The sequence below is a fragment of the Streptomyces sp. NPDC044033 genome (genome assembly GCF_056434425.1).
The window spans coordinates 190337-239421 of the sequence record NZ_JBWKFF010000005.1 but is presented as its reverse complement, the minus strand read 5'-3'; the positions used below and the strand labels follow the sequence as shown (position 1 = coordinate 239421).

At 70.2% G+C, this 49085-nt stretch carries 86 protein-coding genes (2 of these 86 running past the window's edge); 14 read left to right on the top strand and 72 right to left on the bottom strand.

Features of this window, described 5'->3' with window-relative positions:
• From AC07AB_RS12475 to AC07AB_RS12450, 6 genes are all read right to left on the bottom strand, one after another.
• Positions 1-792, bottom strand: the 5' portion of a protein-coding gene (locus AC07AB_RS12475; protein WP_478564319.1) for an HK97 family phage prohead protease. It extends 93 nt beyond the left edge of the window; 792 of the gene's 885 nt are visible here — the first part of the coding sequence; its start codon is at positions 790-792; the stop codon falls past the left edge of the window.
• Between the two features lie 2 nt (positions 793-794).
• Positions 795-2717, bottom strand: coding sequence for a phage portal protein (locus AC07AB_RS12470; protein ID WP_478564316.1), 1923 nt, complete (start codon positions 2715-2717; stop codon positions 795-797).
• Positions 2717-2890, bottom strand: a complete 174-nt coding sequence (locus AC07AB_RS12465) for a hypothetical protein (RefSeq protein WP_478564313.1) — start codon at positions 2888-2890, stop codon at positions 2717-2719. The genes AC07AB_RS12470 and AC07AB_RS12465 overlap by 1 nt, the downstream gene beginning before the upstream one ends.
• A gap of 54 nt (positions 2891-2944) precedes the next feature.
• A complete protein-coding gene (locus tag AC07AB_RS12460; RefSeq protein WP_478564310.1) occupies positions 2945-4666 on the bottom strand; it encodes a terminase large subunit in 1722 nt (573 codons plus the stop codon).
• The gene (locus AC07AB_RS12455) at positions 4629-5099 is read right to left on the bottom strand and encodes a phage terminase small subunit P27 family (protein ID WP_478564308.1); all 471 of its coding nucleotides are present in this window, start codon (positions 5097-5099) and stop codon (positions 4629-4631) included. Before AC07AB_RS12455 ends, AC07AB_RS12460 begins: the two co-directional genes overlap by 38 nt.
• A gap of 123 nt (positions 5100-5222) precedes the next feature.
• Positions 5223-5603, bottom strand: a complete 381-nt coding sequence (locus tag AC07AB_RS12450; protein WP_478564305.1) for an HNH endonuclease — start codon at positions 5601-5603, stop codon at positions 5223-5225.
• A gap of 159 nt (positions 5604-5762) precedes the next feature.
• Here AC07AB_RS12450 and AC07AB_RS12445 point away from each other — a divergent pair, with 159 nt between their 5' ends.
• A complete protein-coding gene (locus AC07AB_RS12445) occupies positions 5763-5918 on the top strand; it encodes a hypothetical protein (protein WP_478564302.1) in 156 nt (51 codons plus the stop codon).
• Here the strand turns inward: AC07AB_RS12445 and AC07AB_RS12440 are convergent.
• Genes AC07AB_RS12440 through AC07AB_RS12415 form a run of 6 tightly spaced genes read right to left on the bottom strand, consistent with a single transcriptional unit; the run spans position 5915 to position 8333 of the window.
• Positions 5915-6238, bottom strand: a complete 324-nt coding sequence (locus AC07AB_RS12440; protein ID WP_478564300.1) for a hypothetical protein — start codon at positions 6236-6238, stop codon at positions 5915-5917. The two genes, AC07AB_RS12445 and AC07AB_RS12440, sit on opposite strands and share 4 nt — an antisense overlap.
• An 8-nt stretch (positions 6239-6246) precedes the next feature.
• Positions 6247-6573: a hypothetical protein gene (locus AC07AB_RS12435; protein WP_478564297.1), complete on the bottom strand. Its 327-nt coding sequence runs from the start codon at positions 6571-6573 to the stop codon at positions 6247-6249.
• 9 nt (positions 6574-6582) lie between these two features.
• On the bottom strand, positions 6583-6876 hold the full coding sequence (locus AC07AB_RS12430; protein ID WP_478564294.1) for a hypothetical protein: 294 nt from the start codon (positions 6874-6876) through the stop codon (positions 6583-6585).
• Positions 6867-7700 carry a hypothetical protein gene (locus AC07AB_RS12425; RefSeq protein ID WP_478564291.1) on the bottom strand — a complete coding sequence of 278 codons (834 nt, stop codon included), beginning with the start codon at positions 7698-7700 and terminating at the stop codon, positions 6867-6869. Before AC07AB_RS12425 ends, AC07AB_RS12430 begins: the two co-directional genes overlap by 10 nt.
• 12 nt (positions 7701-7712) lie before the next feature.
• Positions 7713-8096 (bottom strand): phage tail fiber protein, encoded by a 384-nt coding sequence (locus AC07AB_RS12420; protein ID WP_478564288.1) that lies wholly within the window; start codon positions 8094-8096, stop codon positions 7713-7715.
• A gap of 15 nt (positions 8097-8111) precedes the next feature.
• Positions 8112-8333 carry a helix-turn-helix domain-containing protein gene (locus AC07AB_RS12415; protein WP_478564285.1) on the bottom strand — a complete coding sequence of 74 codons (222 nt, stop codon included), beginning with the start codon at positions 8331-8333 and terminating at the stop codon, positions 8112-8114.
• Between the two features lie 161 nt (positions 8334-8494).
• Here AC07AB_RS12415 and AC07AB_RS12410 point away from each other — a divergent pair, with 161 nt between their 5' ends.
• Positions 8495-8695: a hypothetical protein gene (locus AC07AB_RS12410; protein WP_478564282.1), complete on the top strand. Its 201-nt coding sequence runs from the start codon at positions 8495-8497 to the stop codon at positions 8693-8695.
• 3 nt (positions 8696-8698) lie between these two features.
• Here the strand turns inward: AC07AB_RS12410 and AC07AB_RS12405 are convergent, their stop codons facing one another.
• The 21 genes from AC07AB_RS12405 to AC07AB_RS12305 form a co-directional block, all read right to left on the bottom strand.
• On the bottom strand, positions 8699-9391 hold the full coding sequence (locus AC07AB_RS12405; protein ID WP_478564279.1) for a hypothetical protein: 693 nt from the start codon (positions 9389-9391) through the stop codon (positions 8699-8701).
• A 116-nt stretch (positions 9392-9507) separates the two neighbouring features.
• Positions 9508-9870, bottom strand: coding sequence for a hypothetical protein (locus AC07AB_RS12400; protein ID WP_478564276.1), 363 nt, complete (start codon positions 9868-9870; stop codon positions 9508-9510).
• Positions 9871-9881: 11 nt separating this feature from the next.
• Positions 9882-10070, bottom strand: coding sequence for a hypothetical protein (locus AC07AB_RS12395; RefSeq protein ID WP_478564273.1), 189 nt, complete (start codon positions 10068-10070; stop codon positions 9882-9884).
• A 9-nt stretch (positions 10071-10079) separates the two neighbouring features.
• On the bottom strand, positions 10080-10295 hold the full coding sequence (locus tag AC07AB_RS12390) for a hypothetical protein (protein WP_478564270.1): 216 nt from the start codon (positions 10293-10295) through the stop codon (positions 10080-10082).
• Positions 10292-10777 (bottom strand): hypothetical protein, encoded by a 486-nt coding sequence (locus AC07AB_RS12385; protein ID WP_478564267.1) that lies wholly within the window; start codon positions 10775-10777, stop codon positions 10292-10294. The genes AC07AB_RS12390 and AC07AB_RS12385 overlap by 4 nt, the downstream gene beginning before the upstream one ends.
• Positions 10774-11376, bottom strand: coding sequence for a hypothetical protein (locus tag AC07AB_RS12380; protein ID WP_478564264.1), 603 nt, complete (start codon positions 11374-11376; stop codon positions 10774-10776). Before AC07AB_RS12380 ends, AC07AB_RS12385 begins: the two co-directional genes overlap by 4 nt.
• Before the next feature lie 23 nt (positions 11377-11399).
• The gene (locus tag AC07AB_RS12375) at positions 11400-11633 is read right to left on the bottom strand and encodes a hypothetical protein (protein WP_478564261.1); all 234 of its coding nucleotides are present in this window, start codon (positions 11631-11633) and stop codon (positions 11400-11402) included.
• Between the two features lie 11 nt (positions 11634-11644).
• Complete coding sequence (locus AC07AB_RS12370) at positions 11645-12118, bottom strand: hypothetical protein (protein WP_478564258.1); 474 nt, start codon at positions 12116-12118, stop codon at positions 11645-11647.
• Positions 12119-12143: 25 nt separating this feature from the next.
• Entirely contained in the window at positions 12144-12311 is a 168-nt protein-coding gene (locus AC07AB_RS12365) for a pRL2-8 (RefSeq protein ID WP_478564255.1), read from the bottom strand.
• A 6-nt stretch (positions 12312-12317) separates the two neighbouring features.
• Positions 12318-12527: a hypothetical protein gene (locus AC07AB_RS12360; RefSeq protein ID WP_478564252.1), complete on the bottom strand. Its 210-nt coding sequence runs from the start codon at positions 12525-12527 to the stop codon at positions 12318-12320.
• Between the two features lie 86 nt (positions 12528-12613).
• A complete protein-coding gene (locus AC07AB_RS12355; RefSeq protein ID WP_478564249.1) occupies positions 12614-13204 on the bottom strand; it encodes a restriction endonuclease in 591 nt (196 codons plus the stop codon).
• 54 nt (positions 13205-13258) lie between these two features.
• On the bottom strand, positions 13259-13516 hold the full coding sequence (locus AC07AB_RS12350; RefSeq protein WP_478564246.1) for a hypothetical protein: 258 nt from the start codon (positions 13514-13516) through the stop codon (positions 13259-13261).
• Positions 13517-13697: 181 nt separating this feature from the next.
• Entirely contained in the window at positions 13698-15701 is a 2004-nt protein-coding gene (locus AC07AB_RS12345; protein WP_478564243.1) for a plasmid transfer protein TraB, read from the bottom strand.
• A 37-nt stretch (positions 15702-15738) separates the two neighbouring features.
• Positions 15739-15885 carry a hypothetical protein gene (locus tag AC07AB_RS12340; protein ID WP_478564240.1) on the bottom strand — a complete coding sequence of 49 codons (147 nt, stop codon included), beginning with the start codon at positions 15883-15885 and terminating at the stop codon, positions 15739-15741.
• Positions 15882-16574 (bottom strand): plasmid transfer protein TraA, encoded by a 693-nt coding sequence (gene traA, locus AC07AB_RS12335; RefSeq protein WP_478564237.1) that lies wholly within the window; start codon positions 16572-16574, stop codon positions 15882-15884. Before traA ends, AC07AB_RS12340 begins: the two co-directional genes overlap by 4 nt.
• Positions 16575-16726: 152 nt before the next feature.
• Positions 16727-17779 carry a hypothetical protein gene (locus tag AC07AB_RS12330; protein WP_478564234.1) on the bottom strand — a complete coding sequence of 351 codons (1053 nt, stop codon included), beginning with the start codon at positions 17777-17779 and terminating at the stop codon, positions 16727-16729.
• Positions 17776-17985: a hypothetical protein gene (locus AC07AB_RS12325; RefSeq protein ID WP_478564231.1), complete on the bottom strand. Its 210-nt coding sequence runs from the start codon at positions 17983-17985 to the stop codon at positions 17776-17778. The genes AC07AB_RS12330 and AC07AB_RS12325 overlap by 4 nt, the downstream gene beginning before the upstream one ends.
• Positions 17985-18467: a hypothetical protein gene (locus AC07AB_RS12320; protein ID WP_478564228.1), complete on the bottom strand. Its 483-nt coding sequence runs from the start codon at positions 18465-18467 to the stop codon at positions 17985-17987. The genes AC07AB_RS12325 and AC07AB_RS12320 overlap by 1 nt, the downstream gene beginning before the upstream one ends.
• Positions 18467-18643, bottom strand: a complete 177-nt coding sequence (locus AC07AB_RS12315; RefSeq protein WP_478564225.1) for a hypothetical protein — start codon at positions 18641-18643, stop codon at positions 18467-18469. Before AC07AB_RS12315 ends, AC07AB_RS12320 begins: the two co-directional genes overlap by 1 nt.
• 358 nt (positions 18644-19001) lie before the next feature.
• A complete protein-coding gene (locus tag AC07AB_RS12310; RefSeq protein WP_478564222.1) occupies positions 19002-19241 on the bottom strand; it encodes a helix-turn-helix domain-containing protein in 240 nt (79 codons plus the stop codon).
• A 164-nt stretch (positions 19242-19405) separates the two neighbouring features.
• Positions 19406-20161, bottom strand: a complete 756-nt coding sequence (locus tag AC07AB_RS12305; protein WP_478564219.1) for a GntR family transcriptional regulator — start codon at positions 20159-20161, stop codon at positions 19406-19408.
• A gap of 172 nt (positions 20162-20333) precedes the next feature.
• Here AC07AB_RS12305 and AC07AB_RS12300 point away from each other — a divergent pair, with 172 nt between their 5' ends.
• The 6 genes from AC07AB_RS12300 (at position 20334) to AC07AB_RS12275 (ending at position 23650) form a co-directional block, all read left to right on the top strand.
• A complete protein-coding gene (locus tag AC07AB_RS12300; protein ID WP_478564216.1) occupies positions 20334-20669 on the top strand; it encodes a GIY-YIG nuclease family protein in 336 nt (111 codons plus the stop codon).
• A 221-nt stretch (positions 20670-20890) separates the two neighbouring features.
• Positions 20891-21802 carry a phosphotransferase gene (locus AC07AB_RS12295; RefSeq protein WP_478564213.1) on the top strand — a complete coding sequence of 304 codons (912 nt, stop codon included), beginning with the start codon at positions 20891-20893 and terminating at the stop codon, positions 21800-21802.
• Between the two features lie 331 nt (positions 21803-22133).
• Positions 22134-22430: a hypothetical protein gene (locus AC07AB_RS12290; protein WP_478564210.1), complete on the top strand. Its 297-nt coding sequence runs from the start codon at positions 22134-22136 to the stop codon at positions 22428-22430.
• Positions 22431-22670: 240 nt separating this feature from the next.
• Positions 22671-23030 carry a hypothetical protein gene (locus AC07AB_RS12285; protein ID WP_478564208.1) on the top strand — a complete coding sequence of 120 codons (360 nt, stop codon included), beginning with the start codon at positions 22671-22673 and terminating at the stop codon, positions 23028-23030.
• A complete protein-coding gene (locus tag AC07AB_RS12280; RefSeq protein ID WP_478564205.1) occupies positions 23027-23305 on the top strand; it encodes a hypothetical protein in 279 nt (92 codons plus the stop codon). Before AC07AB_RS12285 ends, AC07AB_RS12280 begins: the two co-directional genes overlap by 4 nt.
• 144 nt (positions 23306-23449) lie before the next feature.
• Complete coding sequence (locus AC07AB_RS12275) at positions 23450-23650, top strand: hypothetical protein (protein ID WP_478564202.1); 201 nt, start codon at positions 23450-23452, stop codon at positions 23648-23650.
• A gap of 31 nt (positions 23651-23681) precedes the next feature.
• On the opposite strand, the gene AC07AB_RS12270 is transcribed toward AC07AB_RS12275, so the two are convergent.
• From AC07AB_RS12270 to AC07AB_RS12100, 35 genes are all read right to left on the bottom strand, one after another.
• Positions 23682-24197 carry a hypothetical protein gene (locus tag AC07AB_RS12270; RefSeq protein ID WP_478564199.1) on the bottom strand — a complete coding sequence of 172 codons (516 nt, stop codon included), beginning with the start codon at positions 24195-24197 and terminating at the stop codon, positions 23682-23684.
• 158 nt (positions 24198-24355) lie between these two features.
• Positions 24356-24703 carry a hypothetical protein gene (locus AC07AB_RS12265; RefSeq protein ID WP_478564197.1) on the bottom strand — a complete coding sequence of 116 codons (348 nt, stop codon included), beginning with the start codon at positions 24701-24703 and terminating at the stop codon, positions 24356-24358.
• 37 nt (positions 24704-24740) lie between these two features.
• Positions 24741-25373, bottom strand: a complete 633-nt coding sequence (locus tag AC07AB_RS12260) for a hypothetical protein (protein ID WP_478564194.1) — start codon at positions 25371-25373, stop codon at positions 24741-24743.
• A complete protein-coding gene (locus tag AC07AB_RS12255; protein ID WP_478564191.1) occupies positions 25370-25852 on the bottom strand; it encodes a hypothetical protein in 483 nt (160 codons plus the stop codon). The genes AC07AB_RS12260 and AC07AB_RS12255 overlap by 4 nt, the downstream gene beginning before the upstream one ends.
• Positions 25849-26754: a response regulator transcription factor gene (locus AC07AB_RS12250; protein WP_478564189.1), complete on the bottom strand. Its 906-nt coding sequence runs from the start codon at positions 26752-26754 to the stop codon at positions 25849-25851. The genes AC07AB_RS12255 and AC07AB_RS12250 overlap by 4 nt, the downstream gene beginning before the upstream one ends.
• The gene (locus AC07AB_RS12245; protein WP_478564186.1) at positions 26744-27190 is read right to left on the bottom strand and encodes a DUF4326 domain-containing protein; all 447 of its coding nucleotides are present in this window, start codon (positions 27188-27190) and stop codon (positions 26744-26746) included. Before AC07AB_RS12245 ends, AC07AB_RS12250 begins: the two co-directional genes overlap by 11 nt.
• Complete coding sequence (locus AC07AB_RS12240) at positions 27190-27636, bottom strand: hypothetical protein (protein ID WP_478564183.1); 447 nt, start codon at positions 27634-27636, stop codon at positions 27190-27192. The genes AC07AB_RS12245 and AC07AB_RS12240 overlap by 1 nt, the downstream gene beginning before the upstream one ends.
• On the bottom strand, positions 27633-27914 hold the full coding sequence (locus AC07AB_RS12235) for a hypothetical protein (protein ID WP_478564180.1): 282 nt from the start codon (positions 27912-27914) through the stop codon (positions 27633-27635). Before AC07AB_RS12235 ends, AC07AB_RS12240 begins: the two co-directional genes overlap by 4 nt.
• A complete protein-coding gene (locus AC07AB_RS12230; protein ID WP_478564177.1) occupies positions 27911-29221 on the bottom strand; it encodes a DnaB-like helicase N-terminal domain-containing protein in 1311 nt (436 codons plus the stop codon). Before AC07AB_RS12230 ends, AC07AB_RS12235 begins: the two co-directional genes overlap by 4 nt.
• Positions 29221-30306 (bottom strand): HNH endonuclease, encoded by a 1086-nt coding sequence (locus AC07AB_RS12225; RefSeq protein WP_478564174.1) that lies wholly within the window; start codon positions 30304-30306, stop codon positions 29221-29223. The genes AC07AB_RS12230 and AC07AB_RS12225 overlap by 1 nt, the downstream gene beginning before the upstream one ends.
• A gap of 114 nt (positions 30307-30420) precedes the next feature.
• Positions 30421-30543 (bottom strand): hypothetical protein, encoded by a 123-nt coding sequence (locus tag AC07AB_RS12220; RefSeq protein WP_478564171.1) that lies wholly within the window; start codon positions 30541-30543, stop codon positions 30421-30423.
• Entirely contained in the window at positions 30540-31103 is a 564-nt protein-coding gene (locus AC07AB_RS12215) for a helix-turn-helix domain-containing protein (RefSeq protein ID WP_478564168.1), read from the bottom strand. Before AC07AB_RS12215 ends, AC07AB_RS12220 begins: the two co-directional genes overlap by 4 nt.
• Positions 31100-31357: a WhiB family transcriptional regulator gene (locus AC07AB_RS12210; RefSeq protein ID WP_478564165.1), complete on the bottom strand. Its 258-nt coding sequence runs from the start codon at positions 31355-31357 to the stop codon at positions 31100-31102. The genes AC07AB_RS12215 and AC07AB_RS12210 overlap by 4 nt, the downstream gene beginning before the upstream one ends.
• Positions 31357-32220: a hypothetical protein gene (locus AC07AB_RS12205; protein ID WP_478564162.1), complete on the bottom strand. Its 864-nt coding sequence runs from the start codon at positions 32218-32220 to the stop codon at positions 31357-31359. The genes AC07AB_RS12210 and AC07AB_RS12205 overlap by 1 nt, the downstream gene beginning before the upstream one ends.
• A complete protein-coding gene (locus AC07AB_RS12200; RefSeq protein ID WP_478564159.1) occupies positions 32217-32465 on the bottom strand; it encodes a hypothetical protein in 249 nt (82 codons plus the stop codon). Before AC07AB_RS12200 ends, AC07AB_RS12205 begins: the two co-directional genes overlap by 4 nt.
• Positions 32465-32815, bottom strand: a complete 351-nt coding sequence (locus AC07AB_RS12195) for a hypothetical protein (protein WP_478564156.1) — start codon at positions 32813-32815, stop codon at positions 32465-32467. Before AC07AB_RS12195 ends, AC07AB_RS12200 begins: the two co-directional genes overlap by 1 nt.
• Positions 32812-33348 carry a hypothetical protein gene (locus AC07AB_RS12190; protein ID WP_478564153.1) on the bottom strand — a complete coding sequence of 179 codons (537 nt, stop codon included), beginning with the start codon at positions 33346-33348 and terminating at the stop codon, positions 32812-32814. The genes AC07AB_RS12195 and AC07AB_RS12190 overlap by 4 nt, the downstream gene beginning before the upstream one ends.
• Positions 33348-34424 carry a hypothetical protein gene (locus tag AC07AB_RS12185; protein WP_478564150.1) on the bottom strand — a complete coding sequence of 359 codons (1077 nt, stop codon included), beginning with the start codon at positions 34422-34424 and terminating at the stop codon, positions 33348-33350. Before AC07AB_RS12185 ends, AC07AB_RS12190 begins: the two co-directional genes overlap by 1 nt.
• Positions 34421-34747 (bottom strand): hypothetical protein, encoded by a 327-nt coding sequence (locus AC07AB_RS12180; protein ID WP_478564147.1) that lies wholly within the window; start codon positions 34745-34747, stop codon positions 34421-34423. The genes AC07AB_RS12185 and AC07AB_RS12180 overlap by 4 nt, the downstream gene beginning before the upstream one ends.
• 43 nt (positions 34748-34790) lie before the next feature.
• Positions 34791-35378, bottom strand: a complete 588-nt coding sequence (locus tag AC07AB_RS12175; RefSeq protein ID WP_478564144.1) for a hypothetical protein — start codon at positions 35376-35378, stop codon at positions 34791-34793.
• A gap of 270 nt (positions 35379-35648) precedes the next feature.
• Positions 35649-36002 (bottom strand): HU family DNA-binding protein, encoded by a 354-nt coding sequence (locus AC07AB_RS12170; RefSeq protein ID WP_478564141.1) that lies wholly within the window; start codon positions 36000-36002, stop codon positions 35649-35651.
• A gap of 73 nt (positions 36003-36075) precedes the next feature.
• A complete protein-coding gene (locus AC07AB_RS12165) occupies positions 36076-36372 on the bottom strand; it encodes a hypothetical protein (RefSeq protein WP_478564138.1) in 297 nt (98 codons plus the stop codon).
• Positions 36369-37508 carry a DUF5131 family protein gene (locus tag AC07AB_RS12160; protein ID WP_478564135.1) on the bottom strand — a complete coding sequence of 380 codons (1140 nt, stop codon included), beginning with the start codon at positions 37506-37508 and terminating at the stop codon, positions 36369-36371. The genes AC07AB_RS12165 and AC07AB_RS12160 overlap by 4 nt, the downstream gene beginning before the upstream one ends.
• Complete coding sequence (locus tag AC07AB_RS12155) at positions 37508-37909, bottom strand: hypothetical protein (RefSeq protein WP_478564132.1); 402 nt, start codon at positions 37907-37909, stop codon at positions 37508-37510. Before AC07AB_RS12155 ends, AC07AB_RS12160 begins: the two co-directional genes overlap by 1 nt.
• Positions 37906-38316 carry a hypothetical protein gene (locus AC07AB_RS12150; protein WP_478564709.1) on the bottom strand — a complete coding sequence of 137 codons (411 nt, stop codon included), beginning with the start codon at positions 38314-38316 and terminating at the stop codon, positions 37906-37908. Before AC07AB_RS12150 ends, AC07AB_RS12155 begins: the two co-directional genes overlap by 4 nt.
• A gap of 215 nt (positions 38317-38531) precedes the next feature.
• Positions 38532-38768, bottom strand: a complete 237-nt coding sequence (locus AC07AB_RS12145; RefSeq protein WP_478564129.1) for a hypothetical protein — start codon at positions 38766-38768, stop codon at positions 38532-38534.
• Complete coding sequence (locus AC07AB_RS12140) at positions 38765-39058, bottom strand: hypothetical protein (RefSeq protein WP_478564126.1); 294 nt, start codon at positions 39056-39058, stop codon at positions 38765-38767. Before AC07AB_RS12140 ends, AC07AB_RS12145 begins: the two co-directional genes overlap by 4 nt.
• Positions 39055-39429 (bottom strand): hypothetical protein, encoded by a 375-nt coding sequence (locus tag AC07AB_RS12135; protein ID WP_478564123.1) that lies wholly within the window; start codon positions 39427-39429, stop codon positions 39055-39057. Before AC07AB_RS12135 ends, AC07AB_RS12140 begins: the two co-directional genes overlap by 4 nt.
• Positions 39426-39803: a hypothetical protein gene (locus tag AC07AB_RS12130; RefSeq protein ID WP_478564120.1), complete on the bottom strand. Its 378-nt coding sequence runs from the start codon at positions 39801-39803 to the stop codon at positions 39426-39428. Before AC07AB_RS12130 ends, AC07AB_RS12135 begins: the two co-directional genes overlap by 4 nt.
• Entirely contained in the window at positions 39800-40138 is a 339-nt protein-coding gene (locus AC07AB_RS12125; protein WP_478564117.1) for a hypothetical protein, read from the bottom strand. Before AC07AB_RS12125 ends, AC07AB_RS12130 begins: the two co-directional genes overlap by 4 nt.
• Positions 40135-40305, bottom strand: a complete 171-nt coding sequence (locus AC07AB_RS12120; protein WP_478564114.1) for a hypothetical protein — start codon at positions 40303-40305, stop codon at positions 40135-40137. Before AC07AB_RS12120 ends, AC07AB_RS12125 begins: the two co-directional genes overlap by 4 nt.
• A complete protein-coding gene (locus tag AC07AB_RS12115) occupies positions 40305-40820 on the bottom strand; it encodes a hypothetical protein (RefSeq protein ID WP_478564111.1) in 516 nt (171 codons plus the stop codon). The genes AC07AB_RS12120 and AC07AB_RS12115 overlap by 1 nt, the downstream gene beginning before the upstream one ends.
• Positions 40813-41079, bottom strand: coding sequence for a hypothetical protein (locus AC07AB_RS12110; RefSeq protein WP_478564706.1), 267 nt, complete (start codon positions 41077-41079; stop codon positions 40813-40815). Before AC07AB_RS12110 ends, AC07AB_RS12115 begins: the two co-directional genes overlap by 8 nt.
• A 111-nt stretch (positions 41080-41190) precedes the next feature.
• The gene (locus tag AC07AB_RS12105; protein ID WP_478564108.1) at positions 41191-41442 is read right to left on the bottom strand and encodes a hypothetical protein; all 252 of its coding nucleotides are present in this window, start codon (positions 41440-41442) and stop codon (positions 41191-41193) included.
• A gap of 1 nt (position 41443) precedes the next feature.
• On the bottom strand, positions 41444-41689 hold the full coding sequence (locus AC07AB_RS12100; protein ID WP_478564105.1) for a helix-turn-helix domain-containing protein: 246 nt from the start codon (positions 41687-41689) through the stop codon (positions 41444-41446).
• Positions 41690-41863: 174 nt separating this feature from the next.
• On the opposite strand from AC07AB_RS12100, the gene AC07AB_RS12095 reads away from it, so the two are divergent.
• Both AC07AB_RS12095 and AC07AB_RS12090 read left to right on the top strand, forming a co-directional pair.
• Positions 41864-42307 (top strand): hypothetical protein, encoded by a 444-nt coding sequence (locus AC07AB_RS12095; RefSeq protein ID WP_478564102.1) that lies wholly within the window; start codon positions 41864-41866, stop codon positions 42305-42307.
• A 422-nt stretch (positions 42308-42729) separates the two neighbouring features.
• Entirely contained in the window at positions 42730-43977 is a 1248-nt protein-coding gene (locus AC07AB_RS12090) for an integrase (RefSeq protein ID WP_478564100.1), read from the top strand.
• 234 nt (positions 43978-44211) lie between these two features.
• On the opposite strand, the gene AC07AB_RS12085 is transcribed toward AC07AB_RS12090, so the two are convergent.
• From AC07AB_RS12085 to AC07AB_RS12075, 3 genes are read right to left on the bottom strand one after another with little or no spacing between them, the layout of a single operon-like run.
• Complete coding sequence (locus AC07AB_RS12085; RefSeq protein WP_478564097.1) at positions 44212-44463, bottom strand: holin; 252 nt, start codon at positions 44461-44463, stop codon at positions 44212-44214.
• Positions 44464-44470: 7 nt separating this feature from the next.
• On the bottom strand, positions 44471-44854 hold the full coding sequence (locus AC07AB_RS12080) for a hypothetical protein (protein WP_478564094.1): 384 nt from the start codon (positions 44852-44854) through the stop codon (positions 44471-44473).
• A gap of 9 nt (positions 44855-44863) precedes the next feature.
• The gene (locus tag AC07AB_RS12075) at positions 44864-45511 is read right to left on the bottom strand and encodes a hypothetical protein (RefSeq protein ID WP_478564092.1); all 648 of its coding nucleotides are present in this window, start codon (positions 45509-45511) and stop codon (positions 44864-44866) included.
• A gap of 547 nt (positions 45512-46058) precedes the next feature.
• Between AC07AB_RS12075 and AC07AB_RS12070 the strand changes: the two genes are divergently transcribed.
• Entirely contained in the window at positions 46059-47018 is a 960-nt protein-coding gene (locus AC07AB_RS12070) for a M28 family metallopeptidase (protein WP_478564089.1), read from the top strand.
• A gap of 18 nt (positions 47019-47036) precedes the next feature.
• Here the strand turns inward: AC07AB_RS12070 and AC07AB_RS12065 are convergent, their stop codons facing one another.
• A complete protein-coding gene (locus AC07AB_RS12065) occupies positions 47037-47339 on the bottom strand; it encodes a type II toxin-antitoxin system Phd/YefM family antitoxin (protein ID WP_478564086.1) in 303 nt (100 codons plus the stop codon).
• Positions 47340-47434: 95 nt separating this feature from the next.
• Between AC07AB_RS12065 and AC07AB_RS12060 the strand changes: the two genes are divergently transcribed.
• From AC07AB_RS12060 to AC07AB_RS12050, 3 genes are all read left to right on the top strand, one after another.
• Complete coding sequence (locus AC07AB_RS12060; protein ID WP_478564083.1) at positions 47435-48070, top strand: ATP-dependent Clp protease proteolytic subunit; 636 nt, start codon at positions 47435-47437, stop codon at positions 48068-48070.
• Positions 48071-48076: 6 nt separating this feature from the next.
• On the top strand, positions 48077-48385 hold the full coding sequence (locus AC07AB_RS12055) for a hypothetical protein (protein WP_478564080.1): 309 nt from the start codon (positions 48077-48079) through the stop codon (positions 48383-48385).
• Positions 48386-48901: 516 nt separating this feature from the next.
• A protein-coding gene (locus tag AC07AB_RS12050) for a C40 family peptidase (protein WP_478564077.1) crosses the window boundary here: on the top strand, positions 48902-49085 show its 5' portion. It continues 287 nt past the right edge of the window; the window shows 184 of its 471 coding nt (coding positions 1-184); it begins with the start codon at positions 48902-48904; its stop codon lies beyond the right edge, outside the window.

Sequence of the window (49085 nt, the reverse complement as noted above, 5' to 3'; positions counted from 1 at the left end):
GGCCGCAGGCTTCTGCGGCGAGGCGGGCTCAGGCGGGGTCGGCGTGGCCTTCTCGGCGTCTTCCGTGCTGGAACTGACGGAGTCCAGCAGCTCCGTAGAGAGGCGCGCGATCTCGCGGACACGCTCCTCGTTCGCAGCCGACAGCGTCCTGCCGGCCTTGGCGTCGATGGCCGCGTCAACGGCCTGGCGCACGTGCATGATGTGGTCGTCCATGGCCTTCTCGACGGCAGCCCGCACAGCGTCAGCAGAGGCGGTCGCGGGCCCGTTGAGGGTGACGCGCAGAGCGTCCCCTGAAGCGGACTTCACATCGATCAGTTCGGTGGCCTGATTGGCGCCGATCAGGGTGGGGCCGACCTCGTACAGCGTCAGCTTCCGCAGCTCGTAGTAGCCGGGCCCGTCCTTCCGCTCCACCCACGAGCCCTCCTCCACGTCGTAGGCGAAGGAGAACTGGGTCACCCGACGGCCCTTCATCAGCCGGTACACCTGCGCGGCCTTGGTGCCCTCATCCAGGTCGACGCGGGCCTTCACCCACAGGCCCTCGGGGCGTTCCTCGGCCTCCAGCACCTCACCGATGTGGTATTCGGGGTCGTGCGACATGTGCGACCACAGGACCGGAATCGGATCGCCGCGGCTCTTCCACTCGGCAAGGGTCTCGGCGAACGCACCGGGGGCGATCTTGTCGCCGACGGAGTCCAGGTTGTACGCGGCGACGATCGCCTCGAATACGCCCTCGTCGGTGCCCTCGTGCTCGCCCGCAGCCTTGATGCGCACGGGGCAGCTTTTGATCCGCATCGTCACTCCCTCGTGTACGTCAGGCGGCAGCGGCAGTTCGCCGTCTGACCGGCGTCACCGCCGCTGTCCCCCGGCCAGCGCAGGCCGTTGCTGAACAGATCGTCGAGGCCGACGGTCTGGCCGTTGAGCGCCCGGTGCGCGGCGCGCGGATCGCCGCTGGCGACGCGCCATGTCTTGCGGGTCAGTCCGGACGCCCCTGCCGCATCGTGCCCGCCGAAACTGCGAGCCTCGGTCGCTGCGGTGACAGCCCGTACCGCGGCCGCAGCCGCCCATGCGGCCGCGGCGAGCGCCAGCGCCCCGCCGATGCCGCCCTCTTCCTCAGGCGGCGCGTCTCCGGCCGCGGTCGCCGCGGCCTGCTCGCCCGCCGCGTCGTGCAGTTCGGTGTGGTGCAGGGCCGCAGCAGCGAGCCAGCCGTCCATCACCTCGGCATCCCAGCCCTCAGCCGACGGATTGACCTCGTCCAGGACGTCCCAGGCCCCGGCCCGCGCGATACGGACCATGAAGTCCCGGATCACGCGCAGCGTCCGCGCCTGCCGGACGTCCCGGCCGTCCGCCCACCACGCCTGCACAGCCTCCGCGCCGCCCGGGCCGGAGGCAATCAGGGCGGCAAACTGGCCGGCGGAGAGCTCCCGCAGGGCGTCGGCGAAGTCCTGGCGTTCCTCATCGGCGGTCGGCCGCCCGGCCTTTGCCAGGGGGGCGGCCGTCCCTTTTGGGACGGCGTCGGGCTCCGGAACGGTGTCCCGCGGCGAGGCAAGACCCCCTTCGGTGACGTTCATCGGGGTGATCAGCTCGTCGCCGCCCGGCAACTGCGGCAGGTTGAAGCGGGCACGCTGTTCGTTGCGGGTCATCCACGGGCCGCCGGTGGCCGTCGACGCCGCGACCGCCTGCTCCTCGAAGGAGCCCCGCATCTTCTCCGCGATGTTGAACTCGGCGTACACGCCCTGGCTGTCGGGCAGGTCGGGCAGCAGTTGCGCCCCAATCTCCTGCTGGATCATCGTCATCCACGGGCCGAGCGTGTCCTGGTACAGGATCTTGTGCTGCTCGGTGATGTTCGAGTAGGTGGCGTGGTCAAGGATCCCGACCAGCGGCGGAGGGATGTGATAGGCCGCCGCGACCTCCTCGCGGGTCAGCTTCCTCGCCTCGATGTACTGAGCCTTCTGCGGGTCGATGGCGATCGGCGCATACGTCATGCCGTCCTCCAGGATCGGGGTGCCGCCCTCCGCGCCGCCGCCCTGCGAAAACTGCCGCCACATCTCACTGAACCGGCGCTTCGCCTCCGGCGACCACACTTCCGCCTCGGCCGGCCGGACCAGCACACCGGTCGCCCGCGCCCCGTTGCGCCACATCGCCGCCCGCTGCCTGGAGGATTCCCGCTCCTCCAGCAGCAGCGACCGCAGCGACTCCAGCGGGGACGCCCCGCACACCAGATCCTCGGGCGAGTAGCCGTGGAAGTGCAGGACCTCGTCCGGGGCGAACTCCATGCCACCGGCGGCCACATAGTGGTCCGGGGCAATCCAGTTGCCCCGGGCCGGGCGGATCAGGGTGGGCGGTACCGGCAGCAGCAGCCGCGCGTCCCCCTGCCGCCATTTGATCCAGTACGCCTCGTCGTAGATGGCGAGGTCCGCCACGAGCCGCTCGACGAGCCGGTACGTCGTCATCCGCGGCAGCGGTGCCGCGAGCAGCTGAGCCAGCGGGTGGTCGGTGAGCCGCTCCCGGTCCGTGTCCGAGATCCTGCGGAAGGTGTGCAGACCGAGCTGGGCGATGTTGCGGGCCAGGAAGCTGATCACGGTGCGGACCTGGGGCTGGGCGCGCCAGATCGCCGCGTACTCCCATGACGCGCCGGACAGCGGCCTCATCGCCCCATACGCCATGAGCGATCCGGGGCCGGTCAGCTGCAGCCGTCCGGCGGAGACCACGAATGCCATCAGCTGCCCGCCAGGACTTGCAGGAACTCGACCTTCGAGCGCTCGATGACGACTTCGCCGTCCACGCGCTGCGCTTCCCGCCCGGCCTCCAGCAGTTCCGCGTCCCGCAGTACGAGCAGCGGCCCGCGTCTGGCCCACATCACCCCGGCGAACGCTTTGTCCGGCAGGTTCACCACGACCCTCCGGCGGACCGCTGTGCGGCGCCACGCGAACATGCCCCACCCCCGTCACACGATCATCATTTCGTCGGCGTCCTCATAAGCGGACCGGCGCTTCGGGGGCCGGGCCACGATCTCCGCCATCGCCGTCGCCAGCGCCGACACACCATCGATCTTGTCGCCGGAGTTGGCCTTGTCGGGCTTCACGTTGCCCGCCGGATCCATAACCACAGCGAGGTTGTCGACGCACCATCGGACCACCGGGTGCCCGCCGTGCCGCAGCGCCGGCGCCTCCGGGCGGCCCTGGAGTACGAGGCGCTGGATCTCCTTCATGACCGGCGACATGGTCGCGAAGCCCTGCCGCACCTTCACCATCGGCGCCCGCTCCGCGACCAGCGTGTTCGTCAACTGGCTCGCGTTCCACGGGTCGAAGCCGATGGACTTGACGGTGAACGCGTCCCGGTCACGCTTGATCTGCTCGACGATGAAGTCGTAGTCGGCGACGTTGCCGGGAGTGGCCGTCAGGTAGCCCTGCCGTACCCACTTCGTCGCCGCGCCCGCCGTGCGCTTGTCCAGCGCCTTGAGGTTGTCCTCGGGTGTCCAGAACCGCCACAGCGCATCGAGGGTGCCGTCCCCGTCGGTCGGGAACAGCCAGCACAGCGCGCACAAGTCGCTGCTCGACGCGAGGTCGAGGCCGCCCCAGCAGTCGCGGCCCGCCAACGCCTCCTCGTCGACCATGCCCGCGTTGTTGTCCCACGCCGTCATCGTCAGGAAGCGGGTGGACTGCTTCGTGCGGATCCCCAGGTGCAGCCGCAGGAACTTCGCCAGGTCTGCGGGCGACTGCTGCGCCTCGGCCGCCGCACCTCGCAGGTACGCCGCGCTCGGCGACACCCCATACCCGGGGTTGGCCTTCCTCCAGGTGGCTTCCTCGAAGGGGCTGTCCGTCTCCTCCGCGCCCCACACCACCCCGTAGGTATCCGGGTCGTGCAGCGCGCCGCGGGCCAGCTGCTCGACGTACTGCCGCTTCCGGTCGTAGATCGACTCTTGCTTGCCCTCGTCCGCCGTCGTGATGATCACCACGAGCGGCTGGCGACGCGAGCCCGTACCCGTCTCGATCGTCTCCACCAAGTCCGGACTCTTGTGGACATGCAGCTCGTCGATGATCCCGCCGTGCACGTTCGCGCCGTGCATCGCCTCCGCGACCGACGAGACGACCGTGAAGTAGGAGCCGCTGGCCGGGTGGGTGATCTTCTTGGTGAAGGCGCGGACGTTGCCCTTGAGCGCCGGCGCCCGCTCCGCGATCGTCTTGATCGGATCGAACGTGTACCGGGCCTGCTTCTCGTTCGTCGCCGCCGCATACACCTGCGCGCCCGGCTCCGAGTCGGCCGCCATCAGGTACACCGCGATGCCACCCGACAGCGTCGTCTTCCCGTTACGGCGGGGCACGTCCACATACAGCTTGCGGACGATCCGCACGTAGCCCTCAGCCTCGTCCTCCCACCTCACCCAGCCGAAGACGGGCGCGATGATGTACGCCACCTGCCACGGATCCGGATCCAGCGGCTTACCCGCCCACTTGCCCTGCGTGTGCCGCAGGAGATGGAAACTCCGCAGTATCCGATCCACCCGGCCCGGGTCGAACACCGCGCCAGGCGCTTCCCCCGGGTTCGGCGTCTGCACCTTCGGCGGGCAGTCCGGCAGCGGGATACCCCGCTCCTTCAAGTACCAGGCGACCTCGGCACTGATCCCCGGATCAGCCGGAGCCGGCGAACGGGTTCGCTTCGTCGCCACCGTCCGCCTCCTGCCGGCCGACCCTCGACTCCGCCGACGGAGTCAGACCGAACTCGCCGGCCCACGACCGCAACTCCTTCGACGCCGCCTCGATCACCGCGACCGCCGGATGCCGCACACGGCCCTGCGAGTTGCTCGCCAGCACCGACCCGTCCTCCTGCATCTCCCGCTGCGCCTGCACCAGCCGGTCCCACGTCAGGCAGTACGCCGTCAACGCCGACCGGTCCACCGGCTTCAGCAGATCCATACGTGCAAGCTCCGGGACCACCCGCTCCCACTCCGCCAGCGCTTCATCCGGCAGCCACTCCGGAGGCTCTGGAGGGACCCGCTTGAAGGCCAGCGGCTCGGGCACCTTGCGGCCACCCGAATCGCGGCCAGGAGAACGGCCCTCGACGAGCTTCAGACCGGCAGGCCGCGGCTTGGGGGAGGGCACGAGACACCCCCTTGAGGGCATCTTTGCAGGTCAGAGGCATAATCGCAGGTCAGGGGGGGTATGGGCTTGAGCATGCGCCCTCCTCTCTGGCCGCAGCGGTCCCCTGATGATCTTCGGCCGTGATCACGACTCCCCTCCCCGCCGCCGGGCGCGAGCACGTTCGGTGCCTTCGACTGCTTCGCGAGCGGTCTTTATCCGGTGGCAGGGATCGGAGTGGATCAGTCCGAGGTTGCCGAGGTCGCGGGTTGCGCCGCCTTGGCCGACGGGGGTGATGTGCTCCAGTTCGTCGGCGTCTTCGCCGCCGCAGACGTAGCAGCATCCGTTGTCGCGCTGGGTGACCTTGCGTTTGAGGGCGCGCATGGTGCCACTGCTCATGCCGTAACGCTCTTGAGGGGAAGGCCGGTTGCGCCACGGTTCGGGCTGGCAGTCGTCGCATCGTCCGCGGCGGGTGGCGATGTTGGTGCAGTCGACGCGTCCGCATCGGGTGGGTGGTGCGGTGGGCATGGTTCGCCTCCTGCTTGGTCACAGTTGGGTGACTCAGCCCTATTGATCACTTGTGAGTGGTCACATCAGGGGGCCACGCGCAGGGGTGCGTGTGACGCTAGGGGGTTCGTGGTGGCTGCTGGTTGTCGTGACTGCACGACGTGTACGAAGCCCGGTGTAGTGCGGTGGGCGCAGGACTGGACGGTGGGCTTCCTGCACCTGTGCACGGTCGGCATCAGTCTGGTGGTGAAGCGGGGGACGCGCAGGCACTGCCCGCAGTGCAAGCACCTGCTCGGCAATCACCTGCGGCGCGCGGACGGCTCGTTCAGGGACTAGAGCAGCCTGCTCCGGAACTCGCGCTCCGCCTTGCCGATCTCGTCCTGCACCTGCTCACGGAACTTCTCGAACTCGCCCTCGACGCGGACCTTGAGCGGGAGCGGGCTGCCGTCCTTGTCGAGAGGCACGTCGTTGGCGGGGATGTCGATGGTCGCGGCGAAGCAGATGACGTGTCGTGCGCCGAGGCGCTGCGAGATGTCGTCGGGCCAGCGGGCGATGTCCTTCGCCGTGTCCTCATCGACTTGGTCGACGATGAGGACGAACGGTGGCCTGTCGTCGCCGCTGCCTTCGGGGAGTTCGAGGATCTGGATGCGGGCCATTGCGGGGCTCAGATCCGCACCGCGCTGAGGGTGAGTTCGGCGTGCGCGACGTCGAAGGTCAGCGTGGTGCCGTAGTCGTTGGGGTCGAAGGGGCCGAAAAGCTGGCTCTCGCCTGCGGGGAGGGTTTCGACGCGGCTGGTGACGGCGAGCCCGTCGACGGTCCGCGTCAGCACGAACGTGATCGCCCGTGCCGTCGACCCGGTGTTCTTGACGATCAAGGCGACGCGTCCGTCGTTGACGAGCGCGTGCCCGTTCGTGGCGTCGCCGGGGACGGCGGCGGGCAGGGTGGTACCCGCGCGCGACGCCTGCGTGGCGGTCAGGGCGGTGCGTGCCATGGGGGCTCCTCAGTAGACCGTGAGCCGACCGGCTCGGTAGACGGGCGTCTCGGCGCCCGCAGCGAAAGTGATCCACGTCCAGTACGCGCCCGGCGCGAGGGTGAGCGCTCCGCTTGCGGGGCCGACGAGGAGCCGCGCGGTGGTCCCGTGCCATTCGGCGGTGCGCCAGTCGCCCGCCGTGGGGTTGGCTTCGGTGGCGAGGAACGCGACCTTCGGCGGAGTGCTGGGGGTGAGGGGGCTGCCGTTGAGGGCGACCATCACGGGCACGTGAACGTACTCGGTGGACGACGCTGCTAGGTCCACGGTGCCCCCACTCTGAAGCCACTCGCGGGCGGCCGGACGGTGACGTCGACGTCGGCGAGGTCCGCTCCGTCCGAGGAGGCGGTGAAGGTGCTCCCGAAGGCCGCCGCGGCGGTGGCGGTGGCGGTGAGGCGGGTGCCGGTGCTCATGTTGCTCTGCATCGTGTGCGGGGCGGTGCCGACGGCGGTGCGGGTGCCTGCGGCGGCCATCGCGCCCTGCGCGCCGAAGGCCGTGGCGCATTCGACGACGGCGGCGTTGGAGAGGGTGTTGACGCGGTCGAACTCGGCGAAGTCGACGGTGCCGGCGTCGCGGTGGGCGGACAGGTCGAGGGCACAGGTGCTGATGCCGGTGGTGACCCAGCCGGGTGTGGCGAGGGTGCGGCGGTTCGTCCACGCCGTGCCGTCGGGGCTGGTGTCCCAGAGGACGTTGCCGCCGGTCTCGCTGATCCGCAGCCACAGGTGTGCCGTGCCGGAGTAGGGGATCTCCATGGCGGTGGGGTCGAAGTACGCGGCGTCGGACTGCATGCGGAGGACGCCCGCGACGACGTTGATCGTGAAGCCGATGCGTGTGCCGTCGGTCCCGCTGTTGACCATGAACTGGCAGTACGCCTCCGCCGCGGTGCTCGCTGCCGGGCGGGTGGGGACCTGCACGTACACGGCGGATCCGGTGAGCGTCCACTGGTATGCCGACTGGTACCCGGCGAACCCGGCCCCGCACGGAACACGGGCGCGGCCCCCGACCTCGGACACCCCGCCATAGAAGTTCCCCCACTCGGGGCCGACGACGCTGTCGTTGAAGTTGTCAACCAGTCCGCTGATCAGACCCATGGGAACCTCCGGTCAGGAGAGCGTCCACGAAGCCGCAGCAGCCGGGATCTTGAAGTCGTCGCCGACCGCCACCGTGCGGGACGCGGTGAGCGGTGCGTAGGCCCACCGCACCGGGACCGTCGCGGAGTCCCACAGCTCCGCGCCGACGACCGTGCACGCAGGCATCCCCGCCCACACGAGATCGGCGCTGTTGGCGACGGCCCCGCTGGCGGCCGCGGCAACGGTGATGGTCTTGCGGCTGTAGGAGCCGCCGGTGACCTCCGTACCCGCCGTCGCATCGTCCCCAGTGGCTGTGACGAGGGCGATCTTCATGGGGAGGACGGGGGCGGTCGTCGCCGTCCCGAACAGCCAGTCCAGCATGCGGTTCTCGCCGCTGTTGGTCAGGTTGTCGGCCACGGGCGCCTCCTTCGGTCAGGCCGCGGTGCGGCCGGCGGGCAGGGGCGGCGGGTCGCCGAGCAGCAGCTCGCCAGTGTGGTCGTCGCGGGCGGCGTGCGGGAGTTCGTCGAGGTCGTAGCGAACGGTGCGGCCGGCGCCGTGGCGGGTGATGCGGCCTTCGGATGCCCACCGCCAGATGGTGCCGATGCTGCGGCCGGTGTAGAGGGCGGCTTCGGCGGTGGTGATGAGGAGGGGCATGTCACCTCCTGCATACGAAAGGCCACCCGGTCGGGGCGGCCTCGGAGCGCAATATCACTAGTTGAACAGATCATGGCTTCGGTGCATGTGGCGTGTCAAGCGGGACAGGCGAGGTTCGACGATCCGGCCCCGCCGCCCACCAGCGCCGTCACGCTGGGCGCATGAGCGAGGTCTACATCGTGATGGGCGACTCGGAAGCGGCCGTCGCGGCGGGAGTTGACCGCATGTGCACGGCGCTGGGGCTGGTGCCGCTCGGGCGGGTCATGCCGATCGCGGGCCGCGATCGGTGGATGGGCCGGGCCACCGCCGCAGGGACGCCCCCGACGAACGCGCACGGCCGGGGGCGCTCTGGCAGAGAGTGACCGTCAGGCGTGAGCGATGACCACGGCGGTGGCGTCGTCGCGGTACCCGTCGGTGTCGGCCTCGGCGGCGGCGACGATGGCGTCGGCCAGCGCCTGCGGGTTGTCGTGATGGTCGCACACGAGCGCTTCCAGGCAGCCGTGGTCGATCTGGTCGTGCACCCCGTCGCTGGCGAGGATCACCAGCCGCCCGGGGATGACGACTTCGCAGACGGTGGCGACCACAGCATCGGCGAGGTCCGTCGTAATCCAGTTGTCGTGGGCTTCGGCCACCTCCACGGCGACGCCACCGTTACGGCGTAGCTGCTCGCCCATGGTGTGGAGGGTGGTGTAGCGCTTGAGGCTCTTGCCGTCCCATCCGTAGGCGACGCAGTCCCCTACCCAGTCGACCACCGTGTCGCCGCCGGTCCGGGCTTCGGCCACGACGGCCACGGCGTTGGGGCCGTCCCCGTCCGGCCCTCCGTCCGCTACGAGCTGCGCGGCGGACAGCAAGCCCGCCAGGGGCCCGCGCTGGGCGGCGACACGGGCGGCGACTTCGGCGAGGACGGGGGCGATGTCGGAGGTGCCGGGGCTGTGGCCGATGCCGTCGATGACGGCCGCACCTACCGTCCCGTCGGCGGCCGTGTAGGACATCGCGGCGTCGGCGTTGTCGGCATCAGTGCCCGCGCGGGTGGCTGAGCCGATGGCGATGCTTGGCATCAGTGTGCTCCTATCGGTGGGTGTGGGTGGGGCGTCACCCCGCTGTCCAGGCAGGGTGGCGCCCCGGTTGCTGTGGTCAGCCCTTGGTGTCCAGGCTCATGTGTCGGCGGTGCCGGTCAGGCCGCCGCGCCGCCACCCCGACGCCGCCGTCGAGGACGGGGGCGGGGGCGGGGGCCGACCATGTCGCGGTACTCCTGCGTCATGTCCCAGACGACCGAGTAGAGAAGGTCGTCGGCCCGGCGCAGGAAGACAGTGCGGTCGGTCACGTCTGCGGCGTTGCGGGCTTCGCCGAGGTAGGCGACGGCGGTCTCCAAGCCCTCGTGTCCGTTGATGCCGGCCATGCCGTAGCGCGAGGCGGCAGTGTCGAGCTGGTCGATGAACCCGTCGAGGTCGGTCGACGGGGGCTTCTCGGCGACGTAGGCGATGTCGGCGGCGTAGCGTCGGATGATGCCGTCGGCGGTGATCGTGGTGGTGGGCATGGGCCGTCCTCCTACCGCTTCGTGATCTCTTCGGGGTAGACGCCTGTCAGTGAGCCGTCGCGGTCTTCCTGGATCTGTACGACCTGAGTTCCGCAGACACTGCCGGTGCTGACGACGATGCCGGTCTCGCCGCCCTGGTGGCCGGTGGGCTGCTCGGGGTTGGTCACGATGATCTCGTCACCGGGCTTGTAGCTGACCATGGGGTTCTCCTATCGCCAGGCGGGGCCGTCGTACTCGACAGCGGCGATCCGGGCATTGGGGTGCTCCTGCTGGGTGCGCAGGACGTCGGTGACGAGCGAGTCCAAGCTGTTGGTGGAGTTGAAGCTGAGGAGCTGGCCGGTCCGCGCGTCGTAGAGCCGGTAGTTGATCGTCGTGTGGGCCACGCCGCGCTCCGGCAGCGGCCTGCCGTTCCAGACGTCGGTCACCGCGCCGCCTCCCTCGGCCCCCGCTGGGCCATGGGGATGGACACCCAGGTGACGGGGATGGCGCCGTGCGCCCCCTTCTGGGCGGGATGGACGTGGCGCTGTTCGTAGCCCGTGCCCAGTTCCGTGTCATCGGAGGACGCGCAGGTGCACAGGTCGTAGTCCTCCTCAAAGTCGAGGGGTCCGGGTTCCTCGTCGTCGCCGGTGACCAGGTAGCAGTCGTCGGCGTGTGCGGTGAACTGGGTCCAGGTGTGGCGGATGCTGGCGGCATCAACGGCGTGGGGAACCTGACTGCGATGTTCGGGGTAGACCGCGTAGTAGAGGTCAGTGATCTGATCGGCGGCGAGGTGGCCGTTGAAGAAGTAGTCGGTGCCTTCGGGCCCGAGGTTGGACCGGAAGTCGTTGATGTTGAAGACTTCCTCGACAGGCATCGGAGTCTGGCGCGTGCCGACGACGACGCTGGGCGCGCCCGGGGCCTGGGTCACGGCGTCACCCCGACGGCGTTGTCGTTCTGCTTCGCGGCGGCTTCCCGGCGGTACTCGTCGGCCTCCTCCCGGGCCGAGACGCCGCGGCCGTCACCCTCGTAGTCGATGCGCGGCTCGTAGTCGTGGAGCTGACTGCTGAGGATGTAGATCGCGAACCGGATGTCGGCCTCGTCGGCGAACTCGCCCAGCAGGACTCCGGCTGCCACGGCCTCGTCGATGGCAGCCTGCAGCTTCTCGTGGATCGGACGCGTGGAGGCGCCCGCCCGCTCGACCTTGGCCATCTCCACCATCAGGTACACGGCCCGATTCTTCAGCTCGGCCCTGACGGCTTCGGCTGCCTCGCCGGCCTCGTCCGGCCCGGTGCAGGTGTCGGCGTGCTCGACCGCCCACGTGCGTGCCTTGCCCGTCTGACGGGCGGCGCCCGAGGCGTCCGGGACGCTGTAGGTCACGTTGTGGCCGTGGGGGCACTGGGCGACGGCGAGGAGCGCGACAGCGACGGTGGTGCGCTGGCCCTCGTACTCGGTGCCGTCGCCCGGGATGGGCATCATGGGGGTGCCTTTCGGGGTGGCCGGGCCAGGGGTGATGAGGTTCTTGTTCACGGCGGTCTCCTCTGTGGGGCGGGTCAGAGCTGGTTGGGTCCGAGGGAGAAGTGCAGGACGCTGATCGGGCTGCCGTACTCGTCAGTGAACTGCTTGAGCAGGCGCTGGAAGCACGCGGCGCGGGTGAACCCCGCAGGGACGGACACGACGCCGTCGCGGGTGTTGTACATGCCGCCGGCCGTCAGCACGGTGGTCACGTAGTGGTAGTCGGTGGTCTGCGGCACGGTGGTACTGGGCTGTTCGGTCTGGGCAGTCACGCGGTTCTCCTTCACATATGGGTGGAGCTGGAGCCCCACCACCGGTTGTTGTTCGTGACGTGCTGGGTGACGTGGTACGTGTCGCCGCCTCGTCCGCCGCCGACACGGGCGGCCAGCCACAGCAGGGCAAGGACGAGGAGGGCGCTGGAGCCGCCGACCGCGGCGACGCCCGCGGCGGCCTGGCCGAAGCCCCAGCCGATGCCCGCGCCGGCCGCTCCGGCTCCGATGCCGCCGCCGAGCATGCGCTGCGCCTGCCGGTCGAGAAGCGGTTGCGGGGTGAGGTCACGCGGCTGGGTGGCCACCGGCGCGGCTGCGGGCAGGTGCTCCCGGAGGACCGGCACCATCTGCCCGTCCGGGCCCGGCACCCACACCACCGCAGGCCGCTCAGCGGCGAGCTCCACCGGACCCGACACGGGCCGCTGGTAGTCGTCGAGCGTCGGCCAGCCCGGCATCGGGCACGGACGCGGCTCGGGCAGATGGGACACGGAGTCCTCTCTCAGATCGCAGTCGTCAGCGGGACTTCTTCGGCGTGACGTTGGGGCAGCCGTGGCGCATGTGGTCCACGCACGGTCCGCAGTCCTCCGTCGACGGCTCGTAGCCGGAGGACCAGACGTTGTGCAGCACATGCGCGTGGTGCCAGCACTGGGGGCACTCGCCGGGCGGGCACTGCCGGTTCATTGCGGGTCAGCCTCGCTTGCGGTCGAGTTGGTCCTTGAGATAGTTGGCCTCGGCTTGGAAATTCTCGGCGCGGGCGGCCCATCCGTCTTCGCTGATGCCGTAGACGGACTCGCCCGTAGCGGCGGCCTCGGCCTCGTTCTCCTTGCACATATCGGCCGCCTCGGCCTCGTTGCGCATGATCTGCTCGGGGCTACTCCTGCGGCGGAACAAGCCCATGGCGGGCTCCTTTCTGCGTGGCGGGCGGGGACGGACTGTCCCGGCTCCCCTCACCGCCCGTGCGAGACAGGCGGATCGGGCAACCGTCAGGCCGCCAGCCCCGGACGCCCGTGCCACGGAGCCGCACCCCGCTGCCCGGCCTGCCACGCCTCCAGCCGCCGCGCATCCACCAGCTCAACCCCGACGCGCTGGGCGAAGGCGGCGGCAGCCGGGGTGAAGTGGCTGCTGGTGACGATCGACGCGTGGGCGCAGCCGTGGGCGTCCCGGTACGTGCCGTTGACCATCTGCACGTGCTCACTGCCGACGCTGTTGCCTGCCCGATAGCGCTTCGCCTGGATCAGCCCCCGCCGCCCCGACGGATCCACGTACAGGACATCGGCCGCCAGGTCCCCGGCCCCGCCGACGACCCGCACCTGCGTGCACCCGTCCCGACGGCACAGATCCGCCAGATGCACCTCGAAGCCCTCGGGCGTCATCGCGTGCACATCCGCTGCGTACAAGGCGCCGCGGGCACGGGACCGCCAGGCTCGCCCGAGCCGACGGCGGACGAACCACGCCGCGGCCGCGAGGGCTAGGAGGGCGGCCACGACGGCGACGGCTACCGCGGGGTGCTCGGCGGCCTGACGCGCCACCGTCAGCACGAGCACCGCGATGACGACAACAGCAGCACCCGACATGCGACGGCGGCGTACCGCGCGACGGCGGGGGCGGCGAAGGAAGACGGCCACCGGTCAGCCCTCCGGAGTGGAGCCGGCGCTCACAACGGTGTCGGCCGCGCGCTTGTCGTTGATCCGCTCGACGACAGGCGTCAGGTCGAGCCTGATCTCCAGGCGCAGCGGCGACAGACGCTTGGCGTCCCACTGGCCGCTCGCATCGGGCTCAAGGGTGTCCATGTGCGCCTGGATCAAAGCCCCTGCAGCGGCAAGGACCTTCTCCGCGTCGTAGGCGTTGGCAACGGTCCACTCGTAGCGGGGCGGTTCGAAGCGCATAACAGCATCCTTCGGTTTGTAGGGGTTTGCCCTGACTGACAGCAGGGCGGTGTCAGGAGCGGGTGTCAGCTCGCGCGCGCACACGCATTGACCTAAGGCGGGGAGGGGTGTCAGCGGCGCTGACACCCCCACTGACACCTTGATCCGCTGTCAGCGGGTGTCAGCCCGGTATCACCGCAGATCAAGCCGGTGTCAGCGACGGATACAACAGCTTGTACACCCCCGCCTCCTCGGTCTCCTCCACGTGCACGCCCTCATCCGCAAGGTCGGTGAGCTTGACGGAGATCCAGGCCCGCGAACGGCCGATACGGGAGCCCTTGCCGAACGGAGCGAAGTCCTTGGGCCCGACGAACGTCCGTCCCCCGGTACGCCACTCCTGGAGCATCAGGTGGAGCTCGGCGACAGCCTCCTCCGGGGTGTGCTCAACGTGCTGCACGGCCGGTATCGGGAACCGCCACTCCGAGTTGACCGGAACGGGCTGGATCTCCTCGTCGGGGTCCACGTCCGGTTCGGGCCCGTCGCCGTCGTCGCCGACGAGTTCATTGACGTCGCGCAGCACCTGGCGCTCCAGCAGGGCCTCTTCCTCCCGCGCCTCGCCTTCCTTGGTCATCACGGTCTCCTTGGCATCGATGCTGGTCAGAGACTGGCCGGGCAGGTAGATCCGGCGGTTGGCATACGCCTCACCCGCGGCGGTCGTCGTCGTCGCACCGCCCGGAGTGGGCGTGTAACACCGCTCCAGCACGGCGCGGATCTCGTCGTCCGGGATCGGGTTCCAGGTGCGGGCCTTCATGGCGTACCGCTCCTCGTCCACACCCGGCGCGCAGAGGTAGTTGTAGCCGGGCTTGCGGTTCTCCCACGCTTCGGGCCTGGCTCCTGCATCACGCACGTCGTCGGGCAGCGCCATGTCGGCGGTCGTGGAGCCCTTCACTCCGAAGCAGAGGGCTCCGCCGAGTTGCTCCCGCACGTCGGTGGGCATGGAGGTGGCGGAGGGTCGCTGCTGGCTGACGATGACGCTGCCGCCTGCGGAGCGGAGCGCTTCGACGACGGCTTCGAGTTCGGCGCCGTCGCGGAAGAACTTCGCCGACTCCTCGATCCACACGATCAGATAGGGCATGCCGAGCTTCTCGAACGCCTCGGGCGTCCAGTTCTTGAAGCCGTGGCGGCCAAGCTCGTCAGCGCGGGCGGTGATGACCTGCGGCAGCGCATCGATCATCGAGTTGCCGCCGGGCATCGTCATCTCGACCCAGTCCAGGTAGGGCAGCAGCGGGCCGAGGGTCTGCATGCCCTTCGCGGCGTCGATCGCCCACACGATGGCGTCACGCCTCGTCAGGGCCTCGATGATGGCCCACGTCATGCCGGTGGACTTGGCGGAGCCGTTCATCCCGGTGACGGAGAAGTGCGTGGCGTTGCGGCGCTCTTCCTCGGAGGCGGGGAACCAGAACTGCTCGGTCTCGCCGTCTTCGTAGATGCCGACCTGGACCGGTTCGGTGATGGAGGCACCGGGTGCTGACGGGCCTGGGTAGGGGGCGCCGTCGGTGAGCATGTCCTTGGGCACGAACACGAACTCACCGGACGCGGCGTTCTCCGGGTCGGCGACGATGCGGATGCTGTTCGGAGAAATCCCCAGCTCGCCAGCGATGTTGTTGATGCGGTTGCCGAGGTCCGAGTTGGTTATCTCGCCGCCGGCCAGCTTGTACGGAGCAGTGACCTTGTTCGGCTCTACCTTCGGCTCCCCGCGCAGAGCGGCCTTCGCCTTGCCCAGCGACTTCACCAGCAGGCCCGTCTGGTCCGCCTGCTGCTCCCCCGTCTTCGCGTCCGGATTGACGCGCATGATCTGCCGCATGTTCCAGCCCCCGGCCGCGACCATCCCACCGATCGCCCACGTCGACGCGAGCATCGGGTCGAACGGGTCGGTCACAGTGGCAATGACCATGTAGGTGGTACCGGCCGCCGTCGACAGCGTGGCGTGCAGGCGACGCGGCTTCGTCGTACCGTCGCCGGCCCACCAAGCCGTCGCCGTCAGGATGCCCGCAGCGACAGTGAGGCCAGCTCCGGCGATGGGCGAGCCGCCCCATAGGGCATGCATTCCGACAGCTGCAGGCATGGAGGCGGCCGTGGCCAGCCAGGGCCGGATGCGGGAGTGCTTCACGGCCTTCCAAAACTCGGCTTTGGGACTGTCAACCACGGCGTTCACCTCGGTGTCAGTGCAGATGGGAGGGGTGTCAGCGGAACTGGGCGGCGATCACCAGGTAGACCAGGCAGAGGACGGAGGCGGCCACGAGCGCGTCGCGGGCCAGGACGCCGTACTCGTCACGCAGCCACCACGCGAACAGGGCCGCGATCACGGCCGCCACCACGAAACCGGTCACCACTGTTTCCACACCGACGCGTTGCGCCGCCGGGGAGGCGTCCGCGGGTCGCCGTGCCGCCGCCCGCTGCTGATCTGCGCCAGCTCGGCCTCAAACTCGCGGGTGAACACGGCCCACAGCGTTGACGCCTGCTTGGCGATCAGCTTCTCGGCGGCGGCAATCTTCTTGAGGTGGCGGCTGACGCGGCGGGCCCGGGCCCGCGACCCCGACATGGACCCGTGCACGTCGGGGATGCTGCGCAGTGCCGACTCCAGCACCTCCGAGTCGAGGGCCCGCTCGACCGCTCGTGGCCGCGATTCCTTGCGCAGCGCCTCACAGTAGGCGCGGATGTCCTCGTCGCTGGTGAACCCCGAACCGGGTGTCGCCTTCCGGCCGGCCCCTCCCGCGCCGCTGGTGCCCTGCACGACGGTGGTTTTGTTGTAGCTGAACGTCAGCGGAGGCAGGGACACGTCGGGGGCCAGGTTCACCTTGCCGATCTCGACCTTCGTGCCCTTGCGCTGCTTCGCGGGCGGCGGACCGACGGGCCTCTTCGCCGCAGCCCTTCCAGCGGCCCGCAGCTGGGCGGCGGGCGACGGTGCTCCGTTTGACGGCGGGTAGTTGGGCGGGGATGGCCACGCAGCCCAGCCGTTGTTCGCAGATCCGCTGCCGAATATCGATCCGCTGTCGGACGCCGATCCGCTGTCGGACACTGATCCGTGATTGGACCCTGATCCGTGGTCGGACGCCGATCCGCTGTCGGACACCGATCCGTGGTCTGACATTCAGTTCCCCTCCCTGGGGGCGGTGCGCGCGGCGACGCACCGCGGTGACTGTGGGCTAGCTGGGGATGGCGGGGCGGCGTTCATGCGTAGCCGCCGCCGCCCTGCCCCACGCCGTCCGGGGGCGCGGGGTCCTTGTCGATGACGCGGTCGAAGGTGCGGCGGACCGTGTCCGGATTCGTGTCCGGACCCAGCAGGTCACAGGTGACGAACACGACCTCGGCCCGGTCCGTCACTCCGCGGCGCACCAGCTGCCGGACAGCGTCGGCGATGTTGTCCGGGCGCTGTCCGGACAACATGTCCGCCCTGGTCAGTTCCGTCTGCGGGTCCAGCTCAACACCCGGCTCGACGGCCGTGTCCGGGGGTGTCCGGACAGTGTCCGGATCCCGGGTCACCACCGTCTCCGCACGGTGCCCCCGCAGCGCGAGCGCCACCTGCACGGCGTCGACGACCACCCCGTAGCCGACGAGCAGCGACGCCAGCTCGGGCGGCGTCAGTGCGGGCTGCGACTCGTGCACGATCCGGATGGCCTCCGCCGGGTCGAGGGTCGCGAAGTGCTCCCGCAGCCGGTCTGTGGCACTGAATGTCCGGACACTGTCCGGACCGTGTCCGTGTCCGGCGCCGTTGATGTGGTCGACGGCACGGGCCTTGACGGTCCGCCCGGCACGGGTTGGGGCCAGCAGCCACGCCCAGCCACCGAACGCCGGGAACCGGAAGGGGCGTTCGCCGAGCTGCGCACGGGCTTCGGCCCGCGGGCCCGCCCACTCCATCTCGGAGACCGCCAGCAGCACCAGGGTGGGCGCGGCGAACAGCAGGGTCGCACCGAGTCCCCCGCCGATCAGGGAGGCGTGGAACCGGTTCAGGTACACGCTGCCCCCGGCGATGGCCAGGGCCGCGAGCCGCGCGGACACGGCGGACCGTCCGGCTGTGGACGCCTCCGACGCGAGGTGCTGGCAGGCGTAGGCGGCGCCGTCGAACACGGCGACGACCGCCACCGCGACGGGGGCCGGTGCACCGTAGTGGCGGGCCACCGCGAACAGGGACCAGCCGACGGTGAGGAACGCGGCCACCGAAATGACGGCGCGAACAGCCCTCCAGGCGGGGCGGGTACCGGTCAGGGCGGGGGATGCGGTCATCGCGCCCACCGCCCTCGCACGCCGTGGGTGCCGGTGGGCCGGGCGACGCACCACACGACGGTGACGGCCAGCGCCGCGCCGAGAACAACCGGCTGGGACAGCGACCAGGCGGCAGCCGCCAGGGTGACAGCCAGGACCTGCGGGCACGCCACCACCAGGGCGACAGCCAGCACCGCGGCCAGGACATGCGCGGGACGAGTGCCCATCAGGAACCCCTCAACTCAGGTGAAGATCCGTGGATGTGGGCCGCGGCGGCGTGCCGCAGCTCCCGGTGCGCCTTGCGGGCTCGCTCCCCCGCCGCCTGCGCCTCCGCGTCCGTCCGATCAACCGCGTCGCCGAGCCCGAACGCCCCGTCCACCGCGTCCTGCGCCGCATCCAGCACCGCAGGATCGGCGACCAGCACGAAAAGCCGGTCCACCGCGTCCGTCACCGCTCCGCGCGCATCCCAGCGGGGATCACGGGTCTCCTCGGTCTCCGGGACACCCGCCTGCAAGCGGACGAACTTGCGCCAGTACTCCCCGCGCACCGTGGCCAGCGCGCACAGCAGGGCAGCCAGACCGTCAGCCGCCGCCGAGCGGCGCTGCTCGGCGAGCTCCACGCGACGGGCCCGCGCAACCGTCAAGTACTGCATCACCTGCGCGACAACCACACCCAGCAGCGCCGCGGCAGCAGCAACGATCGCCGACATCACCGGACACCACCCCCGCACGCAGGCCCGTCGAAACGCACCACCCGCAACACCACATCCGGGAACTCGCCACGGACCGCGAGGACATCGGCAGCCACCTCGTCGAGGCTCGGCGTCGACCCGACCGACAACACCCGGCCGGCCACGTCGTAGATCCGGTAGTGGATGACCGCCATCACCGCCCCACGGCTCGGGAGGACGTCGCCATCCCACACATCCATAGGGCTCGCCACATGACGAGACGCCATCCACGACGGCAAAGACATGACAGAACTCCAATCAGAAGAAGGAGATTGGGCAGTCACCGGGCACCCCCGCGGCGCACGGCACGGATACGACGGACCGACGCGGCCAGCGACACCTCCGACGCCCCAGCCGCCAACACGGCGCCGAGCACGGCCAGGGCCTGCGCCCACGGCGCACCATCAGCCGCCAACCACAAGGCGCGGAGAACCGTCAGACCCACAGCCAGAGCGGCCAGGACCACGAGGACCGGGACGGCAGGACGAGAGGAAGCGCGCGGCTGAGACGGCATCAGGCCACCTCGGCGTCGGCCGAACCAGAGCCCTGCGGGCCGAGGTACGCCTCGACGGAGGTCTCCCAGATGCGCAGACCGCGCGGCCGGACCTCACCCTTCCCCGAGCGGTGGCTTCGGAGATCGTCGCTTCGCACGAGGCGGTACACGGTCGTGAGCGATACACGCATTCGCGCTGCGACCTCTGCGGCGGACAGCAGCCTGTCCCTCGTGGACTGGACAGGGGCTTGCTCACTCATGAACGACTCCCAGACATGGCGGTGGAGTTGCTCCACAGACAGAAGCTGTCCCTAACAAGTTAGCGCGCCTAGGTGACTCTGACTAGCAGTCTGTTCTATACAGCTTGGCCGGACATGAAAGAACCCCCGCCGGGGAAGGGCGGGGGGTTCGGCGTTCGCGCAGGTCAGGAAGTGAAGTCGTACTCCAGGACGTAGCTATTCGCGTCGAGCATCATCTTGTTCACCTCTACTGGCTGCCCGTCGGCGTCGAAGGCTGTGCGCGCGATCAATAGAACCGGCGTACTCAGAGTGATGCCTAGCACCTGCGCTTCATCCGGCAGAGGGAGGCGCGTTCTGATCTCTTCGCGGAAGCGCACCGGCGCGCGCCCAATGTCCGCCAGCCGGGCATAGCTCCCGCCCGCACCGGTGTCCCGCCTGGTGATGGCTGTGCCCGCGACGAGATCCGCAGGGTAGTACGCCTGCGATTGCTGAACGACACGCCCTTCAGCTCTGTACAGTCGGCTGCGCCGTAGGACTTTGCCGCCGGGCGGCAGCCCGAAGGTCGAGCGGATGCGGTCCGGCGCGGCGATCTCCGCGATGTGGACGTCCTCTTGTCGGGACCGGCCGTTGAGGTCTTCATCCCAGATGGCGCGCCCGGCACCCCAAACACTGCGCGAAAGCCGCTGAGCGGCATTGCGCCTGAGCCTATTGAAGGTCCGCAGGTACACACCGGACCCCTTCCTGGCTTCAGTCCGGTCTTCAGCATGCAAGATCGCTATGGCGTCGCGGACGGTGTTGCGTGCGACCCCGAACCGACTCGCCAACTGAGCTTCACTGGGAAGGCGCTTCTGGTCGTCGTATGCGCCGGCATCGATCTCCGCGCGCAGCTCGTCCGCGATCTGCTGATAACGCGTCTTCCCTGCCTGAGCTTCGTCAGCCACGGCGCAGCCCTCCTTGGCATTCATCTGTAGCAGTAACCGTACCTGTCCATGCACAGATGATCACATGCCCTGAACAGGTCATCCGTAACTCAGGCGACCCAGGCTGTTGACAGCACTGAACAGGAAGCGCAACCTCTCCTATACAGATAACGGAGCCGACGGAAGGCCCGTCATGACTGACCCCAGTGGCCATCGCATCGCTCTCTACCGCCTCCACGACGCCCACGGCTTCCTGCTGTACGTCGGCATCACCAACGACCTGAACCGACGCTGGAAGCACCACGCCTCGAACAAGCCCTGGTGGCCCACGGTGACCAGCAGAAAAGTCGAGTGGTACCCGGACCGGTTGATCGCGGGAAGCATCGAGCGAGTGGTAATCCAGAGCGAAGCACCGCTCTTCAACCTCAGCATGACGCCCTCGTTCAACTGGTCGCTGTACGGGCGCATCCTCCAGGCACGGCACAAGCGCAGGCCGTCGCGCCGCGCTCCGGGCGCCGCTCTCGGCTGATGGCTCCTGTCCGGCCGTCTTCCGTCACCCGCTCGGGTGGTGGTGGCTTTCAGCCCCTGTGGGGGGAGGTGAGTTCTGTGATTCTTCGCAACGACTGTGACCACGAGTGGGTGCAGTGGAGTGGTGCGGCACGTTGCCGTAAGTGCGGCGCGACGCAGTAGTGGCGGCTGAATGATGGTGGGGGCCGCGTCTCGCGGTCTCCACCATCGGGAGAGGCGTTGATGGCATTGCGTATCGAGTGGCAGGAACTCCCGGTGGTGACGCGTAGGGCTGTTGAGGCGCGCGTTGGCCCTGTGCTGGACGTGGACACGGTTACCGATGGGTTGACGTGTGCTGTGGCGGCGCGCCTGACGACGGCCGCGGGGCCGGTGTTCGTGAAGGGTGTGCCGGTCGAGGACGAGGGCGGCCGGGCTGCGCAGGGCTGGGAGGTGGCGGTCAACCCGCTGGTGCGTGCCGCGAGTCCGCAGTTGTTCTGGCAGGTCGTGGCCGGGGGGTGGGATGTGCTGGGGTTCGGGTTCGTCGACGGGCGGCATGCGGATCTGTCGTGGGGGTCGCCGGATGTGCGGCTGGTCGGCGATGTGCTGCGGGCCGTGCAGGGTGCCGGGGTCGTGTCGGGTGGCGGGGTGCCGCGGTTCGCGGACCGGTTCGCCGATGTCCTCGACTCCACGCAGCTCGGCTTGCTGGCCGGGGAGCAGCTGCTGCACACGGATACCAATCCGCACAATCTGATGGTCGCCGCCGGGCGGGCGTACTTGGTTGATTGGGCGATGCCGGCGGCCGGCCCGGGGTGGGTGGATGTGGCGTATACGGCGGTGCGGTTGATGGAGGCCGGCTGTTCGGCGGGGGTGGCGCGCGGTTGGGCGGCGGGGTTCCCGTCGTGGCGGGAGGCGGATCCGGCCGGGGTGGAGGCGTTCGTGACGGGGGTGTGCCGCCAGTGGGAGGCCCGTGTCGGCGCGGTCGGTGCCCGGCCGTCCAACGCCCGGTTCGCCGCGCTCCTCGGGGACCCGGCGCCCCGTTCCGGAGGCCAGACGGATTCAGCGACGCGAACGGCCCGGCTGGAGTTCGGCAACGAGGCGCGCACGGAGCGGACGGCCGGGCTACTGGCGGCGCCGAAGCGCCTGGACGGGGCGTGATCGGCATGGCTCGCGGGCGCTGGTGGCGTGTCCTCCGGCGGGCGCGAACTGCCCCTACGGCAAGTAGTGGGGTGCCAATTCCGGCCATATGCAAAATGACAGACGCGCAGGTGAGATATGGTTCACAATTGTTGACATCTGTCAAGTCTGCTTTTCACGGGAGTGCCGTGACTGGCTATCGCCCTTGATCACCATGGCCCGATCCGATCACGACTAAGTTCCCTGCACAGCAAGAACGGCCGGGCAACGCATCGCCACCCGGCCGCCCCAACCGGCGAGTTCCGAGCTCGTCGGCCAATGAACCCGCAACCCTGTGAGATTGGAGCTCGCTATGAGCTTATCCGTTTCCCCGCCTGCCAGCCGCCCGCCCCTCACCCCGGGGCAGTTGCTCGCCACTCCGCTCCCCCGGCTGCTCGCCGAGTTGGGCGTCGACGTCGTGGATCCGGGCATCGCCGACGACCGGTTCTTCGGCGGGGTGGTGGTGCGTCGGGACGGCCGGGTTGTGCTGGCGTTGCCGTCGGGTCAGGATCCGGTGTTGCGCCGGTGCGTGGCCGTCTCCCTGCTCGGCGAGGTGCTGGGGGCTCCCCTGTCGCCGTTGCCGGCGCCGCTGGAGATGACCGAGATCTGAGCGCAGGGCGTGTGGGCGGCAGCTGGCCTGTCAGTCGGCTGCCGCCTCTGCCGCGTCCGGGCGAGTCCGTGGAGCGCGGCCTCCGCGGCTCCCATTCCGGCCAGCGCCCTCCCCTTCTACCTGATGATCCCGCCCGGTTCGGGCTGGTTGCCTTCACTGGGGTCCCGGCTGTGGGTGCCGGGGCAGACTGGGCGGCCCATGGCGCCGCCCGCACCGTCCGTCACGATTCTGGAGGTTTCCATGAGTGCACGATCCGCCGATGTCCCCCGCGACGGGGCGCTGTTGGAGATGCCGCCGTTGACGGCGGGGGCGTTGAGGGAGGCTGTGAACAGGCTCGATCCGCAGGCTGCGGCCCGGTTCGAGGAGGAGTTTCATGCCGTACAGGAGGAGGCCGCTCGCACGGACGCGGCCGGGCTGCGCACGTTCCTGCATCGGTGGGGGACGTGGGTGGCACTGCGCCGGTTCCCGGTGCGGGCGGCGCGGCTGGCCGAGCTGGAGGGCGCAGTCGGACGGGCGGTGACGGCAGAGGAGGCGGGTGTGCACGCAGCCGAGATTTCGGACCTCGTGGACGTCGCGTCGAAGGAAGTTCCCGATCCGTGAGCGGCTGGCGGTGGGAGCTGGACGGCAACGCCGTCGATCAGATGCGGGCGTTGGCTCCGCAGCTGCAGGCAGAGGCTCGGCGGATCGCCGACGGTCTCGTCGCGGCGGCGGCCGGCAAGTACGCCGGGGATCTGCCTGCAGTGGAGGAGTCGGGGATATCTGGCCTGGACACGTGGGCGCGGGGGCCCTGGCTGTGGTGGTTCCTGGAGCAGCGCGTTCACCGCGTCGTCCTCATCACCAACATCCGGCACGACGAGGTGGGCGCGCCGCCCTGACCCTGCTGGCAACTCCCTTGCACTCCCGCCCCGCACGTGCGGGGATGATCCCGAGCCGGAGGCGCACGGCAGTCCCGGCGCCCCTTGGTCCCCGCGTGGCTCGCCAGGCCGTGTCCTGCGAGCTCGTTGCGGGGTTGTCGGTGTATGACGGAGCTGAACCTGTGGGACTTCCTCGACGATGACGGCGGTCCGCGGCTGCCTCTGCTGTCGGCGGGGGAGGCGCGGGCCGCGGTCGTACTGCTGCGGCGCTTGGGCGAGGCGGGCGGCGAAGACGCCGATGTGGCCCGGGATTTGGCGGGGGCTTTGGCGCGCCGGCTGCCCGCGGAGTATGCCGATCCGGCGTAGCGGGCAGCCTGCGTGTCGAACCGTCGATCGGTCAGTCGCCGAGGGCTCGGCGTTCCGCCCCATATGCGTCTGTGATCTTGTGTCGGATTTCAGGCCCCTCGGGGGCCTGCCAGGACTGGATCAGGTGCTCTTCGACGGGCTCTTCATCGAGGTCGAGGTCGAGGACTTCGGCACCACGGTCGCGGCCGCGGGCGTGGACGCGGATGCGGTACCAGCCGGGGCCCGCGCCGGAAATCGGCATCACTGGGGGGTCTTCGTCGGAGGTTCCGCCGAGGCTCTCGATGTCGGCTTCGTCGGTCTCGAACGGGACGGAGACCTCGACGATCTCGTCCCAGTCCTCCAGTTGGAGGGGCGGCTCGGAGTCCCGGGGGTCGACGGTGACGCGAATGGGGCCGTCCTCCAGCCCCGAGGAGATCGTGGCGGTTCCCTGGCCGGGCCAGACCAGACCGTTGCCTCCGGAACTGCTGTCGGTGACGGAGTCTGTTGCCGGTTCGGTGATCCAGTAGCCGTGGTGGGTGACGCAGAGGAGCACGGTGGAGAGAGCCATCGCCCTAGTTCACCTTGACCCAGAAAGCGTCTCCACCCATGATCCGGTTGTCTTTGTGAAAGTTATTCAAAATGTCCCTCTGCGTGTTCTGCTCACTGACTGGCACCCATGCCCAGCCCCAGTCGCCCGGCTTGCCTTTCGCGTTGGCGGCCCCCTGCTCAGTGACGTCCGGCGATCCGGTCGAGTTCGGCGTCGAGGACAGCAAGGTCCGGGTGGTCTCGTAGTTGCTGCTCGCGCGCCCAATCAGCGAGGTCGGCTTTGTGGGCGACCCGCACGACGTCGATGGTGGTGCCGGTGGCGATCGCGAGCAGGACCAGGTCCTCGTCGCTCATGCCGTGGTAGCGGTTGGCGGGGGCGTACATCGAGGCCATGTCAGCAGCGCAGCCGCTGCCAGCCTCGGTGAGCTTCTCGAACAGCCACCGCCGGAACGGGGTGTCCAGGTCTTTCCATGCGGGGTCGTAGGCGTCGTTCTCGGGATCGTCGGGGCCGGGGCCGATGATGGCCATGGGCAGGTTCCTTCCGAAGGCGTCGGGCGTCGGGCGATCACGCGGCGCTTCTCTCCGCCAGCGGCAGCCGCCGGAGTTCCGTGAACCCGTATTGGGCTCCGCAGCCTGCGCAGCGGCGTCCGGGGGTGGTGAGGGTGATGGCGAGGACCGTCCCGCAGGGGCAGGTGACGCGGATGTGTCGTTCGGGTCGGTCGTGGCCGGTGTGGGCGCGGCAGGCGGCTGTGAGGTTGCGGACCTCGTCGGCGAACTCGCTGAAGGCGGGGTGCTCGGCCGCGGCCCATCCGAGGTTGGTTCTCAGATCGCAAACGGCGGCGTCCAGTTGCTGCTGCAATCCGCCGGTCCATCTCGGGTGCCGCCAGCCCAGCGTCTCGTGCCAGTCGATCAGCCAGGTCTGGAGGACGGTGACGACGCCGCCGCGGGCGGCGAGCGACAGCGGCCCGAGACGGACCGGGAGGGGCGCTGTGCGGGACCCGGACACCGCCGGGCCTCCCCCGCCCGCCCCGGGCGCCAGTGCGTCCGTGAGGGCGGCGTACAGGCCGTCCGGCCCGGCGAGAGCGGCGAGGTGGCCGTCGGTGCGCTCCACGCAGATCCGGCAGACGGCCGCCTCGGCGGCACGCAGGGGTCTCGCGCAGGTGGCGCAGTGCCGGGAAAGGTCGCTGTGGTCGCTCACGGCCGCGCCGCCGAGGACGCCCCGGCCGTGGCGACGGCCGCCGCGATAGCGATCCAGCCCTTGTGCCATGCCTGATCGAAGCGGTACGGGGCTTGAGGGTCCCTGCTCAGCCAGCCGCCCTTGCCGATGCGGTGGGCGAAGCAGACCATGCGGGTGGTCTGCTGCTCGTCCGGGTTCTCGGCCCACCGGCCGGCGGACCGGTCGGCGGCGTAGTGGGTGGCGGCGGACAGGGCGAGGCCGACGCCGGCGGCGCGAGGGTTCAGGCCGAGTTTCAGGGCGCGGTCGGCCGCGTAGAGCGCGAGGGCTTGGGTGGCTGCATACGAGGCGACATGCCGGAGGCAGGCGGCGGTTCCCTCGCGGCCGGGACGCCCCTTGGCGACGGCGTCGGTGTCGCGCTGCACGATGTGGTCGGCCACCTCGTGGGCGGCGGTGAAGGTGGCGTAGGCGGCGGCGAAACGGGCGGCGGGGCTGGTGGTCATCGGGTCTCCTTGGCGGGGAGGGTGGCCGCGGACGACCACCAGGTCGGCTGCGTCTCGGGGTTGTCCGGGGCGGGTCGGCGGGAGAAGTCGCGGGTGGCGCGGACGAGGTACTCGTAGGTGCCGTCGGGCCAGGGGCCCTTCACGTCGCGGATGGTCGCGGTGCCGGTGCGGGCGGCGGGCCATTGCTGGCCGTAGTGCCGTACTCGGGTGCCGGTCGGCAGCGGGTGCTGGGTCACTGGTCTTTGCCCTTCTCCGTGGGTGGCGCGGCCGTTGGGGGCGGCTCGGTGGCGGTTGCGCGTCCGGCGAGGCTCTGTGTGCCCGCCTGAGGGACTGGCGCACCCCTGGCCGCCACCCGGTTCCCAACGGGCGGGTCCGAGGGCCCCTGAGGGCCGCCCAGGGCCCTCCGCGGGGGCCGCGCCGGGCCCGGTGGACTGCCGGGGCGTCATACGACTATCCGATCCACCGCCGAGCAGCCCCTGCTGGAACGCCAGGGCGACCGCATGCGCCCGGTTGCGGGCCCCCCGGGCCTGCCGAAGCAGCCGGGCGTGGGTGCTCACGCTGTTCACGGTCAGGTACAGCTCGCGGCCGATCTGCCGGTACGTCAGCCCCCGCGCCCAGCCGTCGAGGACCTGCAGTCGGCGCGCCGTCATGCGGGCCGGAGGGCGCGGCTCGGGAGCGAGGCGGGCCAGGATCCCGGCGCGGTATCCGCAGGCCACCGCGGCGGCGCTGTCGCGCACGTCGAGGTCGCGGAGGGTCCGCTGGACGTGCGAGAGCACGGTCATCTCGCCCAGCCCGAGGAGGGCGGCGATCTCGCGGCGGGTCCGGCCCCGGGCGAGATGCGCCAGGACCTGACGCTGGCGGGCCGTGAGCGGCGTACCCCGGTGGGGCAGGTCAGCGAACACCAGCGCCTCCGGCCTGGGCGGGCGGGTTGGCGATGTCCAGCAGCACCGCGGCGTGGCAGTGATCCGGCTCGCCCGGGTCCGGCAGCGGACACCAGCACATGAGATCCCGGCCCGCCAGCGCGGCGCGGGCGGCCTCCACCTCCTCCGGGCGTTTCTCCAGCCAGCGGCGGTACAGCTCGACGACCTGCCCCGGGGTGGCGTCCTCGACCCGGTGCCAGGTGATCGCGCCGCCGGGGTGCACGAACGCGTGCCGCTCACCTGAGGTCTTGCCGAGGCGCCCCTCCTGCTCCCACTCGCTGCCGTCGAGCGCGGGCCTGCGGACCTGAGTGGACACGAGCGGGTAGACGTTGCCCCACCGGGTCCCCCGGCCCACGTACACGGCTCCTTCGGAAGCCCGCCAGCCCTTCGTGCGGCGGCGCTGGAGTCGCTGCGGCATCAGGCGGCCCTCCCCGCCTGCTGCTGATCGGTGAGGAGCGCGGCGTACACGGCCGCAGCCCGTTCGATATCCCGGCACACCCAGTCGCAGCGCTGCCCGTTGTAGGGCTGGCGGATGTCGGATCCGGTCCGCTGGAGCTGGATTCGGTGCTCGTGGTCGTGGAGTTCCTCGGCCGTCGTCCACGGGACGTCGGCCGGGGTGCGGTGGGGGCTTTGCGTGCAGCCGCGGAACACCCGCTGGGCCAGGAGGGTAACGCGATTGCCGCGGCGCGAGCGCCGCGGCGCCTGGGCGTGGAGCCAGCGGGCGAACGTGGGCTCCAGCCGGGCGACGGGCTGATGGCCATCTCCGGGGCAGCCGTGGGCATACAGGGCGCCGGAGTTACGGATGCGGATCTCGCCTTCGCAGACCGGGCACAGGCCCAGGCGTGGCAGCGGCCGGGTGGTCATGTCGTCTCCTTGCGGACGGTGCGGGTGCGGTGGGCGGCAAGCTGCTCGTACAGCGCGGACGCCAGGCGGCGGACGGGCACCGGCTCGTCACCGGACGGCCGCGGCGGCGGGGGCTGGCCGGCGTCCAGCGACCAGGCGCACGTCCACCCGTGGCCGCAGCAGGGGCACCGGTAGGCGGCGAGGAGCCCGCCGTCGCCGTCGGGTATCGCCATCAGCGGGCGCACCGCCGGGCTGGCGGCGGCCAGGCACTGCTCGCAGGTGTCGGCGTAGGCCGTCATCGGGTGCTCCCGCCCGGCGAGTAGCCGCTGTACGGGTCGGTGTCGGTGGGCTGGTAACTGGTCCAGGGCCAGTCGGTGCCCTGCTTGAGGTGGGTGGGCCAGTCGCGTTCGTCACGGGCGCCGCGCCAGGGGGTGAGCACCCGGGCCCGCTCCTCCTTCGCCGACGCCTCGTCGTCGACGGGCCGCAGGCCGTAGCCGAACTCGGGCCACCGCTTCCACAGCGACGACCCGGCCGGGCGGAGGTCGCGGTGCTTGCCGAAGCCGTTGTGGTGCGGGGCGTGGGCCTCCATCAGCAGGGCGCAGCCTGCGGTGGCGCGGGCCTCGTCGAGGACGACGGTGACCTTGCGGGCGAGCTCCTCGTCGTTGGGGTTGCCGGCGTGCAGCCGGTACACCGGCCCGACAATCAGCATCTGTGGCTGGAGTTTCTCGACGCGGCGCATCAGCCACGCCCGGTCGGCGGGCCGGGTGAGGTCCACGCCGGCGGGCTGGCATTCGATGTGCAGTTGGCCGCGGGCGACGGGCCGCTGGTAGCGGGCGGCCTGGGCGGCGAGCGGTTCGAGGTGGCGGCGGGTGGCGGCTTCGCCGTTCTCGCAGTCGAGGATCAGCACCCGTACCGGGTCGAGGGGCTTCTGGGTGAACGGGTGCAGGCCGGCGGCGCCGCAGAGGGCGATCTGCCGCATCAGCGTGGACTTCCCGCCGCCTTCGGACGCGGTGAGGATCAGCCGGTCGCCGCGTTCCAGGAGGCCGGGGATCAGCCAGTCGTAGGCGTGGTCGGCGGCGAGGAAGTCGTGCAGGTCGAGGGTGGGGAGGTCGTCGGCGGCCATGCCGCGGTCGCGGATGTCGCGGGCCATGGCGACGGCGTGTTCGACGAGGCCGGGGGTGTCGCCGTCCGGGGAGTAGCCCATCTGGACGAGCCGGGTGCCGAGTTCGATCAGGGCGCGGCGCAGGGCCCGGTCGGCGACGATGTCGGCGTAGTAGCCGGCGTTGGCGGCGGTGGGCACGGCCCGGACCAGGGTGTGCAGGTAGGCGGCGCCGCCGATGCGGGCGAGGTCCCCGGCGTCGGCGAGGTGCTTGGTGAGGGTGATCGGGTCGATGGGGTGGCCGGTGGCGTGCATGCGCCCGACGGCGTTGAGGATCACGGTGTGGGCGGGCCGGTAGAACGCGGTCGGGTCGAGCCGGTCGAGGATTTCTGCGCAGGCAGCGGCGTTGAGCAGGCAGGCGCCGAGGGCGGACATCTCGGCTTCGAGGTCCTGGGGCGGGGTGCGGTCGAAGTCGGGCGGTATGGGTTCGGGGGTGAACTCGGTCATCAGAAGATCCCTCGTTCCTCGGGGGTGCCGACGGCGCGCAGGTGGGCGGGGCGTTGCTGGCGTTCGGAGGCGTACTGGGCGGAGCGGCGCAGCCATTTCTGCCAGGCGTCGGGCCAGGATTTTTTACGGACGCCTTCGGCGCGGAAGTGCGAGACGAACTGCCGGGTTTCGTGGTCGACGTCGATTCCGGGGCCGAGGGTTTTCAGCGACCAGCGGCGCATGGCGTCGGTGAGGGCGAAGTCGTCAGGGAGGGGGTGGAGGCCATCACCGGATGTGACGGTGTGTGGGCGACGGCGGGTCGGCGCGCGTTCGCTCCCCCTCCCCCTCCCTTCCTTTCCCTTCCCTTCCGGCAGTGAATTGGTCAGTGAATGGTTCACTGAACGATTCACTGAATAATTGTCACCCTCCGTGGAGGAGTCGGAGATTCCGGTGACTTCGGGTTCACTTTTCTTCACTGAATCGTTCAGTGAATCGTTCACGGAGTCATTCACGGAACCGTTCACGTCCTTCTCAGTGACCGGTTCAGTGAAGTCACCGTCAGTGACATTCGGGCCGTCTTCGCCGCACCTACGGTGCGCGGCGCGGACGTTCGACGGATGATCCGTACCGCCCTCGGAGAGGGGCACCAGCCGCCCCACCGACACCCCCTCGGCCGCCGGCGGCGCCTCCGGACGGATCGGCTCGCGGCACCGGTAGCAGGACCACCCGTCCCGCCGCGCGTACATCTCCCGCACCGCGCGGTCGCCCAGCGGAGGCGGCGGCAGTTTGCTCGCCCCCGCGCGGTTGATCTTCTGGTGTTTGCGGAAGTTCACGACCGCCGCCATCTGCTGCCGCGCCGCGCCCCCGGCGTAGGGGAACAGCAGCCCCGCGTCGGCCAGCTGCCCCATCAGCGCGGCGACCTCCCGTACACCCAGGTCGTCGTCGTACATGAACACGGACGCCTTGAGATACGCCGGCGTCCACCGCAGCAGCCCCTCGTCGTCGGCCAGGTTGAAGGTGGCGATGAACAGCAGACGGGCGTCGCGCGACAGGATGCCGACGACCTCGTCCTCCCAGAACTCGGGCTTGATCGAACGGATGCGCATGACGGCGGTCTTCCTCCGGGCAGTACGGACGGGGGCCTGCAGGGTGCCGGACGCCCCTGACATATGGGGCACCTAGCTCCGGTCACGGCCCGGCGCGGGCCGGCGGGCGACCCCTCACGCCGCGGCCCGGAAGGTGGCGGGCAGCGACGTGCCGGTGGCCGCGGCGAGGATGTGCAGGGCGAGGGCCCGGATCCCTTCGGACCAGCCGCCGGGACCCGCGAAGCTGTCGACGATCATGCGGCGGCCCAGTAGTGGTCCTGGCTGGCCTGGTGGCGCCCGTAGATGCGGAAGACGGTGCGCTGGGCGCAGCCGACGCGGGCGGCAATCTGGTTGGCGGACAAGCCCTGTTGCCGCAGCAGCAGGACGGCCTGTTCGCGTTCGGCGGGGGTGAGGCCCTCGGGCGGATCGCCCGCGAGGGCACGCTGGACGGCCATGGTGTCGATGTCGTGGTCGCCGCGGCGGCACGTGACGCACATGCGGCGTCCGTGCGCGGTGATGACGACGGTGTGGCCGCTGTGGCGGGCCGTGAAGGCGTCGCCCGGCAGAGGCTTGTGCCGGTTGGCGCAGGCCCGGCAGTACCGCCAGCCCTGCCGGGTGTAGCCGAGGTACTGCGCGAAGGGGTGGCCGTTGCGGCAGTACAGGGAGTCGGCGGTGGTGCGGTAGGAAGGGATGCCGAGGAGCACGCGGATGCGGCGGACGGTCTTGCGGCACACGTGGAGGTCCCGGGCGACCGCGTAGTCGCTGGCTCCGCGGTCGAGGAGTGCGCGGATGGCGTCCTGCTTCGGGTGGGCTGTCATGCCGCCTCCGTGGTCCGGTTGCGGGCGGTGCGGCGCTTCATGGAGCTGCGTTCGCCCTCGGTCCGTCCGCCCCAGACGCCGGAGTCCTGGCCGGACTCCAGCGCCCACCGGAGGCACTGCTTGATGACGGGGCAGCGGTGGCAGACGGCCTTGGCTTCCTCGATCTGCAGCAGCGCAGGATCGGCGTTGCCGATCACGAAGAACAGCTCCGGGTCTTCGCCGCGGCATGCGGCGTGGTGCCGCCAGTCGCCCATCACGCGGCCCTCCCCGCCACGGCGCTGCCCACAGCGCAGGCGCTGAGGGCGCGTTCGAGGTGTCGCCCGGTGACACCGAGACGGTGGGCGGCCTGCTTCCGCGTGTAGCCGTGGGTGTCGATGAGCCAGCGGGCATCTTCGGCAATGGCCACGTACCGGTCGGGCTGCTCACCGAGATCGGGTGCGGCGGCGGGGCTGTCGATGTAGTCGTCGTCCCAGGCCGCCGGGGGCGCCCAGCCCTCGGCGGCAGCGAGTTGGCGGGCCTGGTCGATGTAGCGCGGCCGCACTCCCCGGGTGGCGGGGTCGACGTTCCACAGCGCGTCGTACAAGGCCCGGATCTTCCTCGCCGAGTCGGCTTCGACGCGGGTACTGCGGATCTGCTGCCACACGATGGTCTTGTCGACGTCGAGGTGATCCGCGAGGCGCAGTTGGGGCCAGCCGACGGCGACGAGGGCCTGGAGGCGGCGGCGGGTGCCGGTGCCGTCGATGCAGACTGACGGCGCGAGGTTCTCGAAGGCCGGTTTGACGGCGCACAGCTTGTCGGCGGTGGCGGTGCGGACGCGTTTGTTGGGCCCGTAGCCGCGGCCGTAGGTGCCGTACAGGAGGCGGCTGACGCCGCCGTTGGAGACGCCGGCCAGTCGGGCGGTGCGCTGCCAGCCGATGCCGAAACTCATGAGCATCCGCACGTGGGCGCGGACGGGTTCGGCGTCGACGAAGGGCTGCCACTGGCCGTAGGCCATGAGGCGGTAGCGGGTGCGGGTGTAGTCGTTGTCACGCCGCAGGCACAGGTTGCATCCGCAGCCGTAGGTCTTGCGCCGGTGCAGGGTGCCGTGGTCGGGGAGGTCCCGGGGCGTGGTGGTCATGGTGCCTCCTTGCGCAGGTGGTCGTAGATGGCGGCGAGGTCGTCGTCGCCGAGGAGGAAGTCGTGCTCGGGTGGCGGGGGTTGGGTGGCGAGGAACGCGGCCTCGTGCGGCGTCCGTGCGGCGTGGGCGGCGAGGACCCGCCCGGCGCGGCGGCCGCGGTGGAGGTCGCGGGCCGACCAGCACAGGAGGACCAGGCCGAGGGTGGCCATGGCGCCGATGGCGATCCCGGCATGCAGCGGGCCCATCACGCGGCCCTCCCCCGCCAGGTGCGGCAGATGGACCCGTGGACCGTGGCGCGCTTCGACGGCGCATACCCGACGGCCTCGATGACCCCAGCGCGCGCGGCAGCCTGGAACCTCGCTCCCCACCGGGCGTGGTGGTCGGGTTCGTCGACGAGCCCTTCGGCGATGAGGTCGGCGGCCTGGAAGGGCTCGCCGCGGGCGGCCAGCACGGCTATCGCCGCGTCGCACGCGTCGGCCCACGACGGGGCAGTGTGGGCGGCTGCCCGCGCCATACCGGAGGTCTTCGCCGCCTCCCCCGCCGCCGCGTCGACGATGCCGAGGACGGACAGCGGGAACTGCAGCTGGCCCGTCACTCCTCTCCACCGCCTTCGGGCAGTTCCCTGGCTATGCCGTCGAGTCCGAGCTGCCCTGACCGCCAGGCAGCGCCGATCGCATCCCGCCCGGCCTTCGTGAACCGCACACTGTGCGACCGCGCCCGCGTAGCCCGGACCTCTACACCGGGCACGCTCTCCACGACCCCCGTCTCCCGATCGGCGATCTCCACGACGCCAGCCGCCGTCATCTCGTTGAGCAGGTGCGCCTTGTACGCATCGCGGACCTCGGTCACCAGGCGGCGCTGGATCTCCGACGGGGCGTTCTTCAGGACCCAGTCGCGGAAGGCGTCGGCGTCGGTGATGACGGCTTCGGGCTTGGGATCAGACAGGGAAATCTTGGCGACCTCGGTGCCGTCGGGCAGGGCCGCGGACACCTGCCGTACCCCGCCCGTCGCGTCCAGCGCGGCCTGCATATCGGCGCGCACCGCCTTGAGACGGTCGCCCACCAGGTCGGCGAGGGCCCGCAGGGTCGCTTCGGCGGAGGCGAGCTTCGTCAGATCAGCGAGTTCCATCAGGCAGCCCCCTCGTCGATCAGGTCGGCCATCTCGCTGAGCTGGGCGGCGCCAGCCTCTGCGATACGGAGTCCGTAGGAGGCTTCGAACTCTTCGTCGATGTTGACGAGTCCGGCTTTGGCTGCGACGGCGCGCAGTCGCTGCTCCGCGATGCCCGCGGCGTCGACGACTTCGGCTTCCACGGCTTCGGCCTGTCCTGCGGCAGCGTTTTCGGGGAGCGCCTTGCCGACGCGTCCGAGGTAGTCCCGCAGCAGGTCCCACTTGTTCGTGTCCGGGGCCTTCATCACGGCGTCGAGGAGACCCAGGTTGTGGGCTTCGGCCCACCGTTCCTTCGCGTCGTCGCGGTCGACGGCCTCGGCTGCCGCGTCGGCGACCCGCTGGGCTTCCGGGTGCGTCACGACTGCCGACTCGCGGACCATCGCGTTGCCGAGCCGGATCATGTTGTCTTGGGGCTCGTCCTGCTGGGTCTGGGCGGCTGGCGCACGAGTCGCCCAAGGGTCGTCCGACCCGGGGTTCACGCGGTGCAGTTGCTGCACATCCGCGTCGATCGGGATGCCCTCGGCGTCGACGTTCACACCGAGTTCCTCCGGTGTGTAGTGCAGGCCGAACAGCACCTCCTCACAGGCGTCGCGGGCAACCTCGGAGATGGCGCGGGCCTTCAGCATCGCCTGCGGGTACTTCTTCCACACGTCCTTGTTCGCCAGCCCCGCGCCCTGAGCTCGCTCCATGTCCCATTCGGCGCGGAACTCGAAGTCGGGATCGTCGGAGCGGACGATGGTGGCGACCGCACGGGTGCCCTCCATGCGGACGCGCAGCTTGTGGCCCGCGCGCCGGACGAGGCCGGAGATGAGGGCGGCGGACGCGGACGGCTTGCCCTCGATGACGTGGATGCCGGTGATGGCGGCCAGCGGGGTGATTGCCAGGGTGCGGCCGTATTCCATTGCGTAGAGGACGTTCGCGGGCTTCTGCCGGTACTGCGCGGGCAGGAGGTTGGCGTTGGCCAGGTGCTCGGCGTAGCGGACCATGTCGGGCAGCGAGGCTTCGGGTGCGCTGCGCTGGACGATGTCGGCGGTCATCGGTGTGCGCCTTCCGGGGCGGCGCGGTCTGCTGCGCAGGGTTCACAGGCGCGGAGTCCGCAGTCGCGTCCGGCTCGGTGTTCGGCGGCTTGGGTCCAGGCGTGGCCGTGGTGGAGGACGACGGCGTACATGACGGGCGTGTGGGGGCTGCTGTCGCGCATCCACAGGTCAGTGAAGATCGCGTTGTGTTCGGCAGCGGAGACGAGCGCGTCCTCGACGGTGTCCTGCTCGTAGATGTCGTCAGGCCCGAGTATCCAGACGGACCAGGTGATGGATTCATAGCCGGGCCGGATGCGGTCAGGGCCGAAAAGAGTGGTCGTCATGGGGTCTGCTTTCGATGTGAGGTCAGGCCGAGGGCGTGGTTCGTCAGGCTGCCCCTCCAAAAAGGGAAGGCTGCTGGGCAAGGGCAACGAGCCAGCTGTGGAGTCGGGCGAGGTTCTTGTCCGGTCCGTAGGCGAGGTAAGTGCCGTCGGCGGTGTCGCAGCCGAACCACTCGGCTATGCCGAGGCGCCGCGCACTGTTGACGCGGCCCATGTGCACCCACTTGCCGCGCTCGCGGGCCTCACGGGCCAGGCGTTCCGCGATGGGGCCGACCTTCCACTCGGTCGAACCAGCCAGGAACAGGACGTCGAAGCTGTCCCACGGCACGCCGAGCAGATCGCAGCCGTCCTGCGCGGCGAACGCGGCAGGGACATCCAACTCGCGGATGCGGGCCAGCCACGGCAGGGACTCCGTGAGGGTCCCGGCGGAGTCGAACGGGACGTCTGGAGCGACGGCCCACAGGCACTGGTCGGCGCCGTACCGCTCGACGGTGCGCGTCAGCCAGTCGAACCAGGCGTCTGAACCAGGCCAGCCCTTGCCGAACTTGCCATTGTCGCAGGCGTACACGGCGCCGGGCGGGATCACGTTGCCTTGGGCGGGGGTCGTCATGCAGCCGATCAGTCCGGCGCTCATTGCGGCCCGCACGTCAGGCCCCGAGGGGGTGGCGAGATACAGCACGGCGTGCTGCCCCGCAGTTGGAGGGGATGGTCATGATGCGTTCCTGCTTTCGGGTGTGGGGTCCGGCCGCCGCCGTGGGGGTCGGCGGCGGCGGCCGGTGGTTCGCGGGGTGTGCCTGCACCCGGGGGTCGCGAACCGGAAGGGTGGTCTAGCGGGCGAAGAAGCTGACGGCGACGTCGACGAGGTCGGCGATGAGGTCGCCGAGCCAGGACCGTCGGCGGCGGGTCACCGGGCGGGCCGGGAGGATCGCTTGCGGCGGTTGGCGGCGGGGTCCCGGTCGGCGACGATCTGCGCGAGACGGGGGCTGGTACGCCAGCGGACGACCGTGGTCGCCGGGGCGACCACGTGCTCCCCACTGTGCGGACGGTAGGACTTGCGGGCAGGCAGTCGGCGCGTCCGCAGGGTCCCGAAGTTGCTGATCGCTACGTGGTGGCCGCCGGCGAGGGTGCGGGTGATGACGTCGAGGACGGCGTGGACGGCGGCTTCAGCAGTGCGGACGGGGACGCCGAGTTCGACGGCAACCGCTCGGCTGAGGTCGGTCTGGTTGAGGGGCCCGGTGATCGAGGTGGTCTGGGTCATGGCGGGTGTCTCCTGCGGTGGTTGGTCGTCGGGCGGGCTGGTCGCGGCACAGCCAGCCCGACGGGTCGCGGGGCTAGGCGTCTGGTCCGGGCACGGCCCACGTGGGGGCGCGCCTTCCGGCGGCCCGCTGGTCTTCGAGGAGCCCGGAGACACGGATCGCGGCCTCATCGAGCTGCTGCTCGACGAGAGCGAGTTGGTCCTTGAGGCGGGCCGCTGCGGTGCGGAGCCTCCGCACCTCCGCCCGTGCGGAGTCGCGTTCGTGGATGAGGTGGGCGCGAGTACGGCGGCGAAGCCCGGTACCCCGCTGCGACGCGGTGACCATCAGCGCGGCGGCCACCAGCAGGACGAGGCCCCACCCGACGGCGGTCACGAAGTCACCGCCGGGAACTCGTCCCAGGTGCGGCCGTCCAGCTCTCGGCCGGCGGTCTTCTTGCCGACGCGGTGGCAGGTCGCCGCCCCGTTGCGGGCGCCGAAGTTCGCCGGGCGGTCACCGCCGTCGAGATCGGCGTACCGGGCGGTCCTAGCCGTGTGCTCGGTGATGACCTGGGCACCCTCGGTCTCGGGAATCCACTCGCCCCACTGTTTGAAGAAGAACGGCGTGCCGGCTTCTGCGCACTGGTCGCGGAGATTTCGGGCCCACTGCGGGTGCATGGGCCGCGCACCCGGGCCGGACTCGCCGCCGACGATGACCCAGTCGAGCCGGGGGCCGGTGGTGAAGGGCGCCATCGTGACGCCGCTGCCGGTGGTGTACGCGCGGGCAGTGTCCGGACCGGGCCGGCCGGTGAGCCAGTACGTCAGCGTGGGCCGGCCACGCCCGGGGACGATTGGCCCGTGCAGGTCGATCGGGCCGAGCAGCGGTTCGCAGGACAGGAACCGCACGGCGGCCGGGGTCTCCAGCAGTGCGGGGATGCGGAGGTCGGCGCGCCGCTGGTCTTCGACGCTGACGCCGAGCCAGGTGTGCGGAAGAGGCCACGGGCCCGGCGCGTTCCAGTGGGCTACGCGCCGGCGCACGTCGTCGCGCACGAGCCTGGCAAGCGGAGCGGCCTCGTCGGCCGACAGCCGCTCCATCTCGCCCCAGACAGCGTCGACGAACGGCCGGGAGCCCAGCAGGGACCGCATGCGGCCGTGCCGCTTGGTGAGGATCTGGTACGTGTGCTGCGGCGTCAGCGCCATCGTCGCGAAGACGCGGGCGATGTACTCGTCGGGCACGTCCGTGTGGAACAGGTCGGACATCGAATTGACGAAGACGCGGCGGGGCTTGCGCCAACGCAGCGGCGCGGTGAGCCGGTCCTCCAGCAGGTTGACGCGTCCGGACCAGTCGATGCCCGGCCCGGTGCGCACGGTGGTGCCCGCGAATGCGGCGGCGATCTTCGGGTTCGGGTTGCCCTCCCGGATGCGCGCGGTGCCGATCGCATAGCAATGGTCACAGCCTGGGGACACCCGGTCGCAGCCGATGATCGGCGACCAGGTCTTGTCCGCCCACTCGATGCTCGTGTCCGTCGCCATCAGCTGTGCCCCCCGCGCTCGGTGGTCCGGGTGTGCTGGCAGTCGGCGAAGCGCCCGCAGTCCGGGCAGCCTCCGGCAGTCCGGAGGGCTTTCACCCACTCTGGGAACCGCGCCAGCGGACCGGCGGCAAGCGTGGCGTCGACGGTGGCATCGACGGCCTCCTGGATTCCGGCGAGACGGGCGCAGAGCCGGTCGATCTCGGCGAGGAGGAACGGGATGTCGTCGCGGGCGTGGGCGATGAATGCGCCGTTCCCCTGGAGTTCGTCGTCGTCTGTCTGCCACACGTCCGCGATGACGCTCCCGCGCAAGGTGGTCACCTCGGCCACGCTGTTGAACTGCCACGTCCCGCGGGTGGCGGCGGCTTCGCGGTCCCGGATCTCGTCCAGCCGGGCGGCGATCATGATCCGGCCCCGTTCTGTGCGGCGGGGTCAACCTCGGGATGCGTGAAGCGAACAGGCTTGCCCAGCAGTCGGGCGTAAACAATCTCCGCGCGGGTGGAGTCGCCGATGTAGTCGCCGACGACGAGGACCTCATGAGCCAGCCGGATCTTCGCGCGGTGCAGGGCGTCCAGGCGGTCCTTCACCGCCGGATCGGTGTCGTAGCCCGTCCCAGGCCGCTGCGGGTCGACGTCCGGGCGGACGACAATGCGACCCCGCAGCGCCAGCGCCCCAGCAGCGGCACCCATCATCCCGTCGAAGCGCATCGATCCGCAGATCACGACGATCGTCGGGGCGTTGAGACGCTCCTGCCCGTCGTCGGGACGCTGCCCGTCGAGTGCCTTGCGGACCGCGTCGACCCACTCCGGCACCGGCTGGCCCGTCTGCCTGGCAGCGACCTCCGTGCGGTGGCAGAGGTCATCGACGGCATTGAGACAGTCGTGGACGTATCGAAGCTCCTCGGCGACCGTCGGCTCCGCGTCGACGTACTGCGCGAGGTCGGCGGTCAGCCGGGCGTTCTCGTTCTCCAGAGCGACGGCGATGGCGCGAGCCTGATCGCGCTGTTCGTGGAGTTGGGTGGTGTCCATCACGCCTCCCTGCGGTGCCGGTGCACGAGTTGACCTTGAAGGTCCCGGATCTGCTGCTGGTGCTCGTCGACCGTGTCCCGAGCCGCATTCCGCTGGAACCGCAGGTCCTCGTTGACCAGGCGGAGGGCGGCGATGCGTCCCTCCACCTCGGCGACCTGGGACCGCAGCGACGCCAGTTCCACGACCGTCGCCAGCGTCAGCAGCAGCGAGAAGCCGTATGCCTCTGTGACCTTCACCGGGCCACCGCCCCACGCCACGCCCGCAGCACCCGGTCCGCCCCTTCGCGGCGGCAGTGCACACACCGGCAGTTGCACGCGTGGGGCGGCATCTGCTCCAGCCGTTTCGCGGCGAGGCCGGTCAGATAGCCGGCGGCCGCAGCGGTGTCGTCCTGGGCGAGGAGCGACCGCAGGTAGCCGTCCGTGTCCTCGCCGGGACCGGCACCGTGCCCAATGTGGAATGCCGATATCCACATCGTCGGGTCCGCTGATTCGATCCGACGCTCGCCGATCAGCACGTAGCCGCTCACGCCGCCGCCCCCTCGACCTCGGGCGGGCAGTACGGGGCGTTGACGTCGAGCGAGTTGGCGTCCGCGGTCCACACGAGCGGCAGATCCCACCGGGCACGGGGGAACGCACCCTGCAGCAGGGCGACGATGGCCGGTGTCGTGCCCGGGGGCTTCTTCAGGTATGTGCCGCCGGGCCCGTACACCGACACGACGTACACGATTTCCGTGGCGGCGTCGGGCCGGGCGGCTGTCCACTCGACCGGTACGACCGTCACCCGCTCGGCACCGGGCACGATCTGCCGGATGCGGAAGGGGAGCCGCTTGATGTGGCTGCGGCGGCTGCCCGCCGATGCTTTGCGCGGGTGACGCGGAAGATACTCGCTGGTGGTCATGCTGCCACCTGCCCGTCGGCCAGGGCGGGGGCCCAGATCTGCACCCACGCCACCGGAGTCGGCACCTTGATCGCGTGGGGTGGGGTGGTGTCCCAGCCGACGAGGTCCGCGAAGCCCGGCTCCGGCCAGGCCCATTCGACGGTGGTCCGCGCGGGGTCGCCGACGGCCAGCCGCCGGTACGAGGTGCGCTGCCCGATCGCCTTGAGGACGTCGTGGATGCGCTGCGGGTCGCGGAGGCCGAGTTCACCACAGATCAGCGGCAGCCCGTCGGCGGTGCAGCCGATCTCCCAATACACGGTGGCCGGGAACCGTTCGGCAAGCGTCAGCTCCCGGACGATCGCGGCGGCTTCGAGGTCACGGATCAGGTCGCTCATGCCGCCACCGCCTCAGGGACGGCGGACGGCAGCAGCGGGCCGAAGGCGGTCAGGTCGATCGTGGTGCCGCACAGCGCGCCCGTGGCCTTCAGGACCAGTGTCGCGTTGTAGGCGTTGCAGTCGACCGCATCCGGGCTGATCCGCAGCGCCACCCGCCACGTCTCGAAGTCCGCGAACGTCGAAGCGTCCGCGTGCAGGGCCAGGTGCACCTGGCCCGGGTACACGGTGGACAGGTGCACGTCCACCGCCACGAGGCCCGCGAACCGGTCGCTGAGGAGCGCGCTGAGGGCGTCGAGCACTGCGGCGTGGTCGGCCATCGTCGTCTTCGCGTTCATGAGGCACCTCCGGGGCGCCAGTCGGGGTAGTCGGCGTCGCAGGAGCACGCCTCGGGGTGGTCGGTGGCGCAGTGCTGGTACTGGTCGTCGGCCGCGTCGAGGAGGTGGGTCAGCTCGCAAGGAGGCGTCCCGCCTGCGGTGGCCGTGCTGGGGGCCGGAGTCGTCATCACCGCTCGCCCCCGCCCTCAGCGGGCGCGAGGAGACCGCGCAGCCGGGCGGCGGGGTCGGCGACCGCATCGCTGTGCTCCGACGCCCTCATCCACCGGCCGTATGTGACGGAGCGCTCGACGAGCACGGTCTCCTGCCACACGCCCCGCCACCGGTCCAGGCAGCGCTCCGCTTCCCCGCGCTCCGATGTCAGGTCACCGACGACGCCGCAGGGGATGCGGGTGCCGTACTGGACAGCCCGCCCGGTGCGTGCAGTCAGTGCCCGCAGCCGGTCGAGCTCGGCGAGCAGTTCCGGTACGGCTTCGCGAGCATCCGCGATCCACAGGGCGATCCCTCCCGCCCAGTCCGGCAGAGTCGCCAACACAGCCCCGGAGTCGTGGTGAACGACCTGCCACGTGCCGGGCGCCTCACCGGTCCCGTCGATCTCCCGGATCGTCCACGGCGGCCGGTACCAGTCGCCGAGCTGAACCTGACGGATCTCGGTCTCGCGCCCCGACGACAGCGGCTCAAGCATCGCGGCCACCGCCCACCGACAGCTCGGCCGCGAGGCCCGCCAGCAGGCCCGGGTTGTACGCGGCCAGGACCTTGCGGGCCGCGGCGAGGGACTGCAAGGGGTGGCGCATCCGCTCGGGCTGCCCGCCGGGCAGGAGCAGGACGCGCTCGGCGTCGGCCGCCGCCAGCACTGCCTCGCGGACGCGGGACGGCATCTGCCTGACGATCAGATCGGCCACGGCGTCCGGCACAGGAAGGCCGGACGACTCGGTAATGTTCATGGACACGGGGTCCTCATCTCTCGTGCACTTCGGATGCATGTAGAGGAGTGGTGCTCGTAGGGCCCGCTGCCGGTTTCTGCCAGGTCACCAGCGGTGGGCCCGCATGCCGCTCTAGGCGGCGGACGACTTACGCGGGCGGCGTCGCCACTGGGCGGGCACGCGGCTCATGGCGCGGATCTCGGCCCGGTCCTGAGCACTGAAGCGCAGGAACTTTCCGAGCCGGTGGTGAGGGAAGCCTCGGTGGTTAGCGCCCTCGCGCAGCCACCGCTCACCGCAGCCAATCTCTTTGGCAGCCGCCTTCGGGTCCATGAGGTCGCCGGGAGCGGATGCCGTCTCGGGTGCCGTCTCGTTCGTGGTGGTCATGTCACCTCTTCTCTGTGTGCTCCTCCGGTGCGAGGAGCTGGTCGTCAGTGGCGTGGAGCGCTGTGCGCAGTGCCGTGTAGGTCCCGGGTCTCATGCGGCCGGAGGCGGCGCCGGTTTCGAGTCGCACGAGGTAGCTGCGGCTGATCCCGGCGGCCTCGGCGGTCTCTCGCATTCCGAGTCCTTGGCGCATGCGGGTCCTGCGGAGGTGCGCCCCGCTCACCTGGTAGGTGGCTGGGGGGTGGTCCATGACGAGAAGCTAGCCCTAGAGACAGGTAGAAACAAGTAGTACCACGAAGTAATAAGTAGAAGCAGGCAGAAACCGATACTGACGGAGGGCAGGAGTGCGCTGGTGCAGGTAGTTTCAGGGCAAGCTTTCGCCTGTTCCTAGCTGTTCCTGACTGGTCCTGCGATGATGTGGCCCATGGCCGCCAGCAGCGATGATGAGCTCCAGCGACTCTCCACGCTCGTCAAGCAGCGTCGAGTGGATCTCGGCATGCACAAAGCCGACGTGGCTGCAGCCGCCGAGATCACGGTGAAGACGTACAGCAAGATCGAAGACGCGCTGCCGGTCCGCGACGTGACCTACCGGAAGATCGAAACGGTCTTCGGCTGGGCTCCCGGCTCCTGCCGGGACATCCTCGGCGGCGCTACGGCCGCCACCCTCGTCGAGGGAACACCCGTCCCCGGAGTCGTGGTCTCGCCCGTCACACCCGACGACCTGGAGGCGGACGTCGCCCAGGCCGTCCAGGACGCCGCCATCGCCGTCACCGACGGACTGACATCGAGCGAGATCAAAAAGCTGAAGCTCGAAGTCGTCGAACGACTTCGCCGGCTCGGCCGACTCCCCGAGATCGACAGGGATTGAGTACCACCCCCGTACAACCTTTTAGTTTTTCGGCCACCTTCGGTCACAAATCTCATTGAACGTGCCACGATTACTGGTCACTTGGGAGGTCCCTCGATCCCGAAAGGGGGACTTGTGCACGAGATGCTCATGGCCGATCTGGGCCCCGACTTCTACGCATGGCGAGGCCGATCGGATGGGACAATCGTGTGTCTGGTGACGCCCAGAGTCGAGCACGACGAGTCCGCGCGACTCGTCGTGAAGGATCTGGTACGGCGTCAAGGAGGTGACTGCGCACGCTGCGATGCCTGCCTTATCGGGCGGCACGAATAGCGCGCAGTCCACGCGGGGCGGGGCGGCAGGGGTGCCCGCCAAGCCACCGCACAGCGGACCCAAGGGGTGACGGTATGCCATATGTCGAATGGCGCGGGAACAAGTGCCGGGTGAAGTGGTGGGCCGGCGAGTACCTGGAGAACGGCCGGAAGAAGTGGGAGAGCCAGGGCGGCTTCACCGACGAAGAGGCCGCTCACAATCACGGGCTGGACCGCGAGTACGACGTGCGGCACGGCAGTCACATCACCCACGATCGCGGTGCCACGCCGATGGATGGCTATGCCCGCATGTGGCTGAAGGCGCAGGACCTGCGGTGGGGGTCGACGAAGACCTACAAGTCGGTCATCAATAGTCGCATCGTCCCGTACTGGAGCGGGCACACGGTCGGCGGCATTACGGCGTGGGAGTACGACGCGTGGAAGAAGACGGTGAAGGAATCCGCGTCACCCGACTATGCCAAGGCCGTGCTCAGCGTTTTCGGAATGCTGATGCAAGATGCAGTGACGAAGTACAGGTTGCGCACGGACTCACCGATCATCACCCAGAAGCGCAGGGGCCGGTACGTAAAGACCGCCCGCGCTAAGAAGCGGCCTTTGCAGGTGTCCGTCGTGCACCGGCTCGCCTCGAACGCCTGGGCAGTATGGGGCTACACGGGGTGGGCGTATATCTGGACTGCGGCATTCACTGCGATGCGCCCGGGGGAGATGTACGGGCTTCAGCGAACCTTCGCATCGCCGTACTGGCCTGCCGCGGATCCGGACCGCGACCGCCGCGACGACGCCCTTGAGCGTTATACCGACATGCCCGCACTGCGGGTCCAGTACCAGTACCAGTACACCGAGGCCGGCAAAACTCTCGTCGATCCGAAGTACGACTCCCACCGGACGCTGGTCGTACCGCCATTCCTCCACCAGATGCATGCGGTGCTGCTGGCTTCTCACGGATCGCGGTGGGTCTTCCCTTCCCTGCGCGGCAGGAACCTCCTGGGGACGAATTTCGAGCGGGACTACTGGCACCCGATCCGGGACGGGGCGCCGGAACGCTGCCGCGGGGACGCCGTGACGCGTGTCGCACTGCCGCCGGTGGAGGCGATGGCAGGCAAGAGGATCTATCTGCTCCGTCACGGCCACAAGGAGTGGCTGGACGAAGACGGCACCCCGGCGGTCGCGGCCGAGGCCAGGATGGGGCACGAGCTGCCCGGGGTGCAGGGCGTGTACAGCAATGTAACGCCGGTCATGGAGCAGCGGATCGCCGCCGCGTTGCAGAGGCGGTGGCTGCGCTTCGTGGGCCAGCCGGGAGGCGTGTGGATGCCGCCGGTTCCCGCCCGTCTCCCAGATGGGCTCTCTGTGGCTGCTTAGGTGCAGGTCAGGGTGACTGCGGCCTGCATTGCACGTTAATACTCAACCTTTTCCACCGCGTTAACTGATGCTTTGCGCATCCATAGCCAAAGCTGTCGGAAGCGCGGTGACATCGATGTCATGAACGCGATGCCCCGGACGGGAACGCCGCCGGGCGCCGGGTGGGAACGTCACGGAGCGGCCCAGGGACGAGCCTCGGGCCGCCGGTATGGAGCGTGCGGGTCGCGTACAGGGTTACGTGCCGTGCCCGGCCTCCGGCGCGGGGTCCTTGCGGCGGGGCAGCCACCCGGCGGTGGTCCGGTCGCCGGTCGCCGCGCCGATCGCGCCCTTGAGGACGGACAGGGCGGCGGGCAGGGCGGCGACCGCCGCGGCCCTGACGGCGGAGAGGCTGGTGAGGTCGAAGCCGTCGGCGAGGAGAAGACCGAGGAGCGTCGTCACATAGGCGGCGATGGTGCGCTCGGCGATGTCGAGGAGCAGTCGGGGCATGGGGAACTCACTTCCAGTAGAGCCCGCGGGCGCGGGCGGTGAGCAGCAGGGCGTGGGAGGTGTCCTCGGCGGCGTCCGGGCCGTAGCTGGCTTCGAAACGGACCGTCTCGCCGCTGCTGATGGAGCCGGCGTGGGTGAAGTCGACGAACGACAGGCCCGGCGTGGTGAGCCGCTCGATGATCGGGCCGTCCCAGCGGGAGCCGTTCTTGCGGCGGTGGTAGAAGCGGCCTTGGATGGTGGCCCCGGCGGGCGCTTCGAGGGTCAGATACACGGTGGCCGTGTACGAACCGGCGCCGGCTATGAGGTCGGTTCTGCCGATGTTCAGGGTCTTCCAGGCGTTGGGTACCAGTTCCTGGCCCTGGTTGCTGATCTCGCCCAGGGTGTAGGGCACTTCTTCCTCCTACGGTGTGGTGGTGGCCGCTTCCTGCGGGGTGGTCGCCGTTCCGTCGGCGCGCGCGAGGATCGCCGCCATCGGAAACAGCCCGGGGTCGCCGTGGTCGTTCTCGGGTACGTGCTGGTGGCCGCAGTGCCCGCGGAAGCCGTTCCACTTCGCGGCCCCCATGCGCACGCCGTTGGCTCCGTACGAGGCGGGGTACGCCTTGAACGCCACGTCGCTGGTCAGCGGCACTCCGTGCTGGTCGTGGGCCCATTTCGCGAAGGCGGCGAGGTCGCGTAAGGCCCAGTCGGGCAGTTCGGGGGTGTAGAGGTGGCGCGCGGTCCACTTCTGGTGGGCGGCCGGGTCGCAGGTGCCGACGAGCTCGACCTGGCAGACGTTGAGGGTGTTGGTCTCCACGCCGCCCGGCTTGTTGACGAGCCCGCGCGACGAGGTGTCGAAGTCGAAGTGCTGGTACCAGCTCAGGCGCTGCGCGTCGAAGTCGGGGAGAGCGGTGAAGTTGGGCGCCACCGAACCGCCCGCGTAGTCCGGCAGGCCGGTGCCCTCGGTGGAGTGCCAGACGATGGTGTTGACCTGCATGGAGTCGCCGCCCCACGTGGACTGCCACCAGTGGGCGACGGACGCCCCCGGGTATTTCTGTGGTCCTGCCGACATGGCGGCCCCTTCATTTGCGCTGAATTCGGGCATGGCTGTGACGCGGCTGGCGCCGACGGGGGTCGGCGCGGGCGCGAGGATGGGTGCGGGACGGTGGGGCCGGGGCTGTGCGGAGCCGGCTGGTCATGCCCGCATCAGTGTCATACCCGCCTCGGGGGCCGCTCCACCGTCCGGCCGCTGGTCAGGTAGCGGTCGGTCTCTCGCGCCCGGGAAGCGCGGACTCCCGCGGAGCCTGGAGCGGTTGCCGGGGCACGGGGGGCCGGAGCACGGGCCGGCGCCGCAGCGGGGCCGGGGCGGGGCGGCGGCGTCGGTGAGTCCGGGGCGGGGCGGCATCGCCGGTCGCGGCAGAGGGGCGGGGCTGGGCTCCGGCATGGGCGCCCGTGGGCCGCGGAGGCCGCCGCCGGGGACGGCTGCTCGCGCGCCCTCGCGTCCGTTCGCCGGAACACGCTGTTCTTTAATCGCCCTTGACGGATCGCGGCGAACACTAAATCCTCATGTCCGCATCAATTGCTCCGCACCACCCCCCACTTCAGTTACGGAGCCCACTGTGTTCACTTCTTCACCCCTGCGCCGCGCCACCCTCGCCGCCGGTGCCTGCACCGCGCTGGCCGCCGCCCTGCTCGGTTCGGCCGCCGGAGCCCAGGCGTCGGCCCCCTCCCCCACCCCCCTCGCCGCCCCCGACATCGACGGCGCGGCCGTCAAGGCCGACCTCGGCGAGCTGCAGAAGATAGCCGACGCCAACGGCGGCACCCGGGCCCACGGCACCGCCGGCTACAAGGCGTCGGTGGACTTCATCAAGGCCAAGCTCGACGCGGCCGGGTTCACCACCAAGCTCCAGGAGTTCGACAGCGGCGGCGCCAAGGGCTACAACGTCATCGCGGACTGGCCGGGAGGCGACTCCGGCAAGGTGGTCATGGCGGGCGCGCACCTGGACTCGGTCGACGCCGGGCCGGGCATCAACGACAACGGGTCCGGCTCGGCCGGGATACTCGAAGTCGCGCTCGCCGTAGCCAAGGCGGACCTCAAGCCCGGCAAGCATCTGCGGTTCGCGTGGTGGGGCGACGAGGAGGCCGGCATGGTCGGCTCCTCGCACTACGTCGACGCCCTCGGCGCGGACGGCCTGTCGAAGATCGACGGCTATCTCAACTTCGACATGATCGGCTCGCCCAACCCCGGCTACTTCGTGTACGACGACGACTCGCGGCTGGAGAAGGTCTTCACCGACTGGTTCGCGGCCAAGAAGATCGCGACCGAGCCGGAGACCGAGGGCGACGGCCGCTCCGACCACGCGCCGTTCAAGGACAAGGGCGTGAAGGTGGGCGGGCTGTACTCCGGCGGCGAGCGGACCAAGACGCAGAAGCAGGCCGCCCAGTGGGGCGGCACCGCGGGCGAGGAGTTCGACGCCTGCTACCACCGCTCCTGCGACACCCTGAAGAACATCGACGACAAGGCGCTCGACACCAACACGGACGCGATCGCGAACGCCGTCTGGGAGCTCAGTTCCTGACGCTCCCCCAGCGCGCCGTCACCTCTCGCGGCCCGGATGCCGGTCACCGGCGTCCGGGCCGCGATGCTCTGCCGCGATACCGAAGCGCCGCCGTTCGCCCGGAGCGGACGCCGATGGGCGCATCGTCGACACCGTGCTGATCACCTCGTCCTCCGCCGCCGTCTCCTCCTGCTCAAGTCGTTGCAGGTCAGCGGCGGAAACGAGGGCGATCAGGGGTTTGCCGTGGCGGGTCACGACCACGCGTTCGCCGCCGTAGACAACTCGGTTGATCAGTTCGGCGAGCTCTGCACGGGCTTGCGTCACCGGAATCTCGTAGGCCATGCTCCCATCATAACGGGACGTACATCCTGTACATTTTTTACAGAGGTGGCGCGCTGCCCGCAGGTGCGCGGAGAGCGCAGACGAGAGGTGCACCGATGAACCGACCCATCGCCCGCCATGTCCTGCCCGAATTCACCGAGCACACCAGCTCCGGCAAGCGGACCATGGACCCCTACTCCAAGCTCCTGTCGGAGCGGATCGTCTTCCTGGGCACCCAGATCGACGACACCTCGGCCAACGATGTGATCGCGCAGTTCATGTACCTCGAACACGACGCGCCCGACCGGGACATCGCGCTCTACATCAACTCCCCCGGCGGCTCGTTCTCCGCCATGACCTCCATCTACGACACGATGCGCTACATCTCGTGCGACATCGAGACGGGCTGCCTGGGCCAGGCGGCGTCCAGCGCCGCCGTGCTGCTGGCCGCGGGCACCCCCGGCAAGCGGTTCGCGCTGCCGAACGCGCGCGTCCTGATCCATCAGCCGTCCTTCAGCGAGCCGGTCCAGGGGCAGACCTCCGACCTCCAGATCCACGCCAAGGAGATGCTGCGCACGCGCGAGCAGCTGGAGGAGATGCTCGTACGGCACACCGGGCAGAGCGCCCCGCGCATCAGCGCGGACATCGAGCGCGACAAGATCTTCGACGCCGCCGGCGCCGTCGCGTACGGGCTGGTGGACCACCTGGTCAGCAGCCGCAAGACCGGCCCCGCCTCGCCCGGCACCCGGTGAACCCCGGTGCTTCCGCCGGAGCTGCCACCGCTTCCGTCGCTGACGCGGGCGGAGAGCGAACTCATCGACCGCTATCTGGAGGCGGCCGACCTGCTGGGCCGCGTCAACCCGGCGCGCGGCCACGACACTTACGGCGCCCTGCGGGCCGCGCAGGCCCTGGTGGCCAAGGCGGCCGGGCTGCGTGACGCGCTGGCCTCGATGCACGAGCGCGGCGAGAGCGACCTGCACGCGACCACGCTGGCGCGTGCGATGCGGGTGCTGGACGGGGAGCGGCGGTCCTCCCGGGTCTCGATGCCACCGGGCCCGCTGAGTTGATCCGCAGGCAGCTCAACGCGTTGGTCCGCAGGTAGCTCAACGCATATCCCTCGAAAGGCGTATGCGGTCCTGGACGGTTCGCGGTGATCAACTTGCGCGATGCGCGCGGGTATCGGTCGGGCGGCGGTACCGCACCGCTGGTGCGGGGCTGCGCACGCTTCGGGACGCGGGACGGGATCCGCGCATGTCCACCCGAACAGGTCAGGGGTGATCAGCCTCACACAAGGCCGTGTCGGCTCGGTATTCGTACCAGGGATGCGTCAAGATCCCTGAGACGACAAGCCCCCGCCTCCGCGGGGCGGTCCGGGCGGACGCCGAGTCCTGCCGCCGTACCGGACGTCTGGTCGACAAGAGTGCATCGGCAGGAGTGGAGGACCCGAGCACGGCGGGGGCCACCGGACCGACGAGGTCCGACGAGGTGGCCCCCTCGGGGTGAAGCCGCGGTCGCGGCCGGGCAACTTCGCCAGCCCGAACCCGACAGGTCACCCTTCACAGGCGGTTGACGAAGGGTCGCGCATGACAGCGCACACACGCCCCCGACTGCTGTCCAGGACCGGTGCCGCCTCCGTACTCACTCTGGTCGCCTTCGGCGCCACGAACCTCCTGCCGAGCGGCGCCCATGAGGCCGAGGCCGCCACGGCATCCGTCAAGGCGCTGCGCGTGGCGGCGTCGAAGAAGGGCGCCCCTTACCGATACGGGG

Coding starts and splice junctions, on each gene's coding strand:
- AC07AB_RS12470 (WP_478564316.1), bottom strand. CDS start 2,717: ATGGCATTCGTGGTCTCCGCCGGACGGCTGCAGCTGACCGGCCCCGGA.
- AC07AB_RS12450 (WP_478564305.1), bottom strand. CDS start 5,603: ATGCCCACCGCACCACCCACCCGATGCGGACGCGTCGACTGCACCAAC.
- AC07AB_RS12440 (WP_478564300.1), bottom strand. CDS start 6,238: ATGGCCCGCATCCAGATCCTCGAACTCCCCGAAGGCAGCGGCGACGAC.
- AC07AB_RS12435 (WP_478564297.1), bottom strand. CDS start 6,573: ATGGCACGCACCGCCCTGACCGCCACGCAGGCGTCGCGCGCGGGTACC.
- AC07AB_RS12425 (WP_478564291.1), bottom strand. CDS start 7,700: ATGGGTCTGATCAGCGGACTGGTTGACAACTTCAACGACAGCGTCGTC.
- AC07AB_RS12415 (WP_478564285.1), bottom strand. CDS start 8,333: ATGCCCCTCCTCATCACCACCGCCGAAGCCGCCCTCTACACCGGCCGC.
- AC07AB_RS12410 (WP_478564282.1), top strand. CDS start 8,495: ATGAGCGAGGTCTACATCGTGATGGGCGACTCGGAAGCGGCCGTCGCG.
- AC07AB_RS12405 (WP_478564279.1), bottom strand. CDS start 9,391: ATGCCAAGCATCGCCATCGGCTCAGCCACCCGCGCGGGCACTGATGCC.
- AC07AB_RS12400 (WP_478564276.1), bottom strand. CDS start 9,870: ATGCCCACCACCACGATCACCGCCGACGGCATCATCCGACGCTACGCC.
- AC07AB_RS12395 (WP_478564273.1), bottom strand. CDS start 10,070: ATGGTCAGCTACAAGCCCGGTGACGAGATCATCGTGACCAACCCCGAG.
- AC07AB_RS12365 (WP_478564255.1), bottom strand. CDS start 12,311: ATGAACCGGCAGTGCCCGCCCGGCGAGTGCCCCCAGTGCTGGCACCAC.
- AC07AB_RS12360 (WP_478564252.1), bottom strand. CDS start 12,527: ATGGGCTTGTTCCGCCGCAGGAGTAGCCCCGAGCAGATCATGCGCAAC.
- AC07AB_RS12355 (WP_478564249.1), bottom strand. CDS start 13,204: ATGTCGGGTGCTGCTGTTGTCGTCATCGCGGTGCTCGTGCTGACGGTG.
- AC07AB_RS12350 (WP_478564246.1), bottom strand. CDS start 13,516: ATGCGCTTCGAACCGCCCCGCTACGAGTGGACCGTTGCCAACGCCTAC.
- AC07AB_RS12330 (WP_478564234.1), bottom strand. CDS start 17,779: ATGACCGCATCCCCCGCCCTGACCGGTACCCGCCCCGCCTGGAGGGCT.
- AC07AB_RS12325 (WP_478564231.1), bottom strand. CDS start 17,985: ATGGGCACTCGTCCCGCGCATGTCCTGGCCGCGGTGCTGGCTGTCGCC.
- AC07AB_RS12320 (WP_478564228.1), bottom strand. CDS start 18,467: ATGTCGGCGATCGTTGCTGCTGCCGCGGCGCTGCTGGGTGTGGTTGTC.
- AC07AB_RS12315 (WP_478564225.1), bottom strand. CDS start 18,643: ATGGCGGTCATCCACTACCGGATCTACGACGTGGCCGGCCGGGTGTTG.
- AC07AB_RS12310 (WP_478564222.1), bottom strand. CDS start 19,241: ATGAGTGAGCAAGCCCCTGTCCAGTCCACGAGGGACAGGCTGCTGTCC.
- AC07AB_RS12300 (WP_478564216.1), top strand. CDS start 20,334: ATGACTGACCCCAGTGGCCATCGCATCGCTCTCTACCGCCTCCACGAC.
- AC07AB_RS12295 (WP_478564213.1), top strand. CDS start 20,891: ATGGCATTGCGTATCGAGTGGCAGGAACTCCCGGTGGTGACGCGTAGG.
- AC07AB_RS12290 (WP_478564210.1), top strand. CDS start 22,134: ATGAGCTTATCCGTTTCCCCGCCTGCCAGCCGCCCGCCCCTCACCCCG.
- AC07AB_RS12285 (WP_478564208.1), top strand. CDS start 22,671: ATGAGTGCACGATCCGCCGATGTCCCCCGCGACGGGGCGCTGTTGGAG.
- AC07AB_RS12275 (WP_478564202.1), top strand. CDS start 23,450: ATGACGGAGCTGAACCTGTGGGACTTCCTCGACGATGACGGCGGTCCG.
- AC07AB_RS12270 (WP_478564199.1), bottom strand. CDS start 24,197: ATGGCTCTCTCCACCGTGCTCCTCTGCGTCACCCACCACGGCTACTGG.
- AC07AB_RS12265 (WP_478564197.1), bottom strand. CDS start 24,703: ATGGCCATCATCGGCCCCGGCCCCGACGATCCCGAGAACGACGCCTAC.
- AC07AB_RS12255 (WP_478564191.1), bottom strand. CDS start 25,852: ATGACCACCAGCCCCGCCGCCCGTTTCGCCGCCGCCTACGCCACCTTC.
- AC07AB_RS12245 (WP_478564186.1), bottom strand. CDS start 27,190: ATGCCGCAGCGACTCCAGCGCCGCCGCACGAAGGGCTGGCGGGCTTCC.
- AC07AB_RS12240 (WP_478564183.1), bottom strand. CDS start 27,636: ATGACCACCCGGCCGCTGCCACGCCTGGGCCTGTGCCCGGTCTGCGAA.
- AC07AB_RS12235 (WP_478564180.1), bottom strand. CDS start 27,914: ATGACGGCCTACGCCGACACCTGCGAGCAGTGCCTGGCCGCCGCCAGC.
- AC07AB_RS12230 (WP_478564177.1), bottom strand. CDS start 29,221: ATGACCGAGTTCACCCCCGAACCCATACCGCCCGACTTCGACCGCACC.
- AC07AB_RS12225 (WP_478564174.1), bottom strand. CDS start 30,306: ATGCGCATCCGTTCGATCAAGCCCGAGTTCTGGGAGGACGAGGTCGTC.
- AC07AB_RS12220 (WP_478564171.1), bottom strand. CDS start 30,543: ATGATCGTCGACAGCTTCGCGGGTCCCGGCGGCTGGTCCGAAGGGATC.
- AC07AB_RS12215 (WP_478564168.1), bottom strand. CDS start 31,103: ATGACAGCCCACCCGAAGCAGGACGCCATCCGCGCACTCCTCGACCGC.
- AC07AB_RS12210 (WP_478564165.1), bottom strand. CDS start 31,357: ATGGGCGACTGGCGGCACCACGCCGCATGCCGCGGCGAAGACCCGGAG.
- AC07AB_RS12205 (WP_478564162.1), bottom strand. CDS start 32,220: ATGACCACCACGCCCCGGGACCTCCCCGACCACGGCACCCTGCACCGG.
- AC07AB_RS12200 (WP_478564159.1), bottom strand. CDS start 32,465: ATGGGCCCGCTGCATGCCGGGATCGCCATCGGCGCCATGGCCACCCTC.
- AC07AB_RS12190 (WP_478564153.1), bottom strand. CDS start 33,348: ATGGAACTCGCTGATCTGACGAAGCTCGCCTCCGCCGAAGCGACCCTG.
- AC07AB_RS12185 (WP_478564150.1), bottom strand. CDS start 34,424: ATGACCGCCGACATCGTCCAGCGCAGCGCACCCGAAGCCTCGCTGCCC.
- AC07AB_RS12180 (WP_478564147.1), bottom strand. CDS start 34,747: ATGACGACCACTCTTTTCGGCCCTGACCGCATCCGGCCCGGCTATGAA.
- AC07AB_RS12175 (WP_478564144.1), bottom strand. CDS start 35,378: ATGAGCGCCGGACTGATCGGCTGCATGACGACCCCCGCCCAAGGCAAC.
- AC07AB_RS12170 (WP_478564141.1), bottom strand. CDS start 36,002: ATGACCCAGACCACCTCGATCACCGGGCCCCTCAACCAGACCGACCTC.
- AC07AB_RS12160 (WP_478564135.1), bottom strand. CDS start 37,508: ATGGCGACGGACACGAGCATCGAGTGGGCGGACAAGACCTGGTCGCCG.
- AC07AB_RS12155 (WP_478564132.1), bottom strand. CDS start 37,909: ATGATCGCCGCCCGGCTGGACGAGATCCGGGACCGCGAAGCCGCCGCC.
- AC07AB_RS12135 (WP_478564123.1), bottom strand. CDS start 39,429: ATGACCACCAGCGAGTATCTTCCGCGTCACCCGCGCAAAGCATCGGCG.
- AC07AB_RS12130 (WP_478564120.1), bottom strand. CDS start 39,803: ATGAGCGACCTGATCCGTGACCTCGAAGCCGCCGCGATCGTCCGGGAG.
- AC07AB_RS12125 (WP_478564117.1), bottom strand. CDS start 40,138: ATGAACGCGAAGACGACGATGGCCGACCACGCCGCAGTGCTCGACGCC.
- AC07AB_RS12120 (WP_478564114.1), bottom strand. CDS start 40,305: ATGACGACTCCGGCCCCCAGCACGGCCACCGCAGGCGGGACGCCTCCT.
- AC07AB_RS12115 (WP_478564111.1), bottom strand. CDS start 40,820: ATGCTTGAGCCGCTGTCGTCGGGGCGCGAGACCGAGATCCGTCAGGTT.
- AC07AB_RS12110 (WP_478564706.1), bottom strand. CDS start 41,079: ATGAACATTACCGAGTCGTCCGGCCTTCCTGTGCCGGACGCCGTGGCC.
- AC07AB_RS12105 (WP_478564108.1), bottom strand. CDS start 41,442: ATGACCACCACGAACGAGACGGCACCCGAGACGGCATCCGCTCCCGGC.
- AC07AB_RS12100 (WP_478564105.1), bottom strand. CDS start 41,689: ATGGACCACCCCCCAGCCACCTACCAGGTGAGCGGGGCGCACCTCCGC.
- AC07AB_RS12095 (WP_478564102.1), top strand. CDS start 41,864: ATGGCCGCCAGCAGCGATGATGAGCTCCAGCGACTCTCCACGCTCGTC.
- AC07AB_RS12085 (WP_478564097.1), bottom strand. CDS start 44,463: ATGCCCCGACTGCTCCTCGACATCGCCGAGCGCACCATCGCCGCCTAT.
- AC07AB_RS12075 (WP_478564092.1), bottom strand. CDS start 45,511: ATGTCGGCAGGACCACAGAAATACCCGGGGGCGTCCGTCGCCCACTGG.
- AC07AB_RS12065 (WP_478564086.1), bottom strand. CDS start 47,339: ATGGCCTACGAGATTCCGGTGACGCAAGCCCGTGCAGAGCTCGCCGAA.
- AC07AB_RS12060 (WP_478564083.1), top strand. CDS start 47,435: ATGAACCGACCCATCGCCCGCCATGTCCTGCCCGAATTCACCGAGCAC.